The sequence below is a fragment of the Paenibacillus sp. FSL E2-0178 genome (genome assembly GCF_038593005.1).
Classification (GTDB): Bacteria; Bacillota; Bacilli; order Paenibacillales; family Paenibacillaceae; genus Paenibacillus_AQ; species Paenibacillus_AQ phytohabitans.
This window is the reverse complement of record NZ_CP151953.1, coordinates 6,047,133-6,104,803: the sequence shown is the minus strand read 5'-3', so window position 1 is coordinate 6,104,803 and position 57,671 is coordinate 6,047,133. Positions and strand designations below refer to the sequence as shown.

The 57,671-nt window shown below is 53.7% G+C and carries 44 protein-coding genes (2 of these 44 cut by a window edge); 13 read left to right on the top strand and 31 right to left on the bottom strand.

What is annotated here, in order from left to right; genetic code table 11:
* Positions 1-2,866 carry the 5' portion of a WIAG-tail domain gene (locus tag MHI42_RS26645; RefSeq protein WP_342421139.1) on the bottom strand. 2,387 nt of this gene lie to the left of the window's left edge, so only the first 2,866 of its 5,253 coding nucleotides appear in the window; the start codon lies at positions 2,864-2,866; the stop codon falls past the left edge of the window.
* Positions 2,867-3,119: 253 nt separating this feature from the next.
* On the opposite strand from MHI42_RS26645, the gene MHI42_RS26640 reads away from it, so the two are divergent.
* Positions 3,120-4,217 (top strand): YheC/YheD family protein, encoded by a 1,098-nt coding sequence (locus tag MHI42_RS26640; RefSeq protein WP_171718332.1) that lies wholly within the window; start codon positions 3,120-3,122, stop codon positions 4,215-4,217.
* A 91-nt stretch (positions 4,218-4,308) separates the two neighbouring features.
* Complete coding sequence (gene asd / locus MHI42_RS26635) at positions 4,309-5,100, top strand: archaetidylserine decarboxylase (RefSeq protein WP_342421138.1); 792 nt, start codon at positions 4,309-4,311, stop codon at positions 5,098-5,100.
* 762 nt (positions 5,101-5,862) lie between these two features.
* On the opposite strand, the gene gpmA is transcribed toward asd, so the two are convergent.
* Complete coding sequence (gpmA, locus tag MHI42_RS26630; protein ID WP_042217227.1) at positions 5,863-6,612, bottom strand: 2,3-diphosphoglycerate-dependent phosphoglycerate mutase; 750 nt, start codon at positions 6,610-6,612, stop codon at positions 5,863-5,865.
* A 331-nt stretch (positions 6,613-6,943) separates the two neighbouring features.
* A complete protein-coding gene (locus MHI42_RS26625) occupies positions 6,944-7,729 on the bottom strand; it encodes an AraC family transcriptional regulator (protein WP_039306903.1) in 786 nt (261 codons plus the stop codon).
* 212 nt (positions 7,730-7,941) lie between these two features.
* Between MHI42_RS26625 and MHI42_RS26620 the strand changes: the two genes are divergently transcribed.
* The 3 genes from MHI42_RS26620 to MHI42_RS26610 all read left to right on the top strand — a co-directional run bounded on the left by MHI42_RS26620 (position 7,942) and on the right by MHI42_RS26610 (position 10,154).
* Positions 7,942-8,484, top strand: a complete 543-nt coding sequence (locus MHI42_RS26620; protein ID WP_342421137.1) for a hypothetical protein — start codon at positions 7,942-7,944, stop codon at positions 8,482-8,484.
* 99 nt (positions 8,485-8,583) lie between these two features.
* Positions 8,584-9,885, top strand: a complete 1,302-nt coding sequence (locus MHI42_RS26615; protein WP_342421136.1) for an aminotransferase class I/II-fold pyridoxal phosphate-dependent enzyme — start codon at positions 8,584-8,586, stop codon at positions 9,883-9,885.
* A 152-nt stretch (positions 9,886-10,037) separates the two neighbouring features.
* The gene (locus tag MHI42_RS26610) at positions 10,038-10,154 is read left to right on the top strand and encodes a YjcZ family sporulation protein (protein ID WP_209994562.1); all 117 of its coding nucleotides are present in this window, start codon (positions 10,038-10,040) and stop codon (positions 10,152-10,154) included.
* Between the two features lie 180 nt (positions 10,155-10,334).
* On the opposite strand, the gene MHI42_RS26605 is transcribed toward MHI42_RS26610, so the two are convergent.
* The 5 genes from MHI42_RS26605 to MHI42_RS26585 form a co-directional block, all read right to left on the bottom strand.
* A complete protein-coding gene (locus tag MHI42_RS26605) occupies positions 10,335-11,555 on the bottom strand; it encodes an ABC transporter permease (protein WP_342421135.1) in 1,221 nt (406 codons plus the stop codon).
* Position 11,556: 1 nt separating this feature from the next.
* Positions 11,557-12,303: an ABC transporter ATP-binding protein gene (locus MHI42_RS26600; RefSeq protein WP_039306914.1), complete on the bottom strand. Its 747-nt coding sequence runs from the start codon at positions 12,301-12,303 to the stop codon at positions 11,557-11,559.
* Entirely contained in the window at positions 12,300-13,793 is a 1,494-nt protein-coding gene (locus tag MHI42_RS26595; RefSeq protein WP_171718336.1) for a DEAD/DEAH box helicase, read from the bottom strand. Before MHI42_RS26595 ends, MHI42_RS26600 begins: the two co-directional genes overlap by 4 nt.
* Positions 13,794-13,957: 164 nt before the next feature.
* Positions 13,958-14,734 (bottom strand): SDR family oxidoreductase, encoded by a 777-nt coding sequence (locus MHI42_RS26590; RefSeq protein ID WP_171718337.1) that lies wholly within the window; start codon positions 14,732-14,734, stop codon positions 13,958-13,960.
* 28 nt (positions 14,735-14,762) lie between these two features.
* Positions 14,763-15,218 carry a chemotaxis protein CheX gene (locus MHI42_RS26585; RefSeq protein WP_039306920.1) on the bottom strand — a complete coding sequence of 152 codons (456 nt, stop codon included), beginning with the start codon at positions 15,216-15,218 and terminating at the stop codon, positions 14,763-14,765.
* A gap of 399 nt (positions 15,219-15,617) precedes the next feature.
* Between MHI42_RS26585 and MHI42_RS26580 the strand changes: the two genes are divergently transcribed.
* Together MHI42_RS26580 and MHI42_RS26575 are read left to right on the top strand one after the other, a co-directional pair.
* Positions 15,618-16,520, top strand: coding sequence for a LysR family transcriptional regulator (locus tag MHI42_RS26580; protein ID WP_042139782.1), 903 nt, complete (start codon positions 15,618-15,620; stop codon positions 16,518-16,520).
* A 59-nt stretch (positions 16,521-16,579) separates the two neighbouring features.
* Complete coding sequence (locus MHI42_RS26575) at positions 16,580-17,389, top strand: histidinol-phosphatase (RefSeq protein WP_342421134.1); 810 nt, start codon at positions 16,580-16,582, stop codon at positions 17,387-17,389.
* Between the two features lie 120 nt (positions 17,390-17,509).
* Here the strand turns inward: MHI42_RS26575 and MHI42_RS26570 are convergent, their stop codons facing one another.
* From MHI42_RS26570 to MHI42_RS26535, 8 genes are all read right to left on the bottom strand, one after another.
* Entirely contained in the window at positions 17,510-18,250 is a 741-nt protein-coding gene (locus MHI42_RS26570; RefSeq protein WP_342424808.1) for an NADPH-dependent oxidoreductase, read from the bottom strand.
* A 228-nt stretch (positions 18,251-18,478) separates the two neighbouring features.
* On the bottom strand, positions 18,479-19,021 hold the full coding sequence (locus MHI42_RS26565; RefSeq protein WP_052422082.1) for a GNAT family N-acetyltransferase: 543 nt from the start codon (positions 19,019-19,021) through the stop codon (positions 18,479-18,481).
* 55 nt (positions 19,022-19,076) lie between these two features.
* Complete coding sequence (locus MHI42_RS26560) at positions 19,077-20,009, bottom strand: metallophosphoesterase (protein ID WP_336103704.1); 933 nt, start codon at positions 20,007-20,009, stop codon at positions 19,077-19,079.
* Between the two features lie 134 nt (positions 20,010-20,143).
* Positions 20,144-20,932, bottom strand: coding sequence for an ion channel (locus MHI42_RS26555; protein ID WP_342421132.1), 789 nt, complete (start codon positions 20,930-20,932; stop codon positions 20,144-20,146).
* A gap of 100 nt (positions 20,933-21,032) precedes the next feature.
* Complete coding sequence (locus MHI42_RS26550; RefSeq protein ID WP_340985454.1) at positions 21,033-21,869, bottom strand: DUF3891 family protein; 837 nt, start codon at positions 21,867-21,869, stop codon at positions 21,033-21,035.
* Between the two features lie 332 nt (positions 21,870-22,201).
* The gene (gene sdhB, locus MHI42_RS26545) at positions 22,202-22,966 is read right to left on the bottom strand and encodes a succinate dehydrogenase iron-sulfur subunit (protein WP_342421131.1); all 765 of its coding nucleotides are present in this window, start codon (positions 22,964-22,966) and stop codon (positions 22,202-22,204) included.
* Between the two features lie 374 nt (positions 22,967-23,340).
* Positions 23,341-25,083 carry a succinate dehydrogenase flavoprotein subunit gene (sdhA, locus tag MHI42_RS26540; RefSeq protein ID WP_039306935.1) on the bottom strand — a complete coding sequence of 581 codons (1,743 nt, stop codon included), beginning with the start codon at positions 25,081-25,083 and terminating at the stop codon, positions 23,341-23,343.
* 35 nt (positions 25,084-25,118) lie between these two features.
* A complete protein-coding gene (locus tag MHI42_RS26535) occupies positions 25,119-25,784 on the bottom strand; it encodes a succinate dehydrogenase cytochrome b558 subunit (RefSeq protein ID WP_042139787.1) in 666 nt (221 codons plus the stop codon).
* Between the two features lie 456 nt (positions 25,785-26,240).
* Here MHI42_RS26535 and MHI42_RS26530 point away from each other — a divergent pair, with 456 nt between their 5' ends.
* Positions 26,241-27,140 (top strand): LysR family transcriptional regulator, encoded by a 900-nt coding sequence (locus MHI42_RS26530; RefSeq protein WP_171718343.1) that lies wholly within the window; start codon positions 26,241-26,243, stop codon positions 27,138-27,140.
* A gap of 82 nt (positions 27,141-27,222) precedes the next feature.
* Here MHI42_RS26530 and MHI42_RS26525 read toward each other — a convergent pair whose 3' ends face one another.
* The 4 genes from MHI42_RS26525 to MHI42_RS26510 all read right to left on the bottom strand — a co-directional run bounded on the left by MHI42_RS26525 (position 27,223) and on the right by MHI42_RS26510 (position 33,311).
* A complete protein-coding gene (locus MHI42_RS26525; RefSeq protein ID WP_342421130.1) occupies positions 27,223-28,878 on the bottom strand; it encodes an ABC transporter substrate-binding protein in 1,656 nt (551 codons plus the stop codon).
* Between the two features lie 62 nt (positions 28,879-28,940).
* Positions 28,941-29,840 carry a carbohydrate ABC transporter permease gene (locus tag MHI42_RS26520; RefSeq protein ID WP_342421129.1) on the bottom strand — a complete coding sequence of 300 codons (900 nt, stop codon included), beginning with the start codon at positions 29,838-29,840 and terminating at the stop codon, positions 28,941-28,943.
* Positions 29,841-29,854: 14 nt separating this feature from the next.
* The gene (locus tag MHI42_RS26515) at positions 29,855-30,811 is read right to left on the bottom strand and encodes an ABC transporter permease subunit (protein WP_039306946.1); all 957 of its coding nucleotides are present in this window, start codon (positions 30,809-30,811) and stop codon (positions 29,855-29,857) included.
* A gap of 232 nt (positions 30,812-31,043) precedes the next feature.
* Positions 31,044-33,311 carry an AraC family transcriptional regulator gene (locus tag MHI42_RS26510; protein ID WP_342421128.1) on the bottom strand — a complete coding sequence of 756 codons (2,268 nt, stop codon included), beginning with the start codon at positions 33,309-33,311 and terminating at the stop codon, positions 31,044-31,046.
* 344 nt (positions 33,312-33,655) lie between these two features.
* Here MHI42_RS26510 and MHI42_RS26505 point away from each other — a divergent pair, with 344 nt between their 5' ends.
* From MHI42_RS26505 to MHI42_RS26495, 3 genes are read left to right on the top strand one after another with little or no spacing between them, the layout of a single operon-like run.
* A complete protein-coding gene (locus tag MHI42_RS26505) occupies positions 33,656-34,027 on the top strand; it encodes a GntR family transcriptional regulator (protein ID WP_144026186.1) in 372 nt (123 codons plus the stop codon).
* A complete protein-coding gene (locus MHI42_RS26500; RefSeq protein WP_342421127.1) occupies positions 34,024-34,965 on the top strand; it encodes an ABC transporter ATP-binding protein in 942 nt (313 codons plus the stop codon). The genes MHI42_RS26505 and MHI42_RS26500 overlap by 4 nt, the downstream gene beginning before the upstream one ends.
* The gene (locus MHI42_RS26495) at positions 34,962-35,654 is read left to right on the top strand and encodes a hypothetical protein (protein ID WP_342421126.1); all 693 of its coding nucleotides are present in this window, start codon (positions 34,962-34,964) and stop codon (positions 35,652-35,654) included. The genes MHI42_RS26500 and MHI42_RS26495 overlap by 4 nt, the downstream gene beginning before the upstream one ends.
* Positions 35,655-35,746: 92 nt before the next feature.
* On the opposite strand, the gene MHI42_RS26490 is transcribed toward MHI42_RS26495, so the two are convergent.
* Together MHI42_RS26490 and MHI42_RS26485 are read right to left on the bottom strand one after the other, a co-directional pair.
* The gene (locus tag MHI42_RS26490; RefSeq protein ID WP_039306954.1) at positions 35,747-36,415 is read right to left on the bottom strand and encodes a TrkA family potassium uptake protein; all 669 of its coding nucleotides are present in this window, start codon (positions 36,413-36,415) and stop codon (positions 35,747-35,749) included.
* A 14-nt stretch (positions 36,416-36,429) separates the two neighbouring features.
* The gene (locus MHI42_RS26485; RefSeq protein ID WP_171718349.1) at positions 36,430-37,800 is read right to left on the bottom strand and encodes a TrkH family potassium uptake protein; all 1,371 of its coding nucleotides are present in this window, start codon (positions 37,798-37,800) and stop codon (positions 36,430-36,432) included.
* A gap of 257 nt (positions 37,801-38,057) precedes the next feature.
* On the opposite strand from MHI42_RS26485, the gene MHI42_RS26480 reads away from it, so the two are divergent.
* Positions 38,058-39,764: a CPBP family intramembrane glutamic endopeptidase gene (locus tag MHI42_RS26480; RefSeq protein ID WP_342421125.1), complete on the top strand. Its 1,707-nt coding sequence runs from the start codon at positions 38,058-38,060 to the stop codon at positions 39,762-39,764.
* Between the two features lie 957 nt (positions 39,765-40,721).
* Here the strand turns inward: MHI42_RS26480 and MHI42_RS26475 are convergent.
* The 7 genes from MHI42_RS26475 to MHI42_RS26445 form a co-directional block, all read right to left on the bottom strand.
* Complete coding sequence (locus MHI42_RS26475; protein WP_342421124.1) at positions 40,722-42,467, bottom strand: histidine kinase; 1,746 nt, start codon at positions 42,465-42,467, stop codon at positions 40,722-40,724.
* Between the two features lie 21 nt (positions 42,468-42,488).
* Entirely contained in the window at positions 42,489-44,045 is a 1,557-nt protein-coding gene (locus MHI42_RS26470) for a helix-turn-helix domain-containing protein (RefSeq protein WP_342421123.1), read from the bottom strand.
* A 64-nt stretch (positions 44,046-44,109) separates the two neighbouring features.
* The gene (locus tag MHI42_RS26465; protein ID WP_342421122.1) at positions 44,110-45,915 is read right to left on the bottom strand and encodes an extracellular solute-binding protein; all 1,806 of its coding nucleotides are present in this window, start codon (positions 45,913-45,915) and stop codon (positions 44,110-44,112) included.
* A gap of 155 nt (positions 45,916-46,070) precedes the next feature.
* Positions 46,071-50,642, bottom strand: coding sequence for a discoidin domain-containing protein (locus tag MHI42_RS26460; protein WP_342421121.1), 4,572 nt, complete (start codon positions 50,640-50,642; stop codon positions 46,071-46,073).
* 750 nt (positions 50,643-51,392) lie between these two features.
* Positions 51,393-53,384: an excinuclease ABC subunit UvrC gene (gene uvrC / locus MHI42_RS26455; RefSeq protein ID WP_342421120.1), complete on the bottom strand. Its 1,992-nt coding sequence runs from the start codon at positions 53,382-53,384 to the stop codon at positions 51,393-51,395.
* Between the two features lie 179 nt (positions 53,385-53,563).
* Positions 53,564-53,881: a thioredoxin gene (gene trxA, locus MHI42_RS26450; RefSeq protein ID WP_039306971.1), complete on the bottom strand. Its 318-nt coding sequence runs from the start codon at positions 53,879-53,881 to the stop codon at positions 53,564-53,566.
* Positions 53,882-54,144: 263 nt separating this feature from the next.
* Positions 54,145-54,582 carry a GNAT family N-acetyltransferase gene (locus MHI42_RS26445; protein ID WP_342421119.1) on the bottom strand — a complete coding sequence of 146 codons (438 nt, stop codon included), beginning with the start codon at positions 54,580-54,582 and terminating at the stop codon, positions 54,145-54,147.
* A 219-nt stretch (positions 54,583-54,801) separates the two neighbouring features.
* Here MHI42_RS26445 and MHI42_RS26440 point away from each other — a divergent pair, with 219 nt between their 5' ends.
* Positions 54,802-54,960 carry a YqzM family protein gene (locus tag MHI42_RS26440; RefSeq protein ID WP_144026185.1) on the top strand — a complete coding sequence of 53 codons (159 nt, stop codon included), beginning with the start codon at positions 54,802-54,804 and terminating at the stop codon, positions 54,958-54,960.
* A gap of 360 nt (positions 54,961-55,320) precedes the next feature.
* Here MHI42_RS26440 and dnaI read toward each other — a convergent pair whose 3' ends face one another.
* Complete coding sequence (dnaI, locus tag MHI42_RS26435) at positions 55,321-56,277, bottom strand: primosomal protein DnaI (protein WP_039306977.1); 957 nt, start codon at positions 56,275-56,277, stop codon at positions 55,321-55,323.
* 18 nt (positions 56,278-56,295) lie between these two features.
* Positions 56,296-57,671 carry the 3' portion of a helicase DnaB gene (locus tag MHI42_RS26430; protein WP_171718356.1) on the bottom strand. 175 nt of this gene lie beyond the right edge of the window, so 1,376 of the gene's 1,551 nt are visible here — the last part of the coding sequence; the start codon falls outside the window, past its right edge; the stop codon is at positions 56,296-56,298.

Sequence of the window (57,671 nt, the reverse complement as noted above, 5' to 3'; positions counted from 1 at the left end):
CACTCCGGGTTTCATCTGCAAGATGCTCAAGCTTGATCAGACCGGAATGCAAATGCCGTTCCTGCAGTATGCCATCAACCAGATGCTCGCCATAGATACTCTCCTGCTGCAGATTCAGCGAGCTTACCGCACCTGCGGCCAGCTTCTCGCTGCTAATGCTGCCATCCGGCAGCAGATCTGAGGTCAGTGCATCCTGGGACAGATGTGCCAGCTGGATGCTGCCGGGCCGGATATGACGGCTGTCTACGGCACCTGCAGCCAGATGGCCGCCATACACGCTGCCTGCCGCCAGATGAAAAGCACCTACAGCGCCTGCTCCCAGCTTGCTGCCTACGATGCTGCCATCCGGCAGTAGATCTGCACTGCGCGCTTCTTTCGCCAGATGCGCCAGCGTGATCTCGCCTGCACGGATGTGCTGCCCTTCTACGGCTTCCGGCGTCAAATGGATAGTCTGCACACTGTCCGGAGCCAGATGGACGGATTCCACAGCCCCCGGCGCCAGCTTCTCCCCGCTGATACTGCCGTCCGGCAGAAGCTCCCCGCTGCGGACTTCTTCCGCCAGATGAGTCAAGCTGATGCTGCCGCCGGCTATATGCTGTCCTTCTACCGAGGATTCAGCCAAGTGGCTGCCAGTCACACTTCCTGCCGCGAGATGGCGGGCGGCTACAGCACCCTCCGCCAGCTTGGCGGCACCGATGCTGCCATCCTGAATCTGGATGGAGGATACAGAGCTAGGAATGATATGTCCGTTACCGACCGACATCGGACGGATATGCGCTCCGCCCACACTTCCCGGCGCGAGATGTCTGCCCTGCACCGATGTATCGCTGATGGAATCCGGTCCAACGGCACCTGCTGCCAGATGTTCGCTCTGCACAGCTAAAGCTGCCAGCTTTGAAGCACTCACACTGCCGTCAGCCAGCTTGATCGAGGTAACCGATAAATCGCCAAGTTTGTCTGTTGAGACGCTCTCGGGCGATAATTTCAATGAAGTTACAGCATGGTCGGCCAAATGATGCGGCTGTACAATACTGGCAGCGAGGTGTGCCTCCTTCACTGCTCCGGAAGCCAGCTTATCTCCCGATACCGAACCGGACTGCAGGGCGGATGAAGTTACACTATTTTCCCCGAGATGCCTGCGTTCTACAGCTCCCGGAGCCAGATGTTCAGCGTCAACCGCTTCCTCCTGCAGCACGCGGCTGCTGATGCTGCCATCGGCCAGATGCTTCTCTTCAACGGCACAGACGGCGATATGTTCTCCGCTTACCGCTTCTCTGGCGAGGGCATTTCCGCCAACCGCACCAGTGGCCAGCTTGGCGGAAATGACACTCCCGTCCGCCAGCTTGGTTGAGCTGACACTCTGGGGACTAAGATGTTCTCCCGTAACAGAGTCATACGCCAGCTGCTCTTCCGTAACGGCCCCGGGAGCCAAATGTCCGGCAAGAACGGCATGCTGCTGGAGCTGCGGGGATCCGACGGATTCCATAGCCAGGTGGGAATTGTCTACGGCTTCGCGCTGCAGATGGGCCGAGGTTATGGCCTGCAGGGCAATTTGCGGTCCGCGTACTGCGGATTTGGCGATATGGCGTGTAGTTACCGCTTCATCAGCCAGCTTATGCGGCAGGATGCTCTGGTCCGCGATCTTGGAGGAAGTCACCGCCTGCTCGATCAGCTGTGTCGTACCCACTGCACCCTCTGCCAGCTTCACGAATGAAATACTGCGGTCTGCCAGATGCCGGCTGCCAATTTCCCCGTCAGCGATATGCTCCGCATTTACGCTCTCCGGGCTCAAGTGCTGACTGCGGACAGCCTTCTCCTTAATCTGCCGTGATCCAACTGCTGCGTCCGCGAGATGCCCGCCGTCAATGATGCCCGCCTGAAGCTGCTCTTTCCCGATCAGCCGGGTAGCCAGCTGCTCCCGTCCAATTGCGCCAGGAGCCAGATGCTTCGATGTAATGACGCCTTCACCTACGTGGCGGCCTTCAATCACCGCGTCGCCCAGCTTGACGCCGCTGATCTCTCCATCGGCGATTTTGTCACCGGATATCGCTTCATCTGCCAATTTCGAGCGGTCAATGCTGCCGTTGCCGATGTGGCGGCTGACAATACTGCTGCTGAGAATTTTCTCGCCGGTAACCGCACCGTCATCCAGCAGCTCCGCCGTGATGATGAACTCACTGAGATGCCGGCTGCTGATGGCTCCGTCGGCAATCTGCCCTCCGCCAATAATCCGGTCCGCCAGCTTCTCCGGACCGATGCTGCCATTCTTCAGCTTTTCTCCGCCAATGGAATGATCCAGCAGCTTCCCTCCGCTGATACTGCCTTCCGCCAGATGCTCGCCGGCAATGGATTCCGGAGCAATCTTTGAGGAAGTAATCGCCTTGTCCGCGATGTTGATGTTCTGCACAGCATAGTCCTGCAGCCATGGCGTACCAATGATGCCGAACTTCAGCTTGGACCCGTCAATCGTACGCGGAGCAATCTTGGCACCGGTGACTGCGGCATCGGACAGATCATCGGTATAGACGGGCTGCAGGCGCTCTTTTTCCACAGTTACAATGACAGCCGGCTCCACCAGAGATTCAACATCCTCATGCTCCTCCTGGTCCTCTTCCACTACAGTTTCCTGAATAGCCTCTGGTTCAAGCAAAGTCTGCCGGACCGCCTCCGGCGCCTCCAGGATTTCCACCCCGCTGACCTGCAGCGTCCGGTCCACAGTATCCACCGCTTCTACGGCGGCAGATTCTTTCACTTCTTGTATTTTGGGACTGCTTTTCAACATGCTAAGTTCAGTCTTATTGGGATCATCTACATAATAGAGCGGCTTTTTTGAACTGCGATGCTGATTTCTTTTGGAACTCTTCACAAGCAGTCTCCTCCTTCCATCTGTTGTTTCTCCTAGGCATCATATGCAGTAGTATGGGCTGATGACACCATTCCCCCGGCTAAGCTTTGTTAAGAAAAGGGAGTAGTGTTCAAAAGAATTCCATTCTCTCCTTTCAAAAAAGGGCATCTGCCGCCGCGCATCCGTCCAACCCTGACGGGCACGTACACACATACAATGACAGGAGACGAAAAATCAGCCGGGAAGCTACTTCAAGATAACGGGAGGAACGAACATGGGGCAAAAGCTCGTTGGGATACTGCTAAATGCCGCTGTGCACGGGGGCGTTCCCCGGTTAAAAACCGGACAGGAATCTCTGGCCAACTACGAGGAGGCCGCCGCCGCATACGGATTAACCCCTTGCTTTCTGAAGCTGTCCGGCATCGATACGCAGACCGGCTTCAGCAGGGCATATATAAAGGGTCCGCACGGATACCGGAGTCAAGTCATCCCGACGCCGGAGGTCATCCATAACCGGGCGATCTATGACCCGGGCAGCAGTGGCGTCCAGCGGCTGCTCCGGCAGGGTATTCAGGTATACAATACATGCAACCGCTACGGCAAGGATCAGATTCACGGCCTGCTGGAGCAAAACCAGGAACTGCAGACGGTTCTGCCAGTCACATCCGCCGGAATGTCCGGCCTGAAGGAAATGATGGAGAGATATCCGGATCTCATTCTCAAGCCTTGCCGGGGAAGTGTAGGCAACGGGGTTATGCGTCTTACAAGGATCAGCGGGGCCGGGCGGTGGAAATGGAGCTACTCTCCTAACGGCTCAAGACGCTGGTACAGTGTGCCGGTGAATCAGGGCGCCATCCCCCGGGCACTCCGCGCCAGACTCTCTTCGGTACCGTACCTGGTGCAGGAGCGGATACCACTGGCTGAGATAAACGGCCGCCCCTTTGATCTGCGCATTACTGTACAGCGCGGCTGGGGCGGAGACTGGCAGGTGACCGGCATGTTCGCCAAGCTGGCGGCACCGGGCGGCTTCGTGTCCAACATCGCCAGGGGAGGCGAAGCACTGAGTTCATCCTTCGCTCTGGAAAAGGCTTTCCCCGGTGAAGCAGCCGCACGGATCCGCATGTCAGTCCTCTCCCTCAGTCTCGCCATTGCCCGTGAGCTGGAGCAGAGCCTCCCGGGCCTTGCCGATATCGGTCTGGACATCGGGGTTACGGGGAGCGGACGCTTATATTTCATCGAATGCAACGGGCGCGACCAGCGTTACGGCTTCAAGAAAGCCGGGCTCGGCCCCATCTGGAAAGAAAGCTACCGCCGGCCCATGGGCTATGCCAGATACCTGTATGAAGAGGCTGCACGGCATAACTCTTATTGATTTGTCTTCTATTCTATGTCAATATAATGCAGAGCGGGTGAGGTCCGAGGTTACTCGGACCTTGCTGCTGCATGATGGAAGGGAGATGGGCATGGTTAAACAATTGCTGCGGCTGATGACCGAGCTATCCTCACACAGATGGCTTTCCCGGGTAATGGGCGCTTTTTCCCATAGCAGACTCAGCCGCTTTATGATTCCGGTATTTATTCGTTCCTATCATATTCCTGCCGCCGAGGCGGAGAAGACTGCCGGAGAATACCGTACACTTAATGAATTCTTTAGCAGACGCCTGAAGCCGGGAATGCGGCCGGTGGCAAGCGGTGAACAGGCTGTGGCAAGTCCTGTGGATGCCATGATTACGGCAATGGGCGACATTAACTGCGGAACAATAATGAATGTGAAGGGTCAGGATTATACGCTGGAGGATTTGCTTAATCATTCGCCACACCTCGAATTGTATAAAAAAGGCTACTATTTCGTCCTCTACCTGAGCCCCACCGATTATCACCGGATTCATTCCCCGTTAACCGGACAGCTGCGGGAGAGCGATTATATCCGCGGGCGGGCTTATCCCGTGAATGATTTCGGCATGCGGCATATGAAGAGTGTCCTGAGCCGCAACGAACGGCTGATTACTTATATAGCCGGCAGCTATGGCGAAACCGCCGTGGTCAAGGTAGGCGCAATGAATGTGAGCAGTATCCGCTACACGGATGAATCCGCTACTGAATGGCAAATAGGCGACGATCTGGCCTATTTCGAGTTCGGCTCTACCGTAGTCCTGCTGCTGGAGAGCGGCACCTTCACCCCGCGCCCCGGGCTTACCGTAGACACGAAGGTGAAGATGGGAGAGCTGCTGGGTGAGATGCAGCGGGCTACTTAGCTGCCGGGCAGAGTCCGGCTTGAATGAAATAACTAAGATGAATTTATGGAAGGCTCCCCAGACAGACAAAGCCCCGCACCAGGATACGTGAGTGTATCTTGTGCGGGGCTTTATTATGGGGTTGAAGATACCCTTCGCAATATCATCCAGACCGGATGACTCCTGCGTTAATCGTATATTTACCGTATAAAGGTATTCCTTACCTGCTTCGCTCTCTGAGCATCAGTATACCCGGCTTACCTTCGGCTCATCTACCCAATCGCTGGTGCAATGTACTCGGTTTTTCGCATACATTCGGCTCGTCTGCCCTATCTTTGGTGCAATGTATTCGGTTTTTCGCATACAATCCCTCATCCAGCCCATTTCCAGCTTAATCAAAGGGATTTATCCCTCTAATTCCCTCGTCCAGCCCACTTCCAGCTTAATCAAAGGGATTTATCCCTCTAATTCTCTCGCCTAGCCCATTTCCAGCTTAATCAAAGGGATTTATCCCTCTAATTCCCTCGTCCAGCCCATTTCCAGCTTAATCCAAGGGATTTATCCCTCTAATTCCCTCGTCCAGCCCACTTCCACCGTAATCAAAGGGATTTATCCCTCTAACTCCCTCATCCAGCCCATTTCCAGCTTAATCAAAGGGATTTATCCCTCTAATTCCCTCGTCCAGCCCACTTCCAGCTTAATCAAAGGGATTTATCCCTCTAATTCCCTCGTCCAGCCCATTTCCAGCTTAATCAAAGGGATTTATCCCTCTAATTCCCCGGATCACTCCGTAATCTTACTCTGATTAGCCACCTCACGCGCTTTCTCCTGTACCTCTTCCGGCTCGCCGAGATAGAAACGGCTGATCGGCTTCACATCATCATCCAGCTTGTAGACCAGCGGGACGCCGGTTGGAATATTGAGATCCAGCAGCGCCGTCTCATCAATATCCTCCATGTATTTGATCAGAGCCCGCAGCGTGTTGCCATGCGCCGAGATCAGGACGCGTTCCTTCTTGCGGATCAGCGGCACAATCCGGTTGCCCCAGAAATCACCAACCCGGTGCACGGTATCCTCCAGACTCTCACCGCGCGGAATATCGCCGGGACGCACTTCCTTGTAGCGGATATCATTTCTGGCATAACGCGGATCATCCGGCTCCAGCATCGGAGGCCGGACCGAGAGGCTGCGCCGCCAGATATGGAGCTGTTCCTCTCCATATTTCAGTGCGGTTTCACTTTTGCTGAGGCCCTGCAGCGCTCCGTAATGGCGCTCATTCAGCTTCCACGATTTCTGCACGGGAATCCACAGCAGATCCATCTCATCCAGCACATAGTTTAGTGTCTTAATTGAACGCTTCAGCACCGAGGCGAAGGCAAGATCGAACGTGTATCCCGCATCCTTCAGCAGCTTGCCTGCTTTCTTCGCCTCTTCCACACCCTTCTCCGTCAGATCGGGATCGCTCCAGCCCGTAAACAGGTTCTGCCGGTTGTATTCACTCTCTCCATGCCGTATCAGTACTATTTCGTACATAAGTTCTCTCCTTCTCCCGTGTGTTTATTCAGCTGCTCTTAGCGGCAGCTTCTCAGTTCTTATGCGGTTCATTCTTATATTCTGTCACAGACAGATGCTCTCTTCAACTTTACGTTCCCGGCTTCCCTGCAGCCATTGTAATAGAAGAAACGGCCCCGCCTTGAATGGGCGCGCCGTTCCGTCAGAGGTCTGTATTATCTATTCCCCAAAAAACCCTGCCGGTAATCCGGCAGGACTGACCTTCTCCCGCCTGGACGAGAAGGGCTTACATACTTTTTCGCTGTGCTCCCGGGTCACCGGGCCATCCATCCGTATTCGGGAGCGCTGGTTGTCAGCGTATTTCCGACGGGCTTTTGCCGGTGTGCTGCTTGAACTGGCGGCTGAAGAAGAAGATGTCGCGGTAGCCCAGCGCATCCGCCACCTCAGTCACATTCATACCGGCGTACAGCAAGAGATGCTGGGCCCGTTCAATCCGGGTGCGGATCACATAGGACTGAACCGAGGAGCCGGTGATCTCTTTGAACTTGATCGAGAAGTAACGCGGCGACAGCCCTGCCCGTGCGGCCAGATCCTCCACCCGGTGCGCAGCCCCTGGATGCTGGCTGACATAGTTAGCCACCTCGTGGATCACCTCAGCCAGCTGGTTGCTGACATGGCGCTCGATTGGCACGACCTGGTCCTGCCGCAGCAGATGAATCATCAGCTGCTTCAGGATCAGGCGGCCTTCTTCCTCTGCAGCGTAGGTCTGCACCAGGAACAGGCGGACGTAACGGGCCAGCAGATGCTCGAACTCCACGGTCTCCGTCAGTTCGTGATAAGGCGCAGGAATCTCCGTCACCTCTTCAGCGACATCGAAATGAATATATGTAAGCACAAGCGGTTTCTGCGGATTATGTGTAGCACTGGTGTGATCCCCCGGGCGGAACAGGAAGCAGCTTCCCTTCCCCACCTGATAGGGCACCCCGCTGCGCACAACGGTTCCTTCCCCGCTCCAGACATAGAACAAATCATAATTTTGCAGCGGCTTCTCTCTTTTTTGCCACTTCCAGCCCGGTTCACAGACGATCTTCGCCAGGGCCGGGAGGATTACAAAAGAGGATGGCGATGCATGCAGCATATTGGTCCCTCCTAAAGTTTTGTGGGCATGCCTTCCCTGTATTCCTTCGAAATAACTGGCAGTAACACCCGCTTCGAATGCGTAAGCTTACTTTTCATAATACCTTGTCCGGTTCCCTTTTGTACATCTTCCCCTACCCGCAGGACTGTTCCTATCAACACTCTATCTGTTAAAATATAGGAATCATCCTACTATAGATCGGCGGGAAGTATATGGACTACCACTATCTCTTTCACTATTATGATGAATCCACCGGCCCCTTCCGGAATCTGTCTGACCTTTCGCCTGAATCAGCGGAGACGGTGCTGCAGGATATCCGGGAGCAGAGTAAGGGCTTTGCCAGCCAGCGTTCCGCCGATTATCTGCAGATCCGCCACAGCCTTGAACAGAGGGCGAGAGAGCAATTTATCGCCAAAGGAGGCAAGCCGGTCCGCCGGCATCCGCATTACATGACTTTGGGGCGATGCCCCTGGCTGCAGCAGTGGTATCCACAGGGAATGGAGCTGAATATCCCGGTTGCGGCCTTCAGCCCTGAGCGGATCAGCTTCACCTATGGCGATTTATTTCCCACTATGCGCTATGCGGACGGCAAACCTTACCGCGGGCAGGTCTACACACTGAAAGAGATCCTTGAGGTGGTCCGCGAATACGGCCTGCCGCAGAAATGGAACGCAGCAGGAGACTCTGGTCCTGAGCGTTACGTCGAAGTCCAGATCTGGGAGGAGCCGCCCGGCTTATTCCAAAAGTATTTGTGAAAACGCGGCATTCCTCAGTGACGGCGGCAATTCACGGTGATATAATGTTAGGCAATGTTAGCGTATATATCCCAGAAGAATACCGGAAGGATGAAACTGATGAATCCACTGGCTGGACAATTGAATGACAGCATCAAGGCAGGCAATGAACATGTGTACGATATGCTCTCTAATCTCGGCAAAGCAATCTATTTCCCCAAAGAGGGAATCCTGAGCCAGTCTGCAGAAGCGACGGCTCATGCCAAGAAGTATAATGCTACCATCGGTATTGCTACCGAGAACGGAATGCCGATGCACCTTGGTGTGATCCAGGATAAACTCTCCGCCTACAGCCCCAAAGACCTGTACGGCTACGCGCCTCCTGCAGGCAAGCCGGAGCTGCGTACGGTATGGCGGGAGAAGATGCTGCGTGAGAATCCGTCGCTTGAAGGCAAATCCTTCAGCAATCCTGTCGTTACGAACGCCCTGACACACGGGCTTAGCATAGTTGCCGACTTGTTCGCAGAACAAGGGGATGCCGTCATCTATCCGGACAAAAACTGGGAGAACTACGAGCTGACCTTCGGCATCCGCCGTCTGACCGAAACCGTTAACTATCCGCTGTTCACCGAAGATATGAGCTTCAACAGCGAAGGACTGCTGGATGCGCTGCTGGCCCAGAAGGACCGCGGCAAAGCCATCGTCCTCCTCAATTTCCCTAATAACCCGACAGGGTATACACCAGGCATTAAAGAAGGTGAAGCCATCGTTGCCGCAATCCTGCGTGCCGCTGAAGAAGGCGTTAATGTCGTAGTCGTCAGCGATGATGCTTATTTCGGACTCTTTTTCGAGGATTCACTGAAGGAATCGCTATTTGGCAAGCTCGCGAACCTGCATCCCCGTGTGCTGGCAATTAAGATTGACGGAGCCACTAAAGAAGAATTTGTCTGGGGCTTCCGCGTCGGCTTCATCACCTATGCTTCCGAGAACAAAGAGCTGCTGGCTGCCCTGGAGCAGAAGACACTCGGGATTATCCGGGCCACCATCTCCAGCGGAGCACATCCGTCCCAGACCTTTGTACTGGATGCGCTGAAGGCGCCGGAATTCGCCGCCCAGAAGGAAGAGAAGTTCCAGATCATGAAAGGCCGGGCCAACAAAGTGAAGGCGCTGCTGGACAGCGGCAAATACGGAGATGACGTATGGACTTATTATCCGTTCAACTCCGGGTACTTCATGTGCCTGAAGCTGCTCACCGTGCCGGCTGAAACTTTACGGCTCCACCTGATCCACAATTACGGGCTGGGCACCATCGCCCTCGGCGAAAGTGATCTGCGCATTGCCTTCTCCTGCATCGAAGAGAATCAGCTCGAGGATCTGTTCGATCTGGTCTATGCAGGCATCCGCGATTTGGAGAAAGCCTGATCCCAGCCTTGACATACGTTAGTCAGCCCCGGAAATCCGGGGCTGATTTTTTTTGCCCTGCCCTATGGCATTGGCCTATACACGTTCTTCCCTCCGCACATACAATACGATGTACTCAAGTACAACAACTCAAACGCGAAAGGGGAATGAACATGAGCGAAGAAGTTAGAGGCGGATACGGATACGGACACGGTGCATTCACAAGCACAGGCGCAATTCTGGTTCTCTTTATCCTGCTGGTTATCATCAGCCGTTCACTCTTTGTCTAACCGGGAATAAGTCCCTGGAGGGAGCCCAGCGCTCTCTCCGCTCCCCGTGTTGCAGCATTCCCTGCTCCACTTGAAATTAAGAGGGCAACTCCCTCTATATAAAAATGGCCTCACGCTCCGCGTCAGCAGAGTATGAGGTCATTTTTAATGTGCACATTTTTGTTGCTAAAAGAGTCTGTTCTATAAGTCATCCTCATCCGTCCGGGCTTCCTTGCGGGTGGAGTAGGCCTTGAACAGATAGGCCAGCAGCGCTCCGCACGCCAATGTTCCCAGAACCGGCAGCGGGCGCGCTCCCGCCTGAAGCAGAAGAGGCAGTCCGGTCAGCAGAGCCAGTACCAGATGCGCCCGGAATACAAACTGGATGGTTCCCTTGCTCTTGCTGCCTTCCGGCAGCGGATACACGGTCAGCCAGAACGACTCGCTGTGCAGCTTGCGCAGCGCCGTCAGCTGAATCCCCATCAGGAAGAGGAAGAAGATATAAATGCCGCTGCCGGTGTAGCTGTCCTGATTCATCCAGACCAGGAACAGGTCCAATACGGCAATCCGCAGAACGATTCCGAAGATATCGCCTCTGGCGAAGCTTTTGGTCAGGAGGAAGCGGTAGGCGGAATTCCGCTGCCAGGTTATGCCGCCGCCCCACCGGGACAGGTAGCGCCGGGCATAGACCCGCTGCTCACGTCCAGGGACATCAACGAACCAGCCGAGGACCATAAGCGCCCGGGTCCCCTGATTCTTCTCCATCGTAATCAGGCGTTCCCACGGAACAGAATGCCGGCCGGGTACGGCCAGCGCTGCCGCGTAGGCTGCGGCCAGAATTACGATGAAGATCAGCGCGCGGACCGGCGGCTGCCATACCCAGGCCGCAACCATCAGGGTGCCCACTGCCCAGCGCAGCAAGTTGTAACCTATGGCGGCTGGCCGGGAGAGCATAGCGGTCTCCCGCCATAACCCGAAGCTGGCGAGCAGCTTCACCAGGATCAGGACCAGCAGCGTGGCCAGCAGCCCCTTATGGGCTTCATCCGTGCGTATGTACAGCGGCCATAAGGTAATGAGTACAAAAGCCAGCCGCAGGATCTTCCACACATTCCCGCTGACCCAGGAAGGGGCGAAATACTCCTTCATCCGGTGGCCTTGCGGCAGCAGGAAGATCGTATCCGGAGTCTGCAGATAGGTCCGGAAGCTGCTGTGCACCGCCGCCGGCACCAGCAGGACGAGCATAATCCAGCGGATGGGGATACCTGCCGGGATATCACGCAGCAGGGAAGTGTACCAGGCGGAGAAGATGATCAGCACCAGCAGGAACACCATGGCTACCCCGCTCTGGATGATATACCCCATATAGGGGATCAGGCTTCCTGTAAACCGGCTGCGCCGCTGCCGGCGCAGCTCCTTCAAATCCATATCATTTCCCTCCCTGAACCAGTTCGTAGAACAGCTGCTCCAAGTTCAAGCCCTGCAGCCCGGCCTTCGCGGTCATCTCGGCGAGTGTTCCCTCCGCAATTACCATTCCGCGGTGCAGCACAATGAACCGGTCGCAGTAGTTCTCGATGGTGGAGAGGATATGCGAGCTCAGCAGAATGGACGCCCCGGATTTCTTCAGGTCCAGCATGAAATCCAGCAGAGAGCGGATGCCGAGCGGATCGAGGCCGAGGAACGGCTCGTCAATCACATACAGTGCCGGGCGTGCAACGAACGCACACATAATCATCACCTTCTGCTTCATGCCTTTGGACAGATGGGACGACAGCGTATCCATCTTGTCCTCCATATTAAAGAGTGCAGCCAGCTGGCCGGTGCGCGATTCATAATCGCTGCGCTCCACGCCGTAAGCTCTGGCCGTAAATTCAACATGCTCACGGACGGTCATCTCCTCATAGAGGAGAGGGGACTCCGGAACGAAGGAAAGCGCACTGTGGTAGCTCTCAGGATCGCTGCTGCGCGTCTTGCCCTGCACAGTAATCTCGCCCTTATGCGGAGACATGAGTCCAAGAATATGCTTCATGGTTGTACTTTTGCCTGCGCCGTTCAAACCGATAAGCCCGACCATTTCACCGGGCTGAACCTGCAGGCCGATATCATGCAGCACCGGCTTGTTCAGGCTGTATCCTCCGCTTAAGCCCGTAATTTGCAATACGGGAGCTGTGTTCATTGGCCGTCACCTCTCGGGGTTTTGTTCTTGAGCCACTTCGGGGCTCCCTTGTTCTTGCGGTTCTTGTCCCGCTCCGCATTGCTGCGTGCCTTGCCTGCGGGGGATGCCGCGCTGCGCGTGCTCGCGGCAATCCCCGGCCGGTGCTGCTCACGCCGCACCGTACCAGCCCCATCCCCAGCGCCAGCTGCGCCCGGCTGCCCTGCCGGAGCTTCGCCGCCCGTCCCTCCGGCTGTTCCAGCCGCCGAGGTCCGTACCTGCGGCTTGCCGGTGCGCGGCCCGGCTTCGCTGCCGCGCGGGGCAGAGCCTTCGCGGCGGCCTGCACCTGCACCGCCGCCGCGGAATTCACTGCGCTCGCCCTCCGTCAGCGCCTTGCCAAAGGCCATTTCCCGCTCGTCCAGCTGGATATCCAGCTCGCGGGCGAATTTGCGCATGATGAACGTCTGCTGCTCCGTAACAATCGTTACGGACAGTCCGCGTTTGCCCATGCGCCCCGTGCGTCCGGCACGGTGGACATAGTGCTCGGAATCAAAGGCCGGATCGAAGCTGACGACCAGCGTCAGATTCTCAATGTCCAGGCCTCTGGCCGCCACGTCGCTGGCGACCAGCACCTTGAGCTTGCCGTCCCGGAAGCGGGCCAGCACGTTGGCGCGCGTAACCTTGTCGGCATCGCCGTACAGCGCTGCGGCAGGTAGTCCCAGATGATTCAGCTTCGCGGTCACCTCAGCAATATCATCGGTCGCATTCACGAACACTATCGCCCGTTCAGGCTTGTAGTGGCGGATCACCCGGCGCAGCATATCCACCTTGTTCCGCTCCTCGGATACCACGTAGTGATGCTCCAGGCTCTGGGCCGTCATCATGCCGGGATCAATGCCCACCTCTGCGATGTTCTTCATTTCCTTGTTGGCCAGGAGCTTGGTCTCCGGTCCGATGGTTGCGGACAGCATAACCAACTGGCGTGTGCGCAGCGCGCTGCTGACGATCTTCGTCACTTCGCCTGCGCCGCTGAGCTGGAACATCTGGTCCGCCTCATCAAGAATAATCGTCGTCACCTCATGCATCTTCAGCTTGCGCAGCCCGATCAGCTCCCGCACGCGTCCCGGTGTACCTACAACCAGCTGGGGATGCTCGCGCAGCTTGTCAATCTGGCGTTTGATCGCCGCCCCGCCGATCAGCCCCATCGCCCGGATGCCCCGGTGGGCTCCGTAGCGCTCTGCTTCGCGGAGAATCTGCATCGCCAGCTCCTGGGTTGGTGCCAGCACCAGCTTCTGCACCGATTTCTGGTCCGGATTGATCCCTTGCAGCAGCGGCAGCAGGTAGGCCAGAGTTTTGCCTGTCCCTGTCTGGGATGCGGCCAGAACATCTCTTCCTTCCAGCAGAAGCGGGATCGTCTGCTCCTGTACAGGGGATGGTTCGGTGATGCCGAATTCAGACAATCGGGCAACGAGGTCTTCCTGAATGCCGATAGCTGCAAAAGAAGCTTTATTCATAATAGTAATTCATCCTTTTCGCTTAAGATAATATGTTCATTATATGCCAAAAAGGCCTCTCCACCAAATGGAAGGCCATAAGTTCCAATCTACGCCATATTTTATATATGTAATTCCATCCTGCATGCAAAAGGGGACAAGCCGTTTGCTTCATAGCTGAGTAATCATTTTCTGTTCATTGCGTTATAGGTCAGCTTATCCGCCAGCCGCGGAAACAAGCCGTATAGACGAATCCCGAAGGCTGCCAGACCGGGCAGATCCACTTCTTCCTTGCCTTTGTCCATCAGCTTCACAATCTTCGCAGACACATGCTGCGGAGTCATCATGATCCGGCTCACGCTTTTCTCATAATTGCCTGAAGGATCGGCGGTCTTGAAGAATTCGGTGGCGATGGGTCCGGGGTTCACAGCCGAGACAATAATTCCGCTCTTGCGGAGCTCCTGGCGGAGCGCATTGGTGAAGCCGAGAACAGCATGTTTCGTAGCCGTATAGGCAACTGCGCGGGCTGTGCCGATTTTGCCGGCCATCGAGGCCACATTCACGATCTGACCGCTACCGCGCTCCAGCATATGAGGCACTACCGCCTTGGTGCAGCGGACAATCCCCATATAGTTCACGTCCATCATGGCATCGAATTCGCCGGGCTCCATCTCCGTAAAAGCCGCAAACTTGCCATAACCGGCATTGTTGAGAAGAATGTCGATTCTGCCGTACTGTTCAAGAATCTCCGCGAAGGTACGCTCCACTGCCGCCTCATCGGTCACATCACAGACGAACAGTCCAAAAACGCCCGGTATCCCGGCCGCGGTTTCTTTCAGCTTGTCTTCCGAACGGGCCAGCAGAATGGGAACGGCCCCACGCTGGCTGAGCATCTGTGCCGTAAGCGCACCGATGCCGCTCGAAGCTCCTGTAATAACAACAACCTTGCCTTGTAATGCCATGGAATGTGTTCAGCTCCCGAATATCCGCCTAAGAGATCATAACCTGAATATCAAGCTCCCCGATGCCCTCCATCATAAGCGGAATACTCAGCGCTCTGCGCGGAAGGATGGACATGCTCTCTGTCTTCATTAACTTCGGCGGTGTAATGTCTACCGAAACCCCTTGATTGGAGAGAATAGTACTGGCATTGCCGCTGATCATGTTGCCAAGCTCCGAAATGGCACTCTGGCCCATCTCGTCCATTTCCGTAATCACATAGCCGCCCATCATGGCCGAAACCATCTTAAGCGCCACGTGCTCGGCGATCCCGAAGATAATATTCCCGCTGAGCTGACCTGTCATTCCCACTTGAATCCATATATGATTATCGATCAGTTCAATGTCCTTAATACCCAGAATACCGGTAGACGGCGAGACTTGTATCACCTGTTCAATTACAATTCGTGCAGACTCTAGAAACGGATTGATTACTTCTGCTTTCATGAAAGTGCTGTCCCCCCTCGACCAGGCTTTAGTCATATACCAAAAGTCCTAAGCAATAATGATTTATTATACTTCATATATCGGCATTATTCATCAAAAATTAATGGTCTTGTCGAATGAATTCACAAGATAGTTTGGACGGCGACATTGCCCTGCCGGGTGTAATCTCCTATAATTTAATCAAATGCCAACACTGAACGTAAGATTTGCGGCGCAATTCCCTCCGGGTGCAGCACTCACTGCGTATTTCCCCCTCATTCCTGGCAGACAATCCGCAGCATGCAGACCCTGGCCCATCAAGCTGTTAACGGCGCAAACGTCCTCTGGAAAGAAGTCACTTTCCCACAACGATACCAATATACGGCGGCACCAATACCGGTAGCCATTAGGGGGCAGTCCATGAATATCAGCCAGCTTGAAACACTGATTACCATTTCCAAAACCATGAGCTTCCGCAAGGCGGGAGAACTACTCAATTTGACCCAGCCGGCGGTTTCAGCACAGATCAAAAGTCTCGAAGAAGAATTCAAGACCCAGCTTGTGGACCGGAATCAGCCTGTAACCCTGACAGACCGGGGCCAGGTATTCCTCACGCATGCGGAGCAGATTGTAGGTATCGTTGAAGAGCTTAAGCAGCGTCTTGCGGATCTCGAAGAGAATCCCCAGGGGCATATTATTCTCGGCACGACCACCTCCATTGCCATTCAGATTCTGCCGCGGATTCTGTCCTATTTCCAGGACCAGTTCCCGCATATCAAAACCTCGATCTCGTCCATGTCCTCTTCACAAATCTATCAGCATGTCGAGAATGGTCTCGTCGATGTCGGCATTGGCTATCTGATCGGCCGCAGTCCCGGAATGACAACTTCCGTCCTGTATTATGATACCTTTGAACTGGTCGTCTCGCCCCGCCATCCTCTGGCCCAGGTCAAATCGGCCGGTATTGAGGCGCTTGGCAAAACACCGCTCATCCTGCTGTCCCCGGACACCGTCGGCCGGAGATTCGCCGATGAAGTACTCGCCAAACACGGCATCCAGCCCCAGGTCATCATGGAGCTGACCAGCAGCGAAGAGGTGAAACGGATGGTGGAGCTGGATCTCGGGGCAGCCGTTATTTCCAAACAGTCCGTAACCGCCGAGGTCCGAAGCGGTACGCTCAAAATCGTCCCGATCATTGAGCTTGAGGTCACCCACCCTGTAGGCGTTATCACCAAATCCGGGAAGTACGTCAATTCGGCCATGAGGCAGTTTCTGAGCGATCTTAAGGGAATGCCCGAAACCCAGTTCATCGGCTCAGAGTAACTAATGATCAGCAACCTGCAACCTATTCTGCCACCTTGGCCTAAGGAGATGTTACCTCTATGAATTTCGACCTGCATACCCATCATTTCCGCTGCGGTCATGCTGACGGAAGCATCAGGGATTATATTGAAGCCGGGATAACCGCGGGTCTTGATGTAATCGGGATTTCCGATCACACGCCCTATTTCGGAAGTCCGTCCGAGCAGGCTTTTCCGCGTATCGCGATGGCCAAATCGGAGCTTGTCCACTACGTGGAGGAAGTACTGGCTCTGCAAAAGGAGTACGAAGGCCGCATTGATGTCCTGCTCGGCATTGAGTCCGACTATTTCCCCGAGCATGCGGAGCTGTACCGGAAGACGCTTGCTGCTTATCCGTTTGACTATGTGATCGGTTCGGTGCACAGCGTGGACGGCAACAGCATTTTTAATAAAAGCCGCTGGAAGGGTCTGGGTCCGAAGCAGCAGCTGGCAGCCAAAGCGGAGTATTACCGGCTGATCGCCGAATCCGCGCGCAGCGGCATGTTCCAGATCCTCGGACACATTGATGCGATGAAGGGTAACTACCCGCAGTTCTCGGAGATCTCCGCTCCCCGGGAGATTGACGAAGCCTTAAGCACAATCAGCGAATGCGGGCTGGCCATCGAGATCAACACCTCGGGCGGCACCAAGCTGTGCGGCGGCTGGTATCCGTCGGATGAGATTCTGGAGCGGGCGCTGCATTTCGGCGTGGAGGTCAGCTTCGGCTCCGATGCCCATAAGCCTTCCCGGGTGGCTGATCAGCGCAATAGCGTTGCCGCGCGGCTTAAGGAGATCGGATTTAAGCACTGGGTCTACTACAAACGGCGCGAGAAGATTACAGTAGGACTATAGCTGTAGATAACGGAGACGGCTTAATTCTCTGCTGGACAAAATAAATGCACCGCATGTGGTCCGGCTGTTGACGATGCTTGCCATCGTCCGCCGTTACCGCTGCGGTGCTTTTTGCTAAGGTTATTTTTTATTCAGATTATCGCAGGTGAAGCCCTGCTGCTTCAGCGTCCGCCCGGCGTCGCCGTACTGCGGATTCAGGGCATAGAAGCGGGCAATTGTACTGCTCCAATCCCTCTCGGTCAGCCCTTGAGCCCTAAGCGACTCACGGTGGGTCTCATTGTACTCTTGGATCAGGGCTTTCTGATCAGGGTTATATGTTTCTTCATGATACACAGCCGCCATAGGCAGGCGCGGCTTCTTCGGCAGCTCTTCACCCGGATAGCCGATACACAGCCCGGCCACCGGGAATACATATTCGGGCAGCTGCAGCAGCTCAATCACTTCCGCTGTGCGGCGGCGCACGCCGCCGATCGGGATAATCCCCAGTCCCAGCGACTCCGCAGCAGCCACCGCATTCGCTAAAGCGATGCCGACATCGGTTGCACCGACCAGCAGCGCATCCACATCTCCTGCCGCTTCAAACGGCTGGTCTTCCAGCTCTGCCGCCAGCCGGGCCCGATGAAAGTCCATGCAGAACACCAGGAATACCGGCGCTTCGGCCACATGCTTCTGGTTCCCGCTCAATACCGACAGCTGCCGCTTCCGTTCTTCGCTGCGTACCGCAATGACCGATACCTGCTGGCCGTTCACCCAGGATGGTGCGGCCTGGGCTGCCTCAATTATGGTCTTCAGCTTCTCTGGTTCTACCGCCTGCCTTGTATATTGCCGGAAAGAGCGGTGGTTCGTAAGTAGTCTAATCACTTCGTTCAAGAGCTATGTCCTCCTCGCCAAATGCTGTTTCTGTATATCCATCATAGCCTAATGACTCCGGCTACCGCCAGCAGAAAGCGGTGATACCGGAATCCGGCATACGGCACGCCACAAAAAAATGGACCCGAATCATCGGGTCCCAACAGCAGTTATATTTTCAAAAGGGGGTCATGTACTTAGTTTAACCGGAGACTGTTAGAGTTTGATAACGGCATTATTTCAATTGTGTAACAATGTGAATACCTTCATTACATCGCCCGAGCCGTCCGCCATCGGCAGTGTACGCTCCAGGGTCAGACCATTCTTGAGCATCACCTGCTCCGATCTGAGGTTGTCCCCGCGGCAGCGTCCCTCCACCTTCAGCAGCTCCAGTTCGCGGAACCCGTAGGCCAGCAGCAGCCCCAGTGCTTCAGTGGCGAAGCCGCGCCCCCACCATGCAGGATTAAGCATATACCCCAGCACCGCCTTGCCCTCATGCCGGTTCCAGTTCTGCAGGGAGACCGATCCGATCAGCTCCGGCTGTCCTTTGAGATAGATGCCTGCATGCAATGCGCAAGGGTCATAACCATGCAGCATCCGGTTCACCAGCTTATCCAGAACGCCCTGCTGGGAGGATGAGCCCTGGCGCAGCTGAATATGCGGCTGCACCTCCGGATGGGAGAGCAGCGCCCGCAGCACTGCACCGTCAGCGGATGCCATACTTTTCAGTTCTACCGCCGCTCCCTGCAGCGCCATACCCATAATCGCTTCATAAGTGCTCATGAACTTCACCCTCTTCTGCTGCTCTCGTTAAGCCGCATCCTCAAGCTCTGCCGTCTTACTCCCGGCGCAGAGTCAGTACAGTAAGCTCCGGCCGGCACATGAAGCGCAGCGGCATCATGGTTTCGCCGAATCCCCTGTTCACATACACCGGCATCGCCTTATTCTCTGTGTAATACAGGCCGTCTATGTATTTCTGCGAGCCGTAAGGCGTGAACGGCGCTCCCAGCAGCGGCAGACGGATCTGACCGCCGTGGCTGTGCCCTGAGAGCTGCAGGTGAAACGGATACCCTTCCGCCGTATCGGCGTAATCCGGCTCATGCATCATCAGCACCGTGAACGTGCCGTCCGGGATGCCCTGGATTGCGGCCTCCGGGTCCGGCTTGCCATGCAGCATATCGTCCAGTCCAGCCACCGCCATCACGGCGCCGCCCTGCTTGATCAGATAGGACTGGTTCCGCAGCACACGGAAGCCGGACTCGTTCAGCAGGCGGGTTAGCAGCTCCGTATTCTTGTAATCATGGTTGCCCAGGATGGCGTACTTGCCCAGCGGAGCTTCAAGCTCTGCCAGTATAGCGACCGAGTCTGTCAAATCCTCAGCGTAGCTGTCCACAATATCCCCGGTGAAGCAGATCAGATCCGGCTTCTCCTCCTTGATGTGCTTAGTCAGCCGGGCCAGATCATGCGCATCCTTGTTGAAGCCCAGATGCACATCGCTGAAATGAACGAGCCGGGTACCGGCAAAAGCCGAAGGGAGATCCTTCAGGGGCAGCTCCCTCCGCGTAATCTCCAGCCAGTTCGGCTCGCCCTGCCAGGCATAGCCGCCGGTAAGCAGGCCGGCGCCAACTACGGTTGCCGCCCCCCGGGCGAGGAACTGGCGGCGGGTCATTTTGCGGCCGCCGGCCCCCTCTTTCTGCGGAGGGGTATGACCGCCGGTGCCTGCTGCCGGCAGGTCAGACCTGGGAGAGCCCCCGGACGATTTTGTACTCATAGGGAGATTCTCCTTTCTATCCTGAAATCTATTCGGTTAATGCCGCTTATGTTCGTATACAGAGCATGCTGCGCTTATTGGCAACATTTCCTCCGGTTCATCCATCAGCGCCTGAGATACGGCTAATGCTCAGGCTAATCCGCTGGTTCATCAGACATCTTATCGCTTCCAGGCCGCTTCGGCGGGGTTCCGGCATCCGGTGCTTCCTTTTCTTCCTGTTCTTCCTGCTCCCTCTCCTCATGCTTATCCGTTACAGCTTCTTCCACCTTGTCATCGATGTCTACTTCTATCGCTGCCTCAATCTCCTCTTCAGTGGTGCCGGGTCCGAGAATTTTGCGGAACAAGCCAAGCATGGACAGGGCATAGGCAACGGTTATGAAGCTGAAGCAGATCTGCATAACTACAACAAGCCGCGAAGTGTTATCTATGGGAGCCACATCCCCGTAACCGACTGTCGTAAATGTAGCTACGCTGAAGTACAGGAAGGTGATCAGCTGGCTGAGCAGATCCTGGCCTATCCCCTCGCCCTGGAAGGAGGACTGGCCAAACAGCTTATATATGGATGTATATACGACTGTAAAAAAAATAATGCAGGTAAACGCCGCGATGCTGATCCGGACCAGTGTCTGCTGCAGCCTGACTTCCTTGCTGTTGGAGTCCTTGATCTCATGAAAAATAAACAGAATATAGAACAGGACCGAAGCCAGGACAAAAATCAGAATCAGACCGCGCAGTCCCCGGTTGCCGGGTACAATGGTGCCCAGATCGATCAGGTTCAGCAGATCCTCAACCGAAATCAGGGCATAGATCAGAATGGGAGCCAGCAGAACGCCTTTGCCCATCCAGCTCAGCTTAATCCGGAGAAACCACAGCGCCAGCAATATGATTACAGCAAAATTGAAAATCCATATCCACCACGCCATGCCTTACTCTCCTGTTCTACGGCCCCGGACTCCTGTCCTGCCCTGAAGGTACCGTTATCCTCGCGGATATAATGCTGCGATCCGGCCCTGCCCCCTGTGCCTAACCGGCAGTGCGTTCACCGGTACCTGTCTTCACCTGCACATCGTCTTCTCCTGCTCCGCTGATTACAGTGATCCGGCATTCTTCCTCCGGTGTCTCCTTGTATGCCAGAGCGATGCCTTTATGCTCTATATCCTTGCGGCTGACCCGCCGCAGCTTGAAGCTTACTCCGATCTCCTTCGTGAACGGGAACGGGGTAAGCGTCAGCGTAGCGTTGTCCTGCCACTCTGCCTGAATCGCACGTCCGGAGGTGAAGCTGAATTCCTCGCTGCCCGAGAAGCCGTCTGCGAACCAGGGATGCTTCTCGGACTCGGCGCTGCCCGGCTCGCTCAGCGCCAGAAACAGCGACAGGTCATCACAGAACTGCAGCAGTCTGGCGTCATAATACAGTTCGCCTTCTTCAAGCGGCCGGCTCTGCTCCAGCTCACGGTGGATACGGGCTCTGCGCTCCGCTTCATCCTGCAGATACCGGGTGAGCTCCGGGCATTCCTCACCCGATACCTCGATCAGCCGCTCGAAATGAGAGCTGCACAGCAGCGCCCCATAAGGCGTATCCGCTTCAACCTCGTTGATGCCCCGTCTATAAAAAGTCAGCTTAGGCACAACCGGGAAGTCGATGAAGCTGTACGGCGCATCTTCCGCATCGTTCCAGAACGGCGTCTCATCCAGATCGATCCAGCCCCGGTCATGATTGCTCACCGCCCGCAGCACCTCCTCCCGGCGGCCTTCCGCAGGCGTATGCTCCTCCTTGAACCACTTCGCAAATTCCCCGGCCAGCAGCCCGTGCTCATGCTGCTTCACCATCACAAACGCTCCGTCCTGTTCACGACAAATCACTGTAATTCCTCCCCGTTATCCGCTGTCTGAATCCTGCCATCCACTATGTAGATTATAACATATCCACCTATATTTATTGGAATGCGGCGCACCTTAACGGCTCTATTGTATGCGAAACACAATATAAGACTGTCTAAAAATGTACCCTTTTTCCACCCTGAAAGAAACATATCCTGCTGCATTAGCCCTTTCCAGTTCCAACCGGAACAGGAAATGAACTCCTGGCGCAAACAGGCCGTTCAGGAAATACTCCTGAACGGCCTGTGGTTTAAGGATAGCAGCTGATTACACTGCCGCAGATATAAATCGTAAAGAAAATGCAAGCTGTATAGTTACACGCCCAGCCAGCGCTTGAACATATGCTTCGTCGTCTGCTTGTTGATCTCGGCAATGGAGGTGGTCAGCGGAATTCCCTTCGGGCAGGCGCGCACGCAGTTCTGCGAGTTACCGCAGCCGTCGATGCCGCCGTCTTCCATCAGTGCCTCCAGGCGCTCATCAGAGTTCATCTCACCTGTAGGGTGGGCGTTGAACAGGCGCACCTGCGAGATGGCTGCAGGACCGATGAAATTGGTCTTCTCGTTGACATTCGGGCAAGCCTCCAGGCAGACACCGCAGGTCATGCACTTGGATAACTCATAAGCCCACTGGCGCTTCTTCTCCGGCATCCGGGGTCCCGGACCCAGATCATAAGTGCCGTCGATCGGAATCCAGGCCTTAACCCGCTTCAGGGCATTGAACATCCGGCTGCGGTCAATCACCAGGTCGCGCACGACCGGGAAGGTCTTCATCGGCTCAATGCGCACCGGCTGCTCCAGATTATCGATCAGCGCTGCGCAGGCCTGCCGCGGCTTGCCGTTGATCACCATGGAACAGGCGCCGCATACTTCCTCCAGACAGTTCGATTCCCAGCACACCGGAACCGTATTGTCACCCTTCGCGTTCACCGGATTGCGCTGAATTTCCATCAGCGCGCTGATCACATTCATTCCGGGACGGTAGGCAACCTCGAACTCCTCCGTATACGGGTTCGTTTCCGGCTCGTCTTGGCGGGTAATGATAAATTTTACGTTTTTGGGAGCTGCTGCAGTTTCCGCCATGTCAGTTACCTCCTAAAATTTTGGATAGCATAGCCTTCTCCGAATCCAGTTCGCCAAACTCGCTCCGGAAGCACACGCTTTAAGTTTTTAACGTAATGATGATCTTTCGATTCCGGCGCTAACTGCACTTTGTACAATTAAAACCAGAGGTTCCAGCCTAATTTACGATTTAACTGCACTTTATACATTTATATTTCATAAAAAGGCTCATTCCAGCCAGTCCAGAAGATTCTAACTGCACTGGGTACAGTTATTCGTCTCCCATGCGGCAGCGGTGCAGGAATAGCTGTATGAAATACAGTTAAACTGCAGATTCCCCGCCGCCAGGACATGCCAGCCATTCAGCGTCCCTACTGTACTGCCGCTTTGTCCTATCAGTCCTTCGAGTAATCCCGGACCCGCGGAGGAATCAGCGAGACATCGACTTCGTCGTAAGAGATTTGCGGGCCATCGGCCGTCCAGGTAGCCTTGGTCGTCTTGAGGAATTCCTCATCATTGCGCGTCGGGAACTCCGGCTTGTAATGCGCGCCCCGGCTCTCGTTGCGCAGCAGCGCCCCGAGGGTCATTGCTTCTGACAGCTCCAGCATATTCCACAGCTGGCGGGTGAAGGCAACGCCCTGGTTGCTCCAGCGTGAAGTGTCGCTCATGTTAATGTTGCGGTAGCGTTCCTTCAGCTCTTTGATTTTGCCGATGGTCGCTTCAAGCTTCTTGTTCTCACGCACCACGGTCATGTTGGCCGTCATCCATTCGCCAAGCTCCTTGTGGATTACGTAAGCATTCTCCGTACCTGTCATCCCCAGCAGAGACTCATATTTGTCCGTCTGAGTCTTGTGGAAGCTGTCAAACACCGTGGAGGAGATATCCTGCACCGACTTCTTGAGCCCCTTGATGTATTCCACAGCCTTCGGCCCCGATACCATGCCGCCATATATCGCCGATACCAGCGAGTTTGCTCCAAGGCGGTTCGCCCCGTGATATTGATATTCACATTCCCCTGCGGCGAACAAGCCGGGAATATTCGTCATCTGGTTATAGTCAACCCACATGCCGCCCATCGAATAATGCACAGCGGGGAAGATTTTCATCGGAATTTTGCGGGGATCATCCCCCATGAACTTCTCGTAGATCTCGATAATGCCGCCCAGCTTGACATCGAGCTCCTTCGGGTCCTTATGCGAAAGATCCAGGTACACCATGTTCTCGCCGTTAATGCCCAGCCCCTGATCCACACACACATTGAAAATCTCACGTGTTGCGATATCGCGCGGCACCAGATTGCCGTAAGAAGGATATTTCTCTTCGAGGAAATACCATGGCTTGCCGTCCTTATAGGTCCAGATACGTCCGCCTTCGCCGCGTGCCGATTCCGACATCAGCCTCAGCTTGTCATCGCCCGGGATGGCTGTCGGGTGGATCTGGATGAATTCCCCGTTCGCATAATGTACACCCTGCTGATATACAGCGCTTGCAGCGGTTCCTGTGTTAATGACCGAGTTCGTCGTTTTGCCGAAAATAATTCCCGGACCGCCGCTCGCCAGAATGACCGCATCCGCCGGGAAGGTCTGAATCTCCATCGTCTTCAGATTCTGGGCGCTGATGCCGCGGCATACACGCTCGTCATCGAGAATGACCGAGAGGAACTCCCAGTTCTCGCTCTTGGTCACCAGGCCTTCGGCTTCCCAGCGGCGCACCTGCTCATCCAGCGCATACAGCAGCTGCTGGCCGGTTGTCGCTCCGGCGAACGCTGTCCGGTGGCGCTTCGTCCCGCCGAACCGGCGGAAGTCGAGCAGCCCCTCCGGTGTGCGGTTGAACATAACACCCATCCGGTCCATCAGGTGGATAATGCCCGGTGCGGCTTCGCACATCGCTTTGACCGGAGGCTGGTTGGCCAGGAAGTCGCCGCCGTAGACGGTATCATCAAAATGCTCCCAGGGCGAGTCTCCCTCGCCCTTTGTATTTACTGCGCCGTTGATGCCGCCTTGCGCGCAGACCGAATGTGATCTTTTGACAGGGACCAGTGAGAATAGATGTACATGCGCGCCGGATTCGGCGGCCTTAATGGTAGCCATCAGGCCGGCCAGACCGCCGCCCACGATGATGATATCGGCTGATGCCATGATTGTTCCCCTCCTATATTAAAATCTGTATATTCCTAAATAAAGCTGCGCAGCGACTGCATCGCCGTGGCCGCGGTTTGAAATTCATCGTCACGGAAAGTCACCAGTGACAGTACGAACATGAAGGTGACAAGTACGAACACACCGAGACAGAGGATAGAGGACACCCGCTGCGAACGCGGCCCCACAGTAATACCCCAGCTGATCAGGAAGGACCACAGGCCATTGGAGAAATGGAAGCAGGCTGCTACAATACCGATGATATAGAAGGTCATCAGCAGCGGATTAGTCACAATATTGTGCATGACACCGCCCAGTTCTTCATGCTCTACATTGCCAAGCGCCACCTGGACACGGGTATCGTACAGATGCCAGACAATGAAGATGAAGGTGACGATTCCGCTGATGCGCTGCAGCGTATAACGCCAGTTTCTTTCCAGATTGTAGCGGTTTAGGTTCGGCTTCGACTGATAAGCGATGTACAGGCCGTACACTCCGTGGTACAGCAGCGGCAGCCAGATGCCGAACAATTCCAGGAAGAAGACGAGCGGCAGGCTGTTCAGCCACAGCACACTGTCTGTGAAACCGGAAGCACCACCCTCTACTGCTGCGAAGTTCGTCAGCATGTGCTCAAGGAAAAAGGCCCCAAGCGGGATAATGCCGAGCAAGGAATGAATCTTTCTGGAATAAAATCCTCTCATGCAAAGTGTCCCCTTTCCAATTAAAACAGCGTTTTCAAATTATCTTTTTAAAGAGCATACACCGCCGGGAGTACAGTTGAAACAGGGCAGCGGCAGGCTGCAGTAAGCAGCAAAATGTCTATTTGCACCACTTTTCATTGTTTTCCCGGACTTTGCTTTATTATTCACAATATGTGAATATCTTGTGTCACTTTTCATGTTACTCTTTTTTCGCTTATAAGGGAATTGCAATCTAATTATTAATCGTTATACAATAAACGCATAAGAATATTTTTAATATGATAATAATTCTCATTTAGACTAAGAATTCACTTCAGTTTCAGACGAATACTCATATAAATCAACGTATCTCCCGGCTCCCGGCTATGCTTTTTATCACTAATTCATTGGAATCCTTAACCAGCAATCATCTAATACAATCCGCCGTTTACAGATCGGGACAAAGGAGTGCTTGTAATGTACGATGATTTAGACGCTTTTGCTGCAGTTGTGGAGCATTCCAGCCTGAACCGGGCCTCCCGCCAGCTTAACCTGTCCCAGCCCGCTCTGTCCCGTAAAATTTCCAAGCTGGAGGAACGGCTCGGCGTTGCCCTGTTTCATCGTTTCGGCAAGCGGCTGGAGCTTACAGAGGTCGGACGGCTTACTTATACCTATGCGCTGGAGCAGCGGCAGCAGCGTTCCAAGTTCCTGGAAGCGTTGTCCAAGTTCAAGGAAGGCGAACCGCAGCTCGTCACGCTTGGGGCCAGCCTGACCACACTGCAAACCACGCTGCCTCCGCTGGTGAATGCCTACATGGAGAAATACCCGGCGGCCGAGCTGAAGCTGATCACCGGGAAGACGCATGAGATGGTTACCGCAGTCAGCGAGGGCAAATGCGATGTCGGCATCATCGCCTCCCAGGTCCAGGAGCCGGGGCTGCGCTGCATCCCGCTGTTCGAGGACCAGCTCCGGCTGGTCGTTGCCGAGCACCATCCGCTGGCCCAGTCTCCGCGGCTCACGATGGAGCATCTCTCCCGGCTGCCGATGATTCTCTTCTCCAAGGGCACCTGGTACCGCCGGACGACTGATGATCTGTTCCAGCGCTGCGGCGTTGATCCCGATGTGCGGATGGAGATCGACTCCTTCGAAGCGATTGTCCGGCTGCTGCCGACCATCAAGGCGGCCGCGCTGCTGCCGAAGTCTTATCTCCGCCCGGAGCTGCTGAACGGCGGGGGACTAATCTCCCTGCACATCAAGGAGCTGGAGCAGACACAGCGGACCACCTGCCTGATCTACCAGGGCAGCGGCGGACTCAGCACAGCGGCGCGCTGTCTCGTCCAGGTGACCGAGGAGGTATTTCTGTCCGGACGCGAATAACCTAAATCACCCGGCAAGCTTCCATATCGCTATGGATTAGCCTGCCGGGTGAAATGTGTAACAGAGGTTTTATGACATAGAATTAGCGGAACTTGCCTGCATCAATGGCAGCTTGCTTCTCATCCAGAACTTCCTGGTAGCCTGCATCCAGATAAGTCTTCTTGGCTGCTTCATAGGTAGCATCGAATTCAGCTTCAGGAGCCAGCACGACCTTCACATACAGTTCCTGGAACAGTGTATTCAGGTCCGCTTTGTATTCGTTTACCTTCTCCAGTACAACGTTGAACAGAGCATCCGGTGTACGGAATTCGGCAACTTCATCGTAATACTTCACCAGATCATCGGCAAGCGTCTCATAGCCGGCCGGTGCCCAGTTGCGTAGATTAGCCGTACGGGTTTTGGCTGCATCCGGATACTGCGCGATTTCAGTCACGAGACCCCAGTAGTCTTTATTATTATTCTGTGCCAGGACAGACTCGCCTTTGAAATCTGGATTCTTCAGCGCGATGCCGTCTGCATCAAGCGTATAGTTCTCCCCTTCGATACCGTTCTGGAATTTGAACAGGTTCTCCGGCTGGCTCAGCCATTCCAGATACATCCAGACTGCAGTACGCTCTTCAGGTGTAGATTCATAGTTAATCCCCATGATGAAGCCGAATGGCCAGTAAGCGCGTCCTTGAGGCTTATTGCCTTCCGGAACACCTGCATAAGGAGGCACCACGGCAAATTCAGCATCCGGGTTGTTCTGCAGGGTAGCTGCAAAGACATCCGTATTATTTGCCAGATAGAAGCCGAAGTTCCCTGTTTTGCCGGAAACAAATTCAGCTTTGACCTTAGGCTCGTCGTTGCGCAGATAGAACTCCTTATCAACGAGGCCGTTATTATACTGATAGTTCATGTTACGCAAGTAAGCTTCTGTATCAGCGGTGGTCAGATCAGCTACGCTAAGGTCGGAATACAGCGCACGGTATTTCGCGTCAACCGGCCATTCGCGGAAGGCGTAGTTAAAGTTGAAGAAGTTCTGCTGCAGGTTGCCGCCAGTCACGCCGAGTCCGGCTTCTTTCCATTTCACCAGCATCTCATTGTACTTCTCCAGCGAAGTCAAATCTTCAACCTTCATACCGACCTTTTCAACCCAGTCCTTGCGGATAATGTTGACAAAGTTGTCAGCTTCAGGGCGTGCCGCGAAGAAGAAGGTTTTCTGATCATCCACTGTACCATACTGCTCAATAGTGGAGCCCATGTTTTTCCAATAGGTAGGTGCGTAATTCTCGATTTCAGCATAATCCAGCGGCTGCATAACATCCTCACCATAATAAGTAAGCGCTTGCGGCATATCGTAATGGAAGATGATATCAGGGGCTTTATGCGATGCCAGCAGTTGCTCGTAATCTGTTACCTCTTTGGAGCGGGTAATCGGCACATAGTTGACTTCGATATTGTACTTGTCGCCAAATTCCGCTTGTACCCAGCGGGTATAATAGTTATCGGACACATTCCAGCCCTCATACGCCCGTTCGTAGACAGGAATATCCAGCGAGACCTTCTTCTCGAAGCCCTTGGAGTAATCAGGGAAGCTTCCCTCAGTCTGGTTCGTGGCTGCGGCTGATTCTGCCGGGGCAGTGGTAGGCTCAGTGTTGGCATTCTTAGCGTTGTTATTTCCCCCGGAGCATCCGGCCAGCATACCGGCCGTCATCACAGATGCCATCATTAATGAAACAAAACCTTTTTTGTTCATCGCAATTCCCCCATTTGTAATTTTCGGATTCAATAGATTTACTTATATACTAGGGCGCTGGACTACTCCTTGACTGCCCCGAGCATAACACCTTGAACGAAGTATTTCTGGACGAACGGATACACGCAGAGAATCGGCAGGGTAGCAAATACAACAACGGATGCCTTAAGGACTTCCGGATTGCTGAGTGATACCGTAGTTGCTTCCAGCTGGAAGCTTTCACTGGCCTGAATAACCAGATAATATAGCTTCAGTTGCAGCGGACGGAGTGCAGTCTCATGCTTGATGTAGAACAGTGCATCCTGGTAAGCATTCCACCGGCCAACTGCGTAGAAGAGGGCAAGTGTCGCCATAATCGGTTTGGACAAGGGGAGGACAATACTGAACAGGATTCGAAAATGCCCGGCACCGTCGATCCGCGCCGATTCTTCCAGACTTACCGGAATACCGTGCGTTAACGAGGTCTTCATAATCAGCAGATTGAAGGCGCTGAACGACAAAGGCAGGACCAGTGACCATATCGTATCCATCAGTCCCAGATTGTTAATATTCATGTAATCCGGGATAATTCCTCCACTAAAGTACATGGTGAACAGGAAGATGAAGGTGATGACCCGGCGGCCCTTGAACTGGGCTCTCGACAGCGGGTATGCGGCACAGATGGTCAGAATCATTCCCAGAATCGTGAACAGTACAGTCACGATAACCGTGATATACAATGAACGGAGGATACTGTCATCCGCGAAGATTTTCTTATACGCTTCAATGGTGAAGCCCTGCGGCCACAGAAAGACCTTATTGGCAATGACAAAGGAGTCAGAGCTCAGGGATTTAGATACGACATGGATAAACGGCAATAAGCATACCAGTGAAACTAGAATTAAGACGAAGCGAATCAGAAATTCCCAGATATCTACACGTGCTTTATGGGGTGCGGCAGAGCCCCCGGCTGTTGCTCTCATGGTTCCTCTCCTTTCTACAATATTCCATCCTCACCGAGTTTCTTGGCCACACGGTCCGCTGAGATTACCAGAATAATACCGATGACGGACTGGAACAATCCGATGGCTGTCGCCCGGCTGAAGTTGCCGCTCTCGATCCCCCAGCGGTACACCAGCACCGGAATGGTCGTGGTGAACTCAGTGGTGGCCTTATTCTGCAGAGCGTAAATACGCTCGAATGAGCCGTCCATCACTTTCCCCAGAGCCATGATCAGCAAGGTCACAATGGTCGCACGGATGGAAGGAAGCGTGATATTCCACACTTTTCTCCAGCGTCCTGCTCCATCAACCGTAGCCGCTTCATACATCTCCGGGTTAATCCCGCTCATCGCCGCCAGGTAGATAATGGTGCCCCAGCCCATACTCTGCCACACACCGATGGCCAGATAGCTGATCAGCCAGTTATTGTCTTCCTGCAGGAACGGAATACGGGTACCGCCCATGAGTTCAATCAGATTGTTAACAACACCGCCGCCTTCACTAAGAAGCTGATAAGCGATAGCCCCGATAATGACCCAGGACAGGAAGTGAGGCAAGTACAATATCGTCTGATTAATGCGCTTGAAGCGTATGCTTTTAACCTCATTCAGCAGCAGCGCCAGCACAATCGGCATCGTGAAGCTGAAGCAGAGGTCAAGCACGTTGAGCAGCAGCGTATTCCGGACGGCCTTAATGAAATCAGCCTTGGCGAACAGCTCCTGGAAGACTTCCATTCCGACCCAGTCACTGCCCCAGAAGCCCCGTGCAATTTTGTAATCCTTAAAAGCAATTACAAGTCCGGTCATCGGCAAATATTTGAATACGATTACAAATGCCAGCGGAAGCATAACGAGCAGGTAGAGCTGCCAGTCACGCTGCAAATAATATCCGAATCCCTGTTTCTTTCTTAATAGAGGACTGTTGTTTGTTTGTGAAGCGCTTGCAACTTTCAAAATTTTCACCTCCTGCCTTCAATGTTCTTCTTGCCGGCCAATGTCCTCCGGCTCGATTCCTATGCTATCCCCTTTGCCTGATCTTGAAAATCATGAGTATTGATGATCACCATCAAAATTGATTGAAGTGCGGTTTCTAAGGCTTTACCGCGCCATAATGATCAAATATGATAGGCATTCCCAAAAATAAAGCGCTTTCATAAATAGGCAAAAAAAACGGCCAGGAGAACTCCTAGGAGCTCTTACTCTTGGCCGATTTAAAGCTGCTTGGCGGCATGCCTTCATATTTACGGAAAAAGCGGTTGAAGCTCTGAACATTATAATAGCCAACCTCTGCTGCGATTTGCTTGATGGAGCATTCAGTATCCAGCAGCAGCTCTTTGGCCTTCTCGATCCGCAGCTGATTCACGAAATCAATCATGCTATTGCCGGTTTGCTCATAGACGATCTTGCGCATATAAGAATAGCTGATGCCGATTTCCTTGGCCATATCCTCGAACACAATCTCTTCACGGAAATTTTTCTTCAAATAATGAATGATTCGTTCCGCATGATTGGTTTCACTCGTGCTGCGGTCCAGGCTCTGTACGATTTCAGTGAAGAAACCATGCAGATATTCCTCCAGCTCATCCAGTGTATCCATTGCAGCAAGAATGGAATACACATTCCCTCTGCCCATAACCATCCGGCCTGTGCTGATATGATTCTCACGGAGGTGCTTGATCGTTGCCCCCATCAGCTGATAGTAGATGAACATAATATTATCGTAGGAAATATTCTCTTCCGAAGCGATCTGGCTGCGGATGCTCTGAAGCTCTTTGAATATCCCGGCCAGATCACCGGCATCCAGGAAGTTGAGAATCCTCCGCTCACTGCTCTCGGAATCGAGATATTTGCGGCTGCCCTCCTCTTCATCGTGCCAGTACATAATGCTTCCCGCCCCGTTAATCATCCGGCGCTTGATGACTTCCATCGCTTCAAACAGCCGCAGGGCAACCCTCTCGGGTGCGTCAGCCAAATCACTTACACCAATCGTGACTGAATGCTCCAGCAATTCAAGTGATTGATCCCGGATCTGCTCCAGCGCCTGACGGATCAGCCCCGCCTTCTCCCCAGACTCATCTGGAGCAAAGTTCAGCACAATCACTATACAGCCATCGTTATGATAGACACTGCGGGCAAGTATCCCCTCCGGGAAGAAGCTCTCATACTTCGCATTCAGCAGATACCGGTGATAGCTGCGCGTCTCCACATTGGTATTGCCCACATACCGCCGGTACTGGTCAATAGAGACCACGACAACCCTGTAGCATACTTCCGGAAAAGCCTCCGTGATCCGGGGCGGAATCTCACCGCGCAAAAGACGGTGAACTGCAAGACTCCGGGTATCCTGCTCACGCTCCTGCAGCAGCTGGAACAGGCTTTCCTCTTCCTCCTGCATGCGTTTGAACGCCATATCCAGGAAGGCCAGCTCATTCTTATTGACCACACCCAGGTCGCTCTTCGAGCGGATCGTCCGCACCAGCTGCCGGAGGGGCCTGGACAGCCAGGTCGCAAGAAAGATGGCAAGCAGTGTCCCAAGTAAAATGATAGCTCCGGTAAGCAGAATGATATTCCCCTGCATATCCCGTGATTTGATCATCAGCTCATCCATGGAGCTCCAGCTTACATTCCACCATCCGGACATTGCCGAACGGCTCCATGCGTATATCATCCGCTTGCCGTCCAGCTCGTGGAATGTATAGCCTTCACTGGATTCCTGGTTCAGTATTTCCTGAAGGTAAGGCAGCTTCTGACCGTCAGAGAGCAGCAGTGAATGATCATTGTAGGAAATGACCTTACCGTCTGAGTCCAGCAGCAGGTAGTTGCTGTCTCCGATCTCTGTAGCATGCAGATATTTGCCGATCTGGCTCTCTTTCAGGTTGACTACGATAATCCCGCGGGTGGTGGAGGACAGGCGGTTGAGGGGATAAACATACGACACAACATTTTCACCCGACTCCAGCTTACGGGGAACCCATACCCCGCTGATGCCTCTGCGTCCTTCAAGCGCTTCTGTGATCCAATCGATGGACTCGTACCGTTCCAGCGTCGTGATGCTACTGTCAGTAGAGAACACATAATCCGAATCATTCAAATAAAAGTACGAAGAGTACACACCGTCTACCCGGCGGTTTAAGTTCAGCAGCTCTTTCGTCACGGAGAGTGCCAGGCTCACATTGTTGTAATTTGCGTTAATTTCATCGTACGTCTCAAAGCTGCGGATACGGTCAAAAATATTCGTCGCCGCCAGACGCGAAGTGTCCTGGGCCAGATTGGCAAGCGCGTTCTCATTTAACTTGCGGTTGGCATTCAGTCCGGCAAGCGTCGATTCTCCAATGGCTGCTTCTGAGTTCTGTATAATCTGTGACCCGCTGTACCATGTCAGAATCGCTGTGGGAATGGCCATGATGCAGAATAGTATCAGTGCCAGCTGCAGGATCATCGGTGTTTTTTTCATATTGCTATCCCCCTAAGGATGTCTCTATATATAACTGCCTTGAAATTATCTTCTGTCCATACCTCAGCTGGCTGTATCAATATGTTACCGCTTACATTTAAATTTTCCAACCCCCTGAGACAATTAATTTGTGCCTCGCGGCAAATCTCTCCGTCCGGATCACTTCAATGTTTTTATTTTAACATTTCAGATTACATTTTACATATGTGTATAGGAAATTTTTTCAAACAAATTCGAAAACGAAGCCCATTTCCCTCAAGTTGCAGGTGAATGTCACTTGACACCGGACCGATTTCCGCTTAAGGTTAGTTACATAAGTAATTAACCAGTTAGGTGGTGAAGCGGTGGGTATCCAGATGGATGACAACCGGCCGATTTTCGTGCAGATTGCGGAGCTGATTGAGAATGACATCATCGATGGAACCGTGCCCGAGGAGACCCAGGTGCCTTCCACGAACCAGTTCGCAGCCTTTTACAGCATCAATCCGGCAACGGCGGCCAAAGGTGTGAATCTGCTCGTAGAGCAGGGAATCTTGTATAAAAAGCGGGGGATCGGAATGTTTGTTGCAGCGGGAGCACGCTCCGAATTGACGAATAAGCGCAGGCAGCAGTTCTATGAGCAATATGTGGTGGCAATGATCCGTGAGGCCGCGAAGCTGGGCATTACAACGGAACAATTGTCTGAAATGATCCGTAAGGGGGATGAGAACCGATGATGGTTACGGGGAAGAAGCATGAAGCAGCGGCAGCTCCATCCGGCGCAAGGCTCGATTTAAGCCATGTAAGCAAGGTTTTCCGCGGAGGCCAGGGCGTACATGATATCTCGCTGAGCCTGGAGCCGGAGATGATTCATGGACTGATCGGAGCCAACGGCAGCGGCAAAAGCACCCTGCTCTCCCTCATTGCCGGCCAGAGGTTCGCAGACAGCGGACTGATCACGTATGGCGGCGATCATGTGAATGAGCATGCAGCGGCACTGAGTCAGATCTGTCTGGTCAAGACCTATGAACGCTCCTGGGAGAACTACTCATTGAAGGAAATCTTCAAGTTCGCCTCGATCTTCTACCCCCATTGGGATGAGCAGCTGGCCGGTGAGCTGATGGACAAATTCCAGCTTAAGGGCAGCAAGAATTACCAGCAGCTGTCGCGCGGCGGCCAATCCATGGCAGGGATCATTAAGGGGCTGGCCAGCCGTGCTCCGCTGACGCTGCTGGATGAACCGGTAATCGGCCTGGATGCCTCGATGCGCGAAATCTTTTACCGGACCCTGCTTGAGGATTACAGCAATAATCCACGCACCTTTGTAGTAACTACACATCTGATCGAAGAAGCGGAGAACCTGTTTGAACGGATGGTTTATATCAAAAGAGGTCGTGTCGCCTTCCAGGGTCCTGTAGAGGATTTTGCCGCCAACGCCGTCTATGCTTCCGGGCCCGCTACCGTGCTGGAGAAGCTGCTGGGGGATGTCCGGATACTGCACAGTGAACGCCTAGGGGGCAAGCTGCTGCTTGCGCTTGAGGATCTCTCCGGCCCCGCCGAACGCAGAATGCTCCAGGATCAGGGCGTTGAGCTGTCTCCGGTTCCGCTGCAGAAGCTGTTCGTATATCTGACGCTGCGCGATGCAGAGAATTCGCAAGGAGGCGGAAACCGATGAGCTACCGGAGTTTAATGAAGTTTCACCTGAAAGATTACCGCAGAGGCGCCTTGATTCTGCTGAGTATATTCGTTTGTGTGGACACCGCCCTGGTACTGTTGATGAAGTTTCTGCCCGCCTGGGATATGGGAACGGCGGACAATATCTTCAGCGTTAACCGCAATATTATGTCTATCTTCATGATTATCAGCATGATCGTTACGGTGGCCATTACCTTTCCGCTGATGAGCAGCTTCAGTGTGACCCGCCGCAATTTCTACGTCAGCTCGCTGCTGGCTCTGCTGGCCTTCTGCATAACGGCTGCGCTGGCGGAGACTGCCGTTTATCTGATCGGCCGGGCTGTTCTTCCTTCGATCGGACTCCCGGTTGATGTGGACCGGCCGATCCTGCTCTCTGCGTACGTGTTCATGCTGACCCTGCTCGATGTCTCGGTAGCCACCTTCCTGATCGGTGCCTGTTATTACAGATTCAAAGTAATCACCGGAACCCTGCTGGCCATCGTGTATTTCGGAGCTGTCGCCCTCATTTCCCAAATGTTCCCTTCGATGGAGTACATGGAGAACTTCGCATTATTCTCTTCAGATCCCGCAATGCTCGAGCCTGGAACCACTCTCCTCGCGTGGGGGATCATCGCCCTGTGCGCGGGGGCCGGGTGGCTGATATACCGCCGGACTGACATACGGATGTAGCCGTCTTTCTGAAGAGCAAACAACGTCCGGCTGCACATCAGCCGGACGTTGTTTGCATTCTTTTATAGAGATATGCAGACTGTCTTCCGCACCTAATCCGCATTCACCGCTTCATCCTCGAACTCCCCGATGCTGTCATTGGAGCCGATAACCACCATAATATCTCCCTGATGCACATGATCATGCGCCGTCGGGGCAACGATGATGCCGTCCTCACGGTTCAGGGCGATGATGCTGCAGCCGTATTTGGCGCGCGTGTTCAGCTCGGAGAGGCTTTTGCCGTCCATGCAGGCAGGCACCGTCAGCTCAACAACCTTGTAATCCTTCGAGATCTCAATATAGTCCAGTAAGTTGGGTGTCACCAGCTGGTGGGCCACACGGATTCCCATATCACGCTCCGGAAAAATCACCCGGTCCACGCCCAGCTTCGACAATGCGCGCCCATGCAGAATCGAGATCGCTTTGCCGACCACCTGTTTGACGCCGAGCTCCTTGAGCAGAATTGCGGCCAGTATACTCCGCTCCATATTATCGCCGATCGCCACAATCCCGCAGTCGAAATTGCGCACTCCGAGGGAGCGCATAATCCCTTCATCCGTAGCATCCGCCATCACCGCATGGGTCAGCCGGCCGGTCATTTCCTCCACCCGCTCCTCCTGATGGTCGATCCCAAGCACCTCATAGCCCATGGACATCAGCTCTAGCGCCAGACTTGAACCGAAGCGGCCCAGGCCGATAACAACAAACTGTTGTGCTTTCATGTCTCTATTTCCCCTTATCCAATTATCATTTTGCCTTCCGGATACTTATACAAAGGTTTACCCTGTTTCGGACCCAGTGCATAGGCCAGCGTCAGGAGTCCAAGCCGTCCGGCGAACATCGTCAGACAGATCAGGATTTTGCCGACCTGTGTCAGCTCCGGCGTCAGTCCCAGACTTAGTCCCACATTGGCGAAGGCCGAGGTCGTCTCGAACAGAATCATCAGAAAAGGGAGCCCCTCCGTGGTCGAGAGCATCATCGATACCGCAACGATCAGCAGCAGAGCCAGGAGCGTAATGGTAAGCGCCTTGAACACCCGCTCCTGAGCCAGCCGGTAACGGAAGAGTACGATGTCCTCCCGGCCGCGCAGCATGGAGATTACTGCTCCTATCATCAGCGTGAAGGTCGTCGTCTTGATGCCGCCGCCGGTTGAGCCGGGGGAAGCGCCGATAAACATCAGAATGACGATGAAAAATTGTGTCGCCTGACGCAGTCCTGTGATGTCCAGCGTGTTAGCTCCGGCTGTACGCGGTGCAACGGACTGGAACAGGGACGCCCAGATTTTGGTTCCGAGATTCATAGGTCCCAGCGTCCGTGCGTTGGTGAACTCGAAGATGAAGATCACTGCCATCCCTGTCAGAATAAGTCCGAAGGTCATCGACAGCACTACCTTACTGTGCAGCGACAGCCGGCGTTTCCGCCGGTACTCGGCCAGATCGGACATCACGATGAAGCCAATCCCGCCGGAGATGATCAGGAACATCACGACCAAGTTGATCACAGGGTCACCGACATATGCTGTCAGGCTGTTATCATGGCCGCCAAACAGATCAAAACCGGCATTGTTAAACATCGACACCGCATGAAACAGGCCATAATATAAGGCACGCGGAAGCGGCATATCAAAGGCAAAGCGGACGGACAGCAGGATGGCTCCTGCCGCCTCAATAACCAGCGAGTAGATCAGCACTTTGCGGATCAGGCGCACAATCCCCTCCATCGAGCTCTGATTCATTGCTTCCTGGAGAATCAGCCGGTCCCGCAGCGAGATTCTGCGTTTAAGCACAAGCGCAAACAGCGTGGCCATCGTCATGAAGCCGAGCCCGCCGATCTGTATCAGCACCAGAATGACGGCCTGTCCGAATCCGGTGAGGTGGGTTCCGGTATCCACAACGGCAAGTCCGGTCACACAAGCGGCAGAGGTCGCAGTAAACAGCGCATCCATGAAATGAAGCGGCTCCCCGGCTACACTTGATACCGGAAGCATAAGCAGTAAAGTGCCTATCATAATTACTGCGGCGAACCCAAGCACCAGGATTTGCGGAGGAGCAAGCTTCAGAAATCTGAAGCCCGTTATTTTGGGAAACGGTGAAACCAAACTCCTCATCCTTTCAGGTTCCTTATTGGAAGTTAAGAATTGTACAATATCAAATAAACATACAAAATTATATACGTTATTGCCTAACTTCACAAAGAATCATTTTCAAAATAAGCTGGAGTACAAATAAAGAACAATCTGCAAATAAACAAGCATAAGCTTGGACCTCTCCACGTAAAAGGATAATACGGCAATTTTTTGTAACTGCCGGGCAAGTAATATTATAATGAAATGTACAAGAGTATTTCATTTCAAGGAGGCGTTTCATGAATCCCGTCGGCCAGCCCCTACAGCAGCGGCCCCTTACCACCAAACTTATCCTTGCTGGAATTCTCGGACTTATTGTGTTTGTCATGTTCCAGGTCGCCCCCCAGCTCTTCCAAGGCTCCGGTGAGGACACAGCAATTATCAGCAAAAGCGAAGTACAGGACAAAGCCGCCGCATTCGCAGCACAGCAGCTCGGCCACGAAGCAGGAGTGAAGGATGAATGGACTATCCTCTATAAAACAGACTCCTCTTTCTACGGCTATATGTCCCGGGAGAAGCTACTTGAGGATTACACCAAGAACAAGCTGGACCAGCGGTACCCGTTCGATGTCTACCATGCCGCACTTTATCCTTCCGGTGAAGCGGATGCCCTGCTCTCCGTGGATATCAATATGTATACCGGTGAAGTAGTCGCCTTTGCCCGCGGAGCCGATGCCGATGCCGCAGGACTTGATTACGGGGAAAGACCGGCCAAGGTTGTAACGAGCCCTGCCGGTACTGCAATAACTGCAAGCAGTGAAGCGGGTCTTACCCTTGAGCAAAAAGAAAAGCTGGCCCGCCCGTGGCTGCAGCTATGGGGTGCAAATCCGGCGAAGCTCCAGATCGAGACGGGCAGCGATGAGTACGGGCTTGTCTACACGGAGAGCTCGGTTAAGGTCGGAGATGCGCTGCTGCATTATAACTTTAACTTCTCCGGTGAGCAGGTCTCCTATTTCCGCGCAGGATTCACTGCCCCGGCCTGGCATGATAGCTATGTTGAAGACCAGACCGCTCTTGCCAAGAAGCTCACCTTGTTCGGCTATGGTCTGCCTACACTGCTTCTGGGTATTCTTGCGCTGATCTACAGCATTCTGCGCCGGGGTCACACGTCCTGGAGGCGCGGGCTCTTCCTTAGCTCCGCCCACTTCCTGATTATGATGGTCAGCAGCTACAATGTGCTTCCCGAATCAGGCGGTGGCAGTGCCGAAGCGCGGATTACCGCTGTAGTGATGTTCATCATCTATGTTCTGTACAGCCTGCTAATGTCCTCACTGCTCTACTTCTCACTGGTTGGAGGCGACGGCCTGTGGCGCGCAGAAGAGAAGCTTAACCCCTGGCCCCGTGCCAAAGAGCCCGGTTACGGCCAGTATGTACTGGACAGTATCCGCGCCGGTTATGTATGGGCGTTCGTCCTGCTCGGCGTGCAGACCATCATGTTCATTATTCTGTCGTTCGCCTTGGATAACTGGTCCACTACGGATGCCAGCCAGTCTCCCTACAATATGAAATACGCCTGGCTGCTGCCAATTGTCGCCTGGCTTGCCGGTCTTTCTGAAGAGGCTGTCTACCGGTTGTTCGGCATCCGGATGCTCAAGAAGCTCGTGAAGAATACCTTCATCGCTGCACTGATCACTACGCTGATCTGGGCGCTCGGGCATACCCTCTATCCGATCTATCCGGTCAGTTCGCGCCCGATTGAGCTAACCGTAATCGGTTTGCTGTTCAGCTATATTTTCCTGCGCTACGGCTTCATCGCTGTGATGTTCAGCCATGTGGTGTTTGACAGCATCCTGATGGGGGCCACGCTGATCTTCATGCAGGATAAGGTGAACATCGGCGCCGGTATTGTCACGATCATCCTGCCGTTCATCGTCGGCTACATCGTGTACCGCTTCAACCCTCCGCGGGGGCCGGGGCAGGCGGAGCCGGTCCAGCCTCTGACCTAGACATAGACGGAACCGTATCGATCCGCCCTGCATATCCAAATGGGGCTGTCCCAAGCAGCCATGAATGGCTGCTTGGGACAGCTCTTTATGTTGTAGGAGCATCAACGTGGGCACTTGGGTGGACGCTCCGCGAACGGACCGTTGTTTATGCGGGATACGAAACACTTTTTCAACAAACACAAAAAAAGAAATCGCCTTTTTGGTAAAATGGAGGTACCACCCAACCATTTCAAAAGGAGCGATTTCTTTGTACATTCAATAGTCCATGGACCAACTTTGCTTGCCAATGGATCTGGAAAATGACATTCCTTTGGACCCCCTCGCTCGTGTCGTGGATGCAGCCGTCAACCGGCTGAACGACACCCTCTTTGACGCTGCCTATTCCCGGTGGCGGCCGCGACAGCTCCCCTCCTGAAAGGCTCACCATAGCCATCATCTACGCCAATCCCCAGCGCACTTATTCGTCCCGCCCAATCGTTTACAGTGCCCCGATTACGGTGTGCGGTATGCGGTATGCGGTATACGGTATACTTAATTGCACTTCGTACAACTAAATCGTCTGATTTATAACCGATTCTCCGTTTAGTTGTATTTCGTACAATTAAATGGCCATGTGAACCTTCATTTTCACCATTCTGGCAGATTTAGTTGTACAGACTACAGTTATAAGAGGCAAGCCTGCCTTTTCGCAGTTTTTAATTGCACAGTATACAACTATTAGTGAATTCCCACTTGGAACTGAATACATCAATTGCTGCATTGTTGGATGAACTCGGCGAGTCCTCCAAATCCAAATCAGTGGTGAGAAACTTGAACTTGCGACGCGGGAGCACGAAGAACGATTGCTGCAGAAGCCCAAAGATAAACCGCTGGGAGCCCTAAATAGGTGTCTCAAGTAGAAGAAATTCTACTTATGGGATAGCCCCTTCTGCTCATAATCCGGTAGGTACACCGTCTTTAGGCCTCGTCCTGCACAGATTGATACGGACGGCAGGGAAACCGGAGCCGGATCAGCGTCCCTTCACCAAGCGAGCTGTGAATGGCTACGCCATACTGCTTGCCGTACTGCAGCTGAATCCGCTGGTCCACATTGCGGATGCCATAGCCGATTCCCTGGCCCGCAGGCTCCAGAATCTGCCCGATCAGCTCTTCCTTCATCCCGAGCCCGTTATCCTCCACCTCGAAGATCATATCCGCTCCTTCCCGGTACGCCCGGATGATCAGCGAGATCTCATCATCGTACCAGGCATGCTCCAGCGCATTCTCCACAAATGGCTGCAGAATAAACTTCACGCTCTCGCTCTCCAGAACCTCCGGTGCAATATCATAAGCCACCTGGATACGGTCCACATTCTTAATCCGCTGAATATCCAGATAAGACTCGGCAATCTGCAGTTCCTGCTCCACCGGAATGATCATCTCCCCGCGGTGCAGCGTCAGCCGGTAGAACCTGGCCAGCGAACGGATGACCTCATGCAGCTTATCGATCTCCCCCAGCTTGGCCATCCGGCTGATCGAAGAGAAGGTATTATACAGGAAATGCGGATTCATCTGGGAATGCAGCACCTGCAGCTCGGTCTCTTTCTTCTCCAGGTTGACGATATAGACCTCGTCAATTAACCGCTGTATCGTTGAAGCCATGTCGTTAAAAGCACTGCCGATTTCCGCAAACTCATCATTGCCCTGCACCGGCATCCGTTTGTGGAAATCCCCTTCCTTAAAAGACTTCAGGGAAGCGATCAGCTTCTGGAAGCTCCGTGCGAAATACTGGGACATCACCAGACTGATCAGAAAGAGCAGGATCAGAGTGATCAGACAGATGCCGATGGTCACATTACGGACCTGCTGTGAATTCTTCTGCAGTGAAGAATACGGAATCCAGGCTACTACGCTGGCGGGCATATTCGTAACCGGCTGTTTAATTTGCATATAGGAATCCGGCTGCTGAATATAGCCTGAAGCAGCTGAGGGCAGCAAATCCGGTTTAACCTTGTTGCGGGAGCTTATGAAGAGCAGGCGGTTGTCATTATCCACGATGAACAGAATACTGTCCTCGCCCAGCTGTCCCGAACCGGCATCAGAGAAGATATACTTCATATTTGCCGTCATTTTGATCAGGCCGTTCAGCTGCAGTGTATCGTAATTGATCAAGGGACGCAGGTAGGAGATGCTCGCGTCCGTCCTGTCATTGCCCACCTGCCGCCATTCATAGGAGCCGTAATGCAGCTTCAGCCTTCTATACCAGTCTTCATTCTCAATACGGTCCATGTGAAATAGGGAATACTTACGGACATCGCCCGTTGCACTCTCGTTGTAATAGAATTCTCCGACATTAGGGTTGCTGACATACACGGACAGCTTAACCTCCGGGTCCGGCAGATTCGCAGCATTCTCCAGCCTCGGAAGAATATACTGCGACATGATGCTATATTTCTCCCAGCCGGAATGATAACCTGTTAAATAACGCGAGAGCGTCTGATCCGCATACAGCTCGTCGGTGCTGCGGACCACATCCTTCAGCCGGTAATCGACGTTGCTGGCAATTTGCCTGACAGCCACCTCCAGATTGCTTCTGGTGTGCTCCTCAGTGGAACGCACGGAGGAGACATAGGCGTAGCTTCCGATGCCGATAACCGGTGTCAGCACCAGCAGCAGATAGGAAATAAGCAGCTTGTAGCCCAACGGCAGGTATACGGGTTTCATACGCTTCCTCTGCATGCCGGATCAGCTCTGCTTTCTGTAATCGGCTGCGGTAATATTGAAATATTCCCGGAATTGTCTGCTGAAATAAGCGATATTCTTGTAGCCCACCTTATCAGCCACTTCGTAGATTTTGTATTGATGCTGATCAAGCAGGAGAATCGCCTTCTCCATCCGGATCCGCACAAGGTACTCATTGAAGCTCTCGCCTGTGTGCTCCTTGAACAGGACCCCGAGATGGTTCGGTGAATAGGCGAAATGGCTGGCCACCAGCCGTAAGGTAAGATTCTCCGTCAGCCGCTCCTGAATATAGACCTCAATTTGCTCCATCAGCCGGCGGTTCTTATGCTGCTTCTTCATGAACAGGATCTCGGAAATCTGGAACAGCGTATACCGCAGCCAGCGCTTAATATCATCCACCGTCTCCAGATGATGAATGGCGTCCATTTGCTGCAGACTCTCATAGGTTTCGTTCAGCGTCCCCAGATAGGCTTCGAGCCGGGTGACGATATGAATGGAGAAATGATAGACCTTCACCGGATGCTCGAACAGGGCCGCCATCTCGAACAGCTCATCGATGCAGTCGCAAATATCAGCCAGCCTGTAGCCTGCCATAGCCCCGAACATTCCCTCCAGCACGACGCTCAGCTCTTTAATATCCTGGGTCATTCCCGGCTTGTTCATTACGGGGGGAATCACTCTGTTCTTGCCGAGGAACATTTTTCCGTTCATATACGCCTTGGCCTGTGAAAAAGATGAGGTCAGCGCTTCCAGAGCAAACACCTCAGCTCCATAACTCACAGTAATAGTGTAAGCAGTGTGCCGGCGAACCTTCAGCACCAGCTGCTGAAGCCACTCCTCCAGCTCCAGACGCTGCCCGGTATACACGAAACCAAGCTGTGAACGGTTCAGCCGGCACCATTTCCCCGCACCGGCAGATTCAATCTCTGTCCCAATATATTGGAACAGCCTGTCCAGACCGGCATAGACCTCCTCCGGATGCTCCTGCACCCGCCGGAGGACATCATCTGCCTCAATCAGCACTGCGGAGGCGCTGGAGAAGGCCAGATCCAGCGGATACCGGGCCAGGAAGGCCCCCAGTGTCGCACCGTCAATACTGCCTTCCAGCAGGTGCTGCAGCACATCATTTTTGATGAAATCAAAGGACGCGATCACGCCGCCGTCTTCCGGACCTTTGCTCCGCTCAAGATTCAGTTCAGCCGTAGCGGTGCGCAGCACGCCGATGAGCTCCTCATCATCAACCGGTTTCAGAATATAGGCATGCGCCTTCAAATCAAGCGCCTGCTTCGCATAGTGAAATTCCTGGTATCCGCTGATGAACACGATCTTCAGCCCCGGATTCAGCTCCAGCGCCAGGCGGGACAGCTCCATGCCGGAAACCACGGGCATCCTGATGTCCGTGATCAGCAGATCAATCTCATGATTCTCGATATATTGAAGAGCGGCAAGCGGATTGCTCTCGCTGCAGACCACTTCAATGGCAAGCTTACTCCAGGGAATCAGGCAGCGCAGACCCTCCAAGTCATAATTTTCATCGTCCACCAAGACGGCTCTGTACATCGCAATCAGCACTCCTTCATGCGGAAAAGAGGGTACGTATCGTATCCCTCTTCTTTCCAAACGTTTAGTATTGCGGGGAATAGGCCTTGATCTTCTTAAGATTGTTCCGCCATACTCCGGTTTTCCAGGCGAGCAGCCTGTCATATCCCAAGCCCGCCGCCTCCCTGTCTGCTTCCTCCATCAGCTGCCTGACCTCTTCCCCGCTTGCCGCAAAAATCATCCGGGGGATTACCTGCGCATACTGGTCTTTCAGTCTTTGCAGAATGATTCCCTCTTCGGAGGCAGGCGCCGGATCGAGATTGGAGAATTCGGTGATGTTCATCGCCGTCCTGAACGTTACATTCGCTTGCCCGAGTGTTGTCCAGTCCCGGGCCTCCGCAGGCAGCAGCTTCTCGCGTCTGGCTTTGGCTGAATCAATATATGAGGTATTACCATACCAGTTGAATTCTCCGATCTTCAGAGCATCATACTGCTTCAAATTACGGCCAATATAGGAATCATTTGGAACCGGAATTCCATCCTCCACTTTATCATAAAACATCCCCTGCGGCCCGAAGAAAATAATACGCTGTCCCTCCGGGCTCGTCGCCCAGTTCATATAGGAGAAAATGGCCTCCGGATCTCTGGCCCCGGTTGTAATCACATTGACATTCCAGCCCAGCGTATTGTATCCGGAAGGGTATACCTTATCCGGATCCACACCTGCCCGGTGCACCGGCCAGATGATATCGTATCCGTCTTGCGGATCTTTGGCCGAGAGCTGATTATCCGCCTCGCGGCCAATCCCTTCCACGATGGCGTCATACGCGCCGAATACAGCGATCCGGCCGGTTTTGAGCTTCTCCAGCACCTGATCCCGGGTTTCGGTTAATAGATCCGGAGACGTCAGCCCTTGGCGGACCAGCCGGTTAGCCAGCAGCAGCGTCTCCAGGAAAGCCGGATCCCGGTACACAGAAGTCAATCGGGAGCCGGCGGGCACACCGAAGATTTGTCCTGAACCGGGAGAGATGAAGCTTGGTGTCCGGTTATCCGCCGCACCGCTGTACAGCATGCCGATCATCTGTATATCCGCTCCGTCCCGGGTCTCCCCGAAGTCAATCGGGACGAGTTCAGGATACTTTTGCTGCACCCGCTTCAGATAAGCCTCCAGATCATCCCATGTCTCCAGCTTAGGGGAGCCAAGTGCCCGGTAGATCTTCTTCTCAACCAGGAAACCGGCGTTACCGCTGCCGTTGCTGCCGTTAATATACCAGTTCGGAATCTGGTACAGCTTGCCGTCTTCACTGCGCAGCATGTTCAATGTATCCTCGCCTATGGTCTGGACAAGTTCAGGATATTCCGCCAGATAAGGGTCGAGTGCCACCAGCTTGCCTGCTTTTTGCAGCCGTTCCACATCCTTGCCCCGGTCCATGACCAGCACATCGGGAAGCTGATCCGAGACAATCATCGCGTTCAGCTTCTGGGCGGCAGCCCCGCTGGATTGTACCGGAGTGAGCGCAACCTTCAGATTATCGGTGATCCACCGGCTATGCGGCCTGCCCTCCCAGGTCGGCGCCGTATACCAGTCATAGTTCACAAATACGGTGAACCGGACCGGCTTCACCTTGGCAGCCAATGCTGAAAGGGCAGTGGCCGGATGATCCGCAGGCAACGTATTGCCGGGATCACCGGAACTGCCGGAATTGCTGCGATTAGCTCTATCAGCATTACCAGTCCTGTCAGTGGTATTGGCGTTACCAGTGCTACCGGCATCGGCAGTTCGGCTTGAGCTCAGTGCGTTAGGGCCGTCCTCCGAAGTGGCCTCCTGCGTTTGGAGGTCCGTTAGTTGACCGCCGTTTGAGCAGGCAGCAAGACCACCCAGAACCAGCATAACTAACAGCAATTGCAGCAATTTTCCTCCCTTCCCCCCATTGCAGGCAGCCCGGTTCTGCCTTTCCTGCAAGAACCGCAATAACATTGACCTGTGCATAATCCTCACCATTTCTTTACGTTGATGCCTCTATTCTATCGCCAATGCCGCCCTGATTAATAGACCGACATTTCCCATAAAGAATAGCCGTACTGTGTGCCCCTCTCCGTACCGTTCACCTTCACATACCGCGCGCTGACCGGGGTGAAGCTGATATCGTCCAGTTCCCCGTCTCCGGTTGCCGCCGAATAGGCCGTTGTCCAGTTCGTGCCATCTGCCGAAGTCTCAATGGTATAGGATTTGGCATATGCTCCCTCCCAGTTCAGCAGGACGCGGCTGACCGTCTGAGCAGAGCCGAGGTCAACCTGAATCCACTGCGGATCACTGAAGGCCGATTCCCAGCGGGTGCCAGGATCCCCGTCTACTGCGCCGGCAGCCGGCTGTTTCGGATTCTCCGAAGCGGTAACTGCCTTATTCAGGGCAAGGTTCACCGACGGCGGTGTTCCGCCGGTAATTACCTGCTGCACGGAGGCATCATTGTATCCAGCTGCAGTTACCGTAACCGCATAAGTCTTCGCAGTTGGGAACAGCGCGGTGTTCAGCGTAATTTTACCGGCTGTAACGGTATAATCCGCTGCCGCCGCTGTAGTTCCATCCACCTTCACCGCACTGATTGCGCCTCTCCAGGCTGCATTATCCGTGAATGTCATCTCAATCGGCTGGCCGGCTGCATTCTGCGTTGAATCGGCTGCCAGGGCAGGCGGAGCAAGCGGTGTCACGATGCCTCCGCTGCCGTACACTTCCAGTTCCCACAAAGAATACCCGTACTGTGTGCCGCGCTCCGTCCCGTTTACCTTCACATAACGTGCGCTGACCGGGTTAAAGCTGACATCGTCAAGGGTCCCGTCTCCGGTTGTTGTCGAATATGCCGTAGCCCAGTTCGTGCCGTCTGTTGATGTCTGGATCGTGTAGGATTTGGCATACGCTCCCTCCCAGTTCAGCAGGACACGGCTGACCGTCTGAGCAGAGCCGAGATCAACCTGAATCCACTGCGGATCACTGAAGGCCGATTCCCAGCGGGTGCCCGGATCTCCGTCCACTGCACCCGCAGCCGGCTGTCTCGGATTCTCCGAGGCGGTAACCGCCTTGTTCAGGGCCAAATTCGCGGAGGTTGCTCCGCCAGTGACCACTTGCTGCACTGAAGCATCGTTATAGCCCGTTGCCGACACCGTAACCGTGTATGTCTTCGCAGCAGGGAACAGCGCGGTGTTCAGCGTGATTTTACCGGCTGCCACGGTATAATTCGCTGCCGCAGCTGAGGTTCCGTCCACCTTCACCGTACTGACCGCACTTCTCCAGGCCGCATTATCTGTGAATGTCAGCTCAATCGGCTGGCCGGCTGCATTCTGCGTTGTATCCGCTGTCAGGGCAGGCGGAGTGAGCAGCGTCCCCGAATTCACCTTCGTCGGGTCAACCCTCACCAGCTTCTTGGCTTCAACTACAGCTGAGCCCGTAATTCCTCCCGCGTTGCGGAACGTAACGGTAATTGCCGCATTCGTCGGATTCCAGACCAGTGCACTATATGCCGATCCTTTCTTATACACAGTTGCACTATACCCGTTCGCCGCCCAAATGTCTTTGGTGCGTGATCCAAGAGTGGCCATGTTATGCACGAACCAGTACGTGTTGAACAATTCATTCTGCTGCGGAAGTGCCGGATTCCATTTATTCAGTACAGCCTGCGGATCGCTCAGCGCCTGAATCGGCCAGACAATATGGTACCAGTCCGTTTCCGGCCCGCCGTTATCGGCTACGAAGCCGCTGTATAATCCGGCAGCCTTAGCTGTGTCGAACCCGTAGCTGGTTAAATATTCTGCCGTAGGCAGCCAGTGAATCCCATAGACATACACCGGATTGCCGTTGAAAAAGGTTCCGAAGAAGTTTGAGCTTCCGTAAATCTGCCCGACAGATTTATGTGTATAGCCCGGGAGCCAGTTGTCCTGGTCGTAGTTGAACCAGTACTGCTGCACTGCTCTAAGCTCGGTCGTGAAGCCCATAATGGACGCATCCCGGAATGCTGTGTTGCCGGTCAGTGTGCTCCACATATACTGGCCTACCCAGCCGAACAGTGATTCCCCTGCCGCTTCCTGGTTATTGCCGCTGTCATTGTCAGCATAACCGCCGGCCCATGAATGTCCTTCATACGGGTCGAAGTTGCGGAAGTACGGATATTTCGGATCGGTCTTCGACGGATTGGCATAGTCGCGGATCAGCTCATCAACCATCCCGCTGAATTTGTTCCTGAAGTCGGTATCATAGGTAGCGAGCACGGCGGAAGCAAAGACATAATAGCCATACGTAAAGTGATGGTCTGTAATGCCGGAGTTCGCGCCGAACTCGCTGTTCTTATAGATCAGGGTGCCCCAGTCGGAATTGTAGTCAAAATAGTAGTTAACTTCTCCCGAAGTATACGTATACCAGTCTGTAAGCACCGTCTTCATCCGGGAAAGGAACAGATTCTTGTAGCTCTCGCTGCCGATTTGATCGGCGATCAGCACACCCATTGCCAGCGGATGCAGCTTCTTGCCCTGCCAGTACGCATCAGCCTGCATCAGATTGGTGGCGGTGTCCGTATCCAGCAGCGCCAGATAATTAAGCAGATCCTGTCGGGAGTAGCCGGAATCGCCGGGCTCGGTGAACTGCGGCACAATGCCGTAGAATTTATCGGCAGTGGCAAAGGAATTGCCCTCCGTAACCTTCATCGTTCCGCGGATCGACGGGAACGAGACCGCAGTCAGCGGCGTAGTAGTAACCTTCCACTGGTGGGGAAGCTGCGCCATCAGCGTTGTATTCGGAAAGCCCGAACGCTTGAGTTCTGTAGTCGCATTGAAGGTGGTCGTGACATCCGATGTGGTCTCGTTGAAGGTATAAGCCACCTTCGTATCCGTCACGAATGCATATCCGTGCTGGTAGAAGTAATTCAGATTTGCGGGTGCCGGAAGAGCCGACAAGCTCAGGTAGTTCTGGCCACCGCCCAGCTGGATTTTGAGCTTGGCGCCGACTTTCTTGAAGGTTGTGCCGGCCGGTGCATACAGTCCATAGTTTCGGGTCACCATTACGGGCGTTGGCGCGCCATTGGAATTCGTGACCGCAATGCCGATATGGTCTGCAGTAACCGTGGCGCCGTCAGCCGCCAGAATCGTATTATTGCTGTCATCGAAGAAGCGGGCCGTTGCCGGCAGGTAGACTTCAGGACTGGCCGGATCGCTGAATTGTGAATAGAGATAAGGCGAGCCTTTGACGAAGGTCGTCTTCATCTTCTCAGCAGTGCCATCGCTTAGCACGGCAGTTGCTGACCAGTCGCCGTAAGCGGTTATCCGGTTCGACATCCCTGAAGTATTAATATTGCTGGCCATCAGGAACAGATCCGGGCTGCCTGCAGCTTCCTGCGCCTTGCCGTCGGCGCTTAAGTAGCCTGCGCCAGGGTTCAGAACGCTAAGCCCCTGCTTGGTATATTTCGATTTGAGCGGAAGTGTAATAATGCCGTTGCCAAGCTGATTGATCATGATCGACTGCCACCAGTCGTTGGAAGGCAGCGGTGCAGTCAGTGCATCCGATTTATACAGCGGATATTTGGGCTGGGGAACCGAGAGGTCATTCGCGGCATAGCTACCTTGACCTACGGCCACTGTTGTCAGCGCCGGCAGTGCCGGAATGTTATAGACCGGCTTGGGATCGCCTGTCACATAATCATACGCCTGGAATTCAAAGATCGAGTAGCCGAAGGAGGTCGCTCTGCTGATGCCGTTCATCCGCAGATAGCGGCCGCTGGCATAGACCGGAAGATTAAGCGTGCCTCCGTCGCCGTGAAGCTCCCGGTAGATTGTAGTCCATGAACTGCCGTTATTCGAAACCTGAATATCATAGGTCCGGCCGGCGGCAGCCTCCCAATTGAGGATGACCCGGCCAAGCGTCCGTACGCTGCCAAGGTCCACGCTAAGCCATTCATTATCGGTAGCGTTGGAGGACCAGCGCGTGGTCAAGTTACCGTCAAACGCCAGCGCCGGCAATGTGGAGCCAGCCGGGAGATAGTCAGCCACCTGATAAGACGATGCCGTCGCCGGCTTGTTCAAGGCCACATTCGGCCCCAGCACTACCGGAGGAGGATTAACGCCCCCCGTGCCGTAAACCTCGAACTCGAAGAGGGAAATGCCGTATTGCGTCAGGCTCCGCACGGTTGCAAATACCCGCACATAGCGGCCGGTGCCGCTAAGCGTGAGATCATCCACGCCGCCATCACCCGTAGTTGTGGAATAGACATCACTCCAGTTCAATTCGTCCGCGGATACCTGGATTTTGTAGGACTTGGCATACGCCCCTTCCCAGCGGAGTACAACGCGGTCTACTGCGGCAGATGCCCCGAGATCAACATAAATCCAGTTCGGGTCTGCCCCCCATGCACTGCTCCAGCGGGAACCCGTATTGCCGTCCACGGCCAGATCCGGGGTGTTATTGCCCTCCGTGCCCGACGCATAAGCAGGGCGGTCCTGGGAGAGCAGATAAGAGCCGGCGGCATGCGCCCGGCCGGGTGGAATGACCAATGCGACACTTAACAGCATGATTATGCTCAGAAAAAAAGCGGTGCCGTTTATACCTTTCTTGCGTTTTAACCTTTTGGAATATGTCATTACCCTTAATCCTCCTCATGTCTATTGGTATGCAGCCATCCAGCTCATAGCAAATTCTTTCCCGGTGTGATCATCAGCCTCCTTTTACCTTGGTTTAAGCAGTCTACATCCCATCTATATAAGCGCTTTCATAGATTCAAGCTAAGCGTACCTTTTACCGAAACCGGTTGCAATTATACAAATCAACGATTTTATGCAGAAAGTAAGGATTAACTTATTTTCGCAGCAAAAGCCCGGTCCTTCATCATCTAACGGACAAAAATAGAGGCTACTTCTAGGGCAGCCTCCGGCGAAATAAAGAGCACCAATGCTCCTCACTTCTTTCGGGGAAGCACATTGTGTTCGATTTTTCGCATACATTTGGCCTGATAACCCTCACAGTTGCTTATTGTATTCGATTTTTCGCATACATTTGGTCCGGTTACCTTCACGGAAGCACATTGTATTCGATTTTTCACATACATTTGGTCCGGTTACCTTCACGGAAGCACATTGTGTTCGATTTTTCGCATACATTAGGCCTGATAACCCTCACGGAAGCAGATTGCTTGTATTCGGTTTTTCGCATACATTTGGTCCGGTTACCCTGAGGGAAGCACATTGTATTCGATTTTTCGCATACATTTGGTCCTCCATCGGCCCGTCTTCCGGGGGTTCAGCGGAATTCCTGACGTATAGCATAATTTCCTAAATCACCAAAAAACCGGCCCCCATGGGGCCGGCCTCTGTTTCGTTACCGTTTGAGCCTATTTATAATGACGGTTCCTCATCCTTGAGCGCATCCAGAATCTGCCGGGCCAGCTTCTCGCCAATAGACAGAACACGGAAATCTTCCACGGAAGCTTCCTTGATCTTCTTCAACGAGCCGAAATGCTTCAGCAGCGACTTCCGGCGCTTCTCCCCGATTCCCGGAACCGAATCCAGCTTCGAGGTGACCATCGATTTGCCGCGCTGTTCGCGGTGGAACGTAATTGCGAACCGGTGAACCTCATCCTGAATCCGCTGCAGGAGATAGAACTCCTGGCTGTCCCGGGCCAGCGACACCGGTTCGGCGGAATCCCCGACCAGCAGCTGCGCCGTTCTGTGCTTATCATCCTTGACGATACCGCAGACCGGAATGAACAGACCCAGCTCATTCTGCAGAATATCGATCGCCGAGGAGATCTGCCCTTTGCCTCCGTCGACCACGATCAGGTCAGGCTTCGGCAGATTCTCCTTGAGCACCCGTTCATACCGGCGGCGGATGACCTCACGCATCGTCTCATAATCATCCGGCCCCTGCACAGTGCGGACCTTATATTTACGGTACTCTTTGCGGGCTGGCTTGCCGTCAATGAACACAACCATGGCCGAGACCGGATTCGTCCCCTGGATATTCGAGTTATCGAAAGCTTCAATCCGGTTAAGCGATTCAAGTCCCAGGCTCTGTCCCAGACTGCTCGCCGCACCGGAGGTGCGCTCCTCATCCCGCTCAATCAGACGGAACTTCTCATCCAGCGCCACCCGGCTGTTCTGGCAGGCCATGCCGACCATCTGCTTCTTGAGCCCGCGCTGCGGCACAAGTACTTTGATGCCCAGCCATTCCTGCAGGGCTGCCGCTCCTCCGGCCGCGTCCACGGTTCCTTCAGCAGCCGCTTCCTGTTCCGCCTGCTCCTGCGGCGGCGCTGCAACCTCCGCCCTATCCTCCGCCTCCAGCGCTGCCTGCATTTCCCGGCTGCCCAGCATGCCTGCAGCAGTCTGCAAGCCCGTTACCGCAGCACCTGTACCGGTCTCTGGCGTTAGCGCTTTGACAGCTCCGTCACTCAGCATATCCGGCAGCAGGATCTCCTGCGGCAATGCCGGGTTATCGCTGTAATACTGCGTCACATAGGACATGAAATCACTGTACGCTTCCCCGTAGAACGGAAAAGCCGACGAGTGGCGCTGAATCATTTTCCCCTGCCGCATATACAGGATTTGCACACACATCCAGCCCTTATCTACTGCATAGCCGAAGACGTCCCGGTCCTTGGTATCAACCGTGTTGATCTTCTGCTTCTCCATCAGGGCATCGATGTGAATAATCTGATCCCGCAGCTCCTTGGCCCGCTCGAAATACAGCTCTTCTGCGGCTTCCTGCATTTTCTTCTGCAGATCCTTCTTCACGGCATCATGCCCCCCGTTCAGGAAGGACGAAATGCTCTGCGTAATCTCCTCGTAAGCAGACTTCGGCACTTCCTTCTCGCAGGGAGCCAGACACTGGCCCATGTGATAATACAGGCAGACCTCCTTCGGCATCACCCCGCACTTGCGCAGCGGATACATCCGGTCCAGCAGCTTCTTGGTCTGCTGTGCCGCATAGCTATTCGGATACGGGCCGAAATATTTAGCTTTATCTTTCAGCACCCGCCGCGTGACCTCAAGGCGCGGATGCGTTTCATTCGTTATTTTTAAATACGGAAAAGTCTTATCATCCTTCAGCAGCACGTTGTAACGCGGCATATGCTTCTTGATCAGATTGCACTCCAGAATGAGTGCTTCCATATTGCTCGATGTGACGATATATTCGAAATCAACAATATTGGCGACAAGCCGCTGCGTCTTGCCGTTGTGGCTGCCGGTGAAATAAGAGCGCACGCGGTTCTTCAGCACCTTGGCCTTGCCCACATAAATAATCGTACCCTCATCATTCTTCATCAGATAGCAGCCGGGCAGATCAGGCAGCAGCGCCAGTTTGTTGCGGATATTATCCATATAATCCATGAGTTCTCCCCCACCTGTTACTACACTGTTATAAGGTAAGTTTAGAATAGAATGTACTACAGATTCAAGCCTTATTATAGAACACCCGTTTCTATTTGACACACAAAGCGCCTTCGGATGACCGAAGGCGCTTTGTGTGAAGGGGCCGCGAGGCCCCCGGATACATCGGAATTAATCTTTTATTGATGTTTTGCTACGATATTCTTAAGGGAATCCTTGGAGTTCAGTCCTACGACTTTGTCCACGGGTTGGCCGTCTTTGAAGAAGATCAGAGTAGGAATACTCATCACTCCAAAACGGGAAGCCGTCTCAGGATTCTCATCTACATTCAATTTAGCAATTTTTACGCCGTCTCCCAGCTCGGTGGACAATTCCTCCAGAATAGGGGCAAGCATTTTGCAAGGGCCGCACCAAGGTGCCCAGAAGTCTACTACTACAGTACCTTGACCTTCCACTTCATTAACGAAGGATTGGTCAGACACGTTCACGATAGCCATGATATTGTTCCTCCTCAAAGTTTTGTGAGCATCCGCTTCCTGAAACAGTATTGTTCAAAATACTTGGAAGCCTAAGCTTAGCTGTACGAAATAAGATCCGCTTCTATAGCGTGAGCCAAGGCGGCGAAAATTACTCCGAGAATATAGCGGGATAAAATGCTTCATGTAATATGATAACCAGATTACCATTTAGCGACACATCCACAGTATAACATAAATACAATGCATTTAATATAGGTTTCATAAAATTATATTGTATAAAATCAAATTAGCCTAAGGTTTAACTTCATCGTCCGGGAGGTTCCGGATATCCCGAAATATTCGAATCCAAGCTTGTCATATAAGCGGACGGCCGCCTGATTCTCCGGATCTACACTAAGAGAAACCGATGGGTATCCATCGGATACGGCTTGCTGGATGATGGCCTCCATTAGTCTGATTCCCAAGCCCCGCTTTCTATAGCCGGGCCGTATAGCGACACCTAATTCCGGGGTTTCAGCATCCACGAATCCATAGCCTTGGTTCGTCTCATCAAACAGTCTGTACCAGGCAGCACCTGCGGGCTGATTGTCAATCAGAGCGATTAGCGCCCTATCACCTTCTTTTCCCCAATTCTCGTTGTACTTCACGATATCCGGTGAACTCAGCAGCTCACTCCTGGAGGGCTTCCCTTGTACTATATTGATTGACTCATAATGCATATCCATTAGAAAATCGTATTCCTGCGGTTCCATAGGTCTAATACTTATCATCGAATCACCTCTTTGCATCTCATACAAGGCTAGGCGCTGATCTTATCTTTACATCTTCCCGGCAAGTTCGTATACTTGAAGAAAGCGCATTAATTGTCAATGACTTCTCTCACATGTATAACTGTAACTTACTTTGCACAGTCATGCAACAGCAAGGAGGAAGAAACGATGGATGTCAACGCGCAAGTCCGTGACCCGCGGGAGCATGTCAACGAAGAGCCCCGTAATGACCTTGGCGACCTAATGGCCGGTTTTTTTGGAATGACAGGATTTATGACCGTAGTTTTCTTCGGGATGGTTATCATCAAGTTCATTATGTCCGAATAAAGCTGCAGGCAGCAGAGCAACACCGAAGTTTACGCAAAAGCTAGATGCATACGGAGAACTCATACCAAACAGCGGCGGGGCCAGGGACTTCAATGTCCGGGCCCCGCCGCTGTTTGTGTGCGGCAGAGCGGCACTGATTTGAATCGTTGAGTAACGCAAAATCCTGCACCAAATACAACATTTTCTTCGCTTAAGCAGCCCAAATCGATGGACACCCCATTTCTTATGCTCCCAAGTTGCATTCCTTACAACATTTAGGCCTCTTAAGCAACAAAAGACGGACCACTCATAACCTCCGTAGCCAGCTAAGCGGCGGGATTATAAATGATCCGTCCAGTAATATATATCATGCAGCGGAATTTATCTTACCGTACCCCGCTGATTGTCCCCATGGAGCGGAATAACATCCACAAACGGGGCGATCCGGTCCATCAGCCGCTGGCCTTTGTAGACCTCTTCGCCATCCTTGCTGGTCATGCTTAGATGCTTCTCCAGCCCATCCAGCGGATAGTTCGAGGTGTAGAAGGTCGGCTTGCGGTTCATCCGGTAATTCAGGATCGCACCCAGCACATGGTCACGGGCCCAGGGATTCAGGTTCTCGGCACCGATATCGTCAAAAATGAGCAGATCGCAGTTTTTCATTGTATCTACCATTTCCTTAAGCTTCTGGTTGTCCATCATAATTAACTTCAATTCTTCAATGAAGTCCGGCATGTATACAATCACGCCGCTGTGACCGGCAATCGCAAGCTCATGGAGCAGATAGCACATCAGGAAGGTCTTGCCTGTCCCGAAGCTGCCCTGCAGATAGATCCCGCGCGAAGTCAGGCCCTCGGCCCGCACAGTCGCAATGTAATCAAATATCCGGTTCACGGCACTGGCCCGCCGGGGGTCCTTGCCCATAATGTCCATCTCATCATATCCGCCGTTCAGCACCCGTTCATCCACATAGAAGCTGCGGATCCGCTTGCGGATGTTATCCTGGTTATCCTGCGCGATCTTCAGCTTGCAGGGTGTCTTGCGCTCATACAGATCAGGTATCCCGTTAACAGTCTCCACCGTAAGCTTGCTGTAGTGTCCCTGGAAATCATTCGGACAGTTCTCAAGGCCTGGGCAGTTCTTGCAGTGGCGGTCCTCCTCGACATACTGGTAGAGCCGGCTTAAGTGCAGCCTCAGCCTTGACTCATCCAGCTCGGGATGATCAGCCTGAAGCTGCTTGACCAGGGGATTATTAAACAGTCCCTGCTCCAGATCACGGGAGCGCTGGCGCAGAGCGGAATTGTTCATCGAACGCAGCACTTCGCCCATAGACTCCATCGCCGCACCTCGCTTTCTTTAGGGCGTTCTCAGGACGCCCTTTTTCTTACTGGCCTTAATCTCGGCCGCTTTCTTCATCATCGCCGCGAATTCCTCATCCGATACGGTCCCGGCACTGCCGTCATCCAGCACAATCGGGATCTCCGGCTTGCCGGAACGTCCGGTGTTCTTCGTATATGAACGCTGGCGTGTCCCCGCCGCGGCCGTGCCGGCAGAGCCGGAAGCCGCTCCTTTGCCCTTCACCTTGGACTGGTCGCGGATATAACGCACAGCCTTCTCGTAAGTATTCACCTGCTTGACCAGCATGTTGGAGGCAATGGCCTCCACGAAATTGCGGTTCATCCGCTGGTCGCCGCCGGAGGCCACCATGGTCATCAAATAGTGAATCAGTACATTGATGACTTCACCGTTAAGCTTGTAATTCAAATCGATCTTCTCGAAGATATCCATCAGCTGGCCCGGAACAGCCCCGGGGAAAAACGTCTGCAGCAGACGTGTATAAGGTTCGTTGCGCAGCATCATATTATATTGGTGAATGTCGCATTTGGACATAAATTGCGGAGGCACTTCTACATAGAATTCCATTTCGACAGACTGCTCCACCGGCGCACCGGAAGGATCACTCTCATCAGCGGCAGCAGAGCGCAGCGATACCACCTTGGCAGCGGCGATCTCACGTTTCTCCTGGCGCTTCATATCCTGGCGGAAATGCTGGCTGGCCTTGTACTGCAGTGTATCCAGAATCACCTCGCCATCCGGCGTGAAGACATCGTCCTCGTCCAGCAGGCGGCATAGATCCTGCGGGCCAAGCTCGTACTTGCGGGCCACATAATTAATAACGCCCATCTGGTTATGATCGAAACGCAGCTTCTCCACATGCGCACGGTTGACCGACTCACGCGGGAACCGCAGAATGATGTCGCTGTAGCCGATATTCGGCTCACCATCGTCAACTGTTCCCGGCTGACGCACGGTAGCCACCTCGGCCAGCGCCTGCTCCAGTTCGTAATCAATGACATGTGTATTGAGCTCAAAAATATCATAAAAGGGCAGCGAAATATTTTCTTTACCGACCGACCGCCGGCTCCATTCTTCCGGTTCCCGGTTCCAGAACTGCTCGCGCAGCGACAATACGGCAAATTTGCCGATCTTATCCCTGAGCAGCAGCGTTAAATGCTGGGTCGCAAAAAATTCCGACGGCGACAATGGCGGCATTAATTCGTACTCGTACATATAATCATCGTTCTCCGCGGCATAAATCCGGCAGGTCTGCAGCAGCCCCACCGCTTCTAGCCGTGAAGCCTGGTCAACTAAATATTTGCGGCCCTTCTCATTAGGCTCCACGCCCAGGGTCATAAAGAGCCTGCGCTGCTGCTCCACACCGGAGTACCCGA

Bases quoted from the DNA above. Each gene is read 5' to 3' on its own strand.
- MHI42_RS26615 (WP_342421136.1), top strand. From the start codon at position 8,584: ATGAATCCACTGGCTGGACAATTGAATGACAGCATCAAGGCAGGCAAT.
- MHI42_RS26580 (WP_042139782.1), top strand. From the start codon at position 15,618: ATGAATATCAGCCAGCTTGAAACACTGATTACCATTTCCAAAACCATG.
- MHI42_RS26475 (WP_342421124.1), bottom strand. From the start codon at position 42,467: ATGAAACCCGTATACCTGCCGTTGGGCTACAAGCTGCTTATTTCCTAT.
- MHI42_RS26495 (WP_342421126.1), top strand. From the start codon at position 34,962: ATGAGCTACCGGAGTTTAATGAAGTTTCACCTGAAAGATTACCGCAGA.
- sdhA (WP_039306935.1), bottom strand. From the start codon at position 25,083: ATGGCATCAGCCGATATCATCATCGTGGGCGGCGGTCTGGCCGGCCTG.
- MHI42_RS26510 (WP_342421128.1), bottom strand. From the start codon at position 33,311: ATGAAAAAAACACCGATGATCCTGCAGCTGGCACTGATACTATTCTGC.
- MHI42_RS26470 (WP_342421123.1), bottom strand. From the start codon at position 44,045: ATGTACAGAGCCGTCTTGGTGGACGATGAAAATTATGACTTGGAGGGT.
- MHI42_RS26480 (WP_342421125.1), top strand. From the start codon at position 38,058: ATGAATCCCGTCGGCCAGCCCCTACAGCAGCGGCCCCTTACCACCAAA.
- MHI42_RS26565 (WP_052422082.1), bottom strand. From the start codon at position 19,021: ATGAGCACTTATGAAGCGATTATGGGTATGGCGCTGCAGGGAGCGGCG.
- MHI42_RS26490 (WP_039306954.1), bottom strand. From the start codon at position 36,415: ATGAAAGCACAACAGTTTGTTGTTATCGGCCTGGGCCGCTTCGGTTCA.
- MHI42_RS26555 (WP_342421132.1), bottom strand. From the start codon at position 20,932: ATGGCGTGGTGGATATGGATTTTCAATTTTGCTGTAATCATATTGCTG.
- MHI42_RS26530 (WP_171718343.1), top strand. From the start codon at position 26,241: ATGTACGATGATTTAGACGCTTTTGCTGCAGTTGTGGAGCATTCCAGC.
- MHI42_RS26575 (WP_342421134.1), top strand. From the start codon at position 16,580: ATGAATTTCGACCTGCATACCCATCATTTCCGCTGCGGTCATGCTGAC.
- MHI42_RS26465 (WP_342421122.1), bottom strand. From the start codon at position 45,915: ATGCTGGTTCTGGGTGGTCTTGCTGCCTGCTCAAACGGCGGTCAACTA.
- MHI42_RS26585 (WP_039306920.1), bottom strand. From the start codon at position 15,218: ATGAAAGCAGAAGTAATCAATCCGTTTCTAGAGTCTGCACGAATTGTA.
- asd (WP_342421138.1), top strand. From the start codon at position 4,309: ATGGTTAAACAATTGCTGCGGCTGATGACCGAGCTATCCTCACACAGA.
- MHI42_RS26500 (WP_342421127.1), top strand. From the start codon at position 34,024: ATGATGGTTACGGGGAAGAAGCATGAAGCAGCGGCAGCTCCATCCGGC.
- MHI42_RS26525 (WP_342421130.1), bottom strand. From the start codon at position 28,878: ATGAACAAAAAAGGTTTTGTTTCATTAATGATGGCATCTGTGATGACG.
- MHI42_RS26535 (WP_042139787.1), bottom strand. From the start codon at position 25,784: ATGAGAGGATTTTATTCCAGAAAGATTCATTCCTTGCTCGGCATTATC.
- MHI42_RS26520 (WP_342421129.1), bottom strand. From the start codon at position 29,840: ATGAGAGCAACAGCCGGGGGCTCTGCCGCACCCCATAAAGCACGTGTA.
- gpmA (WP_042217227.1), bottom strand. From the start codon at position 6,612: ATGTACGAAATAGTACTGATACGGCATGGAGAGAGTGAATACAACCGG.
- MHI42_RS26560 (WP_336103704.1), bottom strand. From the start codon at position 20,009: ATGAGTACAAAATCGTCCGGGGGCTCTCCCAGGTCTGACCTGCCGGCA.
- MHI42_RS26600 (WP_039306914.1), bottom strand. From the start codon at position 12,303: ATGAACACAGCTCCCGTATTGCAAATTACGGGCTTAAGCGGAGGATAC.
- MHI42_RS26460 (WP_342421121.1), bottom strand. From the start codon at position 50,642: ATGACATATTCCAAAAGGTTAAAACGCAAGAAAGGTATAAACGGCACC.
- MHI42_RS26620 (WP_342421137.1), top strand. From the start codon at position 7,942: ATGGACTACCACTATCTCTTTCACTATTATGATGAATCCACCGGCCCC.
- MHI42_RS26440 (WP_144026185.1), top strand. From the start codon at position 54,802: ATGGATGTCAACGCGCAAGTCCGTGACCCGCGGGAGCATGTCAACGAA.
- dnaI (WP_039306977.1), bottom strand. From the start codon at position 56,277: ATGGAGTCTATGGGCGAAGTGCTGCGTTCGATGAACAATTCCGCTCTG.
- trxA (WP_039306971.1), bottom strand. From the start codon at position 53,881: ATGGCTATCGTGAACGTGTCTGACCAATCCTTCGTTAATGAAGTGGAA.
- MHI42_RS26485 (WP_171718349.1), bottom strand. From the start codon at position 37,800: ATGAGGAGTTTGGTTTCACCGTTTCCCAAAATAACGGGCTTCAGATTT.
- MHI42_RS26610 (WP_209994562.1), top strand. From the start codon at position 10,038: ATGAGCGAAGAAGTTAGAGGCGGATACGGATACGGACACGGTGCATTC.
- sdhB (WP_342421131.1), bottom strand. From the start codon at position 22,966: ATGGCGGAAACTGCAGCAGCTCCCAAAAACGTAAAATTTATCATTACC.
- MHI42_RS26640 (WP_171718332.1), top strand. From the start codon at position 3,120: ATGGGGCAAAAGCTCGTTGGGATACTGCTAAATGCCGCTGTGCACGGG.
- uvrC (WP_342421120.1), bottom strand. From the start codon at position 53,384: ATGGATTATATGGATAATATCCGCAACAAACTGGCGCTGCTGCCTGAT.
- MHI42_RS26605 (WP_342421135.1), bottom strand. From the start codon at position 11,555: ATGGATTTGAAGGAGCTGCGCCGGCAGCGGCGCAGCCGGTTTACAGGA.
- MHI42_RS26445 (WP_342421119.1), bottom strand. From the start codon at position 54,582: ATGCATTATGAGTCAATCAATATAGTACAAGGGAAGCCCTCCAGGAGT.
- MHI42_RS26595 (WP_171718336.1), bottom strand. From the start codon at position 13,793: ATGAATAAAGCTTCTTTTGCAGCTATCGGCATTCAGGAAGACCTCGTT.
- MHI42_RS26590 (WP_171718337.1), bottom strand. From the start codon at position 14,734: ATGGCATTACAAGGCAAGGTTGTTGTTATTACAGGAGCTTCGAGCGGC.
- MHI42_RS26625 (WP_039306903.1), bottom strand. From the start codon at position 7,729: ATGCTGCATGCATCGCCATCCTCTTTTGTAATCCTCCCGGCCCTGGCG.